Here is a 57109-nt window from a genome sequence, read left to right on the forward strand (position 1 = left end):
GGCAGCACGCGCAGCGTCACGCGCCTTGATTGGCCCGCCATGGCAGGCCTTCGCGACCCCGGAAATAGTGTGAACAGGCCCTAGACTCCCTCCATGCCCTGGCACGCCCGACTCGCGCTCGACTACAGCGCCGAAAACCAACGCAGCGTCGCACGCTTTCGCCACGACGGACCGCTGCGCATCCTGCAAAGCCTCTACCCCGAGGGGGATGCGGTCTGCCACAACGTGCTGGTGCATCCGCCGGGCGGGCTGGTGGGCGGCGACACGCTGGACATCACCATCACCGGCGCCCCCGGCAGCCACGGGCTGGTGACCACCCCCGGCGCCACGCGCTTCTACCGCTCCGAGGGCGAGGCGGCGATCCAGCACACGCAGATCAAGCTCGAAGCCGGCGCGCGGCTCGAGTGGCTGCCGCTCGAGGCGCTGTGCTACAGCGGCTGCCGGGCCGAGAACCGGTTGCGCATGGAGCTCGCGCCCGGCGCCGAACTGCTGGGCTGGGACGTGAGCGCGCTGGGCCTGCCCGGTGCCGACCGGCCCTTCGAGCGCGGCAGCCTGCTGCAGCACATCGAGGTGCCTGGCGTGTGGCTCGAACGCGGCCGCATCGACGCCACCGACCTGCGCCTGCTGCAAAGCCCGATCGGGCTGGCCGGCCACCGCTGCATCGCCTCGCTGTTCTTCGTGTCCGGCACGCCGATCCCGCGCGCACGGCGCGAGGCGCTGCTCGACATCGCGCGCGCGCTGGCCGACGCCCACCCGCTGGCCGCCACCGCCGGCGCGACCGGCCCGCATGCCGAGGTGCTGGTGCTGCGCGTGCTCGCCCCGGTGGTCGAGCCCGCGATGCAGCTGCTGCGTCAGGTCTGGCAGGCCTGGCGCACGGCGCTGTGGCAGATGCCGGCCGGCGCGCCGCGCATCTGGGCGATGTAGGGCTCAGGCCACCTCGACGCGATCGCGGCCCGCGGCCTTGGCGCGGTAGAGCGCCGCATCGGCGCGCGCCAGCATCGCGTCCAGCGTGTCGGCCGCACCCCGGAAGGAGGCCATGCCGATGCTCACGGTGAGCCGCTCGATGCCGGCGTCCGCAAGGCGCGAGCCGGCGTCGAAGGGCCGGGCCAGGTCTGCGCGCACCCGCTCGGCCACGGCATGGGCCGCATCCGGCGTCAGGCCCGGCAACACCGCGAGAAACTCCTCGCCGCCATAGCGGCCCAGGTGCGCCGAGGCGGGCAGCGGCCCCTGCAGCCGCTGCGCCAGTTCGCGCAGCACCTCGTCGCCGGTCTGGTGGCCGAAGGCGTCGTTGATGCGCTTGAAGTGGTCGGCGTCCAGCATCAGCAGCGCCATCGGCGTCTCGCCGCGCTGGCTGCGCGCAAAGGCTTTCTGCGACTGCGCGAACAGCGCACGCCGGTTCAGCACGCCGGTCAGCGGGTCGTGGGTGGCCATGAACTCGAACTCCACACGCACCCGGTCGGTGGCCATCAACACGCCGGCGATGCTCATCAGCAGCGCGGTGAAGGAATACATCACGATGTAGACCACCTGCAGCCAGGTGGCTTCGAGCAGGTTGGTGCCGGCCTCGCCCAGCAGCACCGTCACGAAGCGCAGTGCCGCCACCGTGGCCTGCAGCACCAGCAGGCCGGTCATGACGCGCAGGCCGAGGTGCGTCAACGGATGCCGCAGGTAGAGGCTCGCATGCGCGGTGAAGAGCGCGGCGATGGCGACCGTGAACACCGCCAGGCGCACCGTGTAGCTCGGCTGGAATTGCGAGTACCAGAACAGCACCGCACCCAGCACCGGCGTGACGATGCTCCAGCCGCGCGTGTTGCGCGCGTGGCCCAGGAACAGCTGGCTGCCGGCGTAGTAGGTGATGCAACCCTGGAACAGCACCATGTTGGCCAGCGGGATCGTGAGCACGTCGGGCAGCACGCCGCGCATCGCGAACAGCACCGTGCTGCCAAAGCAAATCAGCGGCGCCAGCGTCCATTCGCGCAGCCCGCGGATGCTCGACGGGTAGCTGCGGCGCATGGAGAACATCACCAGCGACATGAGCAAGCCCATCACGCCGGCGAGGACGATGACGGAACGAGGGTCCAGGGCGGAGGACAGGGTCGGCATGGCGGCTGTGGCGAGGCGAGGTTGCCAAGCGTAACCGACAGGCCGCCGCCGCATTCGGGGCCTTGGCCGACAGCGCCCGCCGGGGCCTGCTGCCTACAGTGCAAGCCTGCCGCATGACGACATCGACCACCACCGACATCCCCGCCCGCCTCGACCGCCTGCCCTGGTCGCGCTGGCACTGGCGCGTGGTGATCGCACTCGGTGTGGCCTGGGTGCTCGACGGGCTCGAGGTCACCTTGGTCGGTTCGCTGGGCGGCGTGCTCGAGCGCAACGACACGCTGGGGCTCACGGCCGCGCAGATCGGCGGTGCGGGCTCGCTCTACATCGGCGGCGCGGTGGTCGGGGCGCTGGTCTTCGGCCGGCTGGCTGACCGCTGGGGCCGCAAGAAGCTGTTCCTGATCACGCTGGCCGTCTACACGGTCGCCAGCTTCGCCACCGCGTTTTCGCCCGGCTTCGGCCTCTTCGCGCTGTGCCGCTTCTTCACCGGCGTGGGCATCGGCGGCGAGTACGCGGCCATCAACTCGGCCATCGACGAACTGATCCCGGCGCGCGTGCGCGGCCGGGTCAACCTGGCGATCAACGGCAGCTTCTGGGTCGGGGCCGCGCTGGGCGCGGGCCTGAGCCTGGTGCTGCTCGACCCGCGCGTGCTGGGGCCCGTGTGGGGCTGGCGCGCGGGCTTCGGCCTGGGCGCGCTGCTCGCGCTCGCGATCCTGCTGGTGCGCCGCCACGTGCCCGAGAGCCCGCGCTGGCTGATCGCGCACGGCCGCGCCGACGAGGCCGAGGCCGTGGTCGCACGCATCGAGGCCGAGGTGGCGGCCCGGCACGGGCCGCTGGCGCCCGTGACACAGCGCCTGGTCTTCACGCGCCAGGCCGCGCCCTCGCTGCGCCAGGTGGCCGAGGTGCTGCTGCACCGCTACCGCAAGCGCAGCGTGGTGGCGCTCTCGCTGATGGTCTCGCAGGCCTTCTTCTACAACGCGATCTTCTTCACCTACGCGCTGGTGCTCACGCGCTTCCACGGCGTGCCCGACAACCGCGTGGCGCTCTACATCTTTCCCTTCGCGCTCGGCAACGTGCTGGGGCCGCTGCTGCTGGGCCCGCTGTTCGACCGTGTGGGGCGCCGACGCATGATCGCCTTGACCTATGTGCTGTCGGGCATCGGCCTGGCGCTGACCGGCGCCGCCTTCATGGCCGGTTGGTTGAATGCGCTGACGCAGGCGCTGTGCTGGTCGGCGGTGTTCTTCCTGGCCTCGGCCGCGGCCAGCTCGGCCTACCTCACGGTCAGCGAGGTGTTCCCGCTCGAGATGCGCGCGCTGGCGATCTCGCTGTTCTATGCGGTGGGCACCGGGGCCGGCGGCTTCGCGGCGCCGCTGCTGTTCGGCCTGCTGATCGACACCGGCAGCCGGGGCGCGGTGGCCGTCGGCTATGCGATCGGCGCGGCGCTGGTGATCGCCGCCGGCCTGATCGCGCTGCGCTGGGGCGTGGACGCCGAGCGCCGTTCGCTCGAGGACATCGCACCGCCCATGGGCTCGGATGTCAGCCCGGCCGGCGACGTCGGCGTCGCAGCCAGACGCTGAGCAGCACGATCACCAGCACCAATCCCGCGATCATCGCCGGCAGCATGAAGGGCTGCGCCTGCGCCAGCAGCGGCTTCGCGCCGCCCGCCCGTGCCACGGCCACGTCGCGCTCGCTCACGGTGGCGGCGCTGTTGCCGTAGCGCACGAGCACGTGGTTGGCGATGGCGGCGATCTGCCCATCGGTCAGCGGATCGACGTACGACAGCGCATCGAAGCGCGGCATCAGCACGTGATCGTCACCCACCTTGCGGTCCACGCCGTAGAGGATCGCCGCCACCAGGTTGGCCGAATTCGCCAGCCCGGTCGCGGTGTTGTGGAACAGCGAGGGATAGGCCTGGTTGCGGCTGCCCGCGCCGCTGGCCTGGTGGCAGCTCGCGCAGTAGCCGTTGTAGAGCTGCTCGCCGGTGGTGAGCCGCTGCGGGTTGTTGAAGGGCGCGGTACCGCGCTTCGTGGCCTCGCTGCTCCAGGCCGCGCCCCAGGCATGCGCGGGCTTCGCGCCCTCGGCATCGCCCTTGTCGCGGATCGGCACCGTGCCCTTGAGGTACACGGCGATGGCCTTCAGGTCGGCCTCGGGCAGGTGCTGCAGGCTGTTCTCCACCGCCTCGGCCATGCCGCCCGCGGCCTGGGCCTTGCCTTCGACGCGGCCGGTGCGCAGGTACTGCACCAGCTCGGCCTCGCTCCAGGCGCCGATGCCGCTGACCGGGTCGGAGCTGATGTTGGGCGCGAGCCAGGGCCCGACCATGCCGCCGGCCAGCGCCTGGCCGCCCTGCTCGGCCATCAGCGCATTGCGCGGCGTGTGGCAGGCGCTGCAGTGGCCCAGCGCACCGGCCAGGTAGGCGCCGCGGTTCCATTCGGCGCTCTTGGAGGCGTCGGGCTCGAAGCGGCGGTCGTCGAGGAACAGCAGGTTCCACACGGCCATCGAGAAGCGCAGGTTGAAGGGAAAGGGCAACGCGGTCTGCGCGGCCTCGGTGTCGACCGGCGCCACACCGTGCATGAAGTAGGCGTAGAGCGCCGAGGTGTCGGCGTCGCTGAGCTGCGTGTACGAGGTGTAGGGCATGGCCGGGTAGAGCCGCGCGCCGTCGCGGCGCACGCCCTGGCGCAGCGCGCGCGCGAACTCGGCCTCGCTGTAGGCGCCGATGCCGGCCGTCTTCGACGGCGTGATGTTGGTCGCGTAGATGGCGCCCAGCGGCGACTCGATCGAGTAGCCACCCGCGAAAGGCTTGCCCTTGCCCGCGGGCAGGGTGTGGCAGGCCATGCAGTCGGCCGCGATGGCGAGCTGGCGGCCCTTGTCGATCAGCTCGGCGGGTGGTGCCTGCTGCGCCATCGCGGCGTGCGCCAGCAGCATCGCCAAACCCAGCGACGAGGCGGTGCGGCGGATCAGTGAATGCAACGTCATGGCTCAGCCCTTCGCCAGTGCGCGGCCGATCGCATCGGCGGCCTTCAGGCCCAGCGCCGCCATGGTCAGCGTGCTGTTGACCACGCTGGCCGAGGGGATCGGGCCGCCGCCGGGCAGCCAGAGGTTGTCGTGGTCGTGCGTGCGGCAGTCGCCGTCGACCACCGAATCCTTCCTGTCGGCGCCCATGATGGTGCCGCCCATGATGTGGTTGTTGGCGTTGAGCGAGGTCGTGATGTTGAATTCGGTCGCGCCGAAGAGCTGGCCGATGTGCTCCAGCTGCTTGTGCGCGGCGGCCGCGCCCTTGCGCACGTAGTCGCCCACGTCGTAGTGGATCTCCGGGCAGGCCAGGCCCAGCGGGTCGTGGCGGGTCGCGCTCAGCGTGAGCCGGTTGTTCGGGTCCGGCAGCGGCTCCAGGCTGATCGACAGGTCGACGCCGAAGGCCGCGCGGCGGCGGATCTCTTCATCGAGCGCCTGGCCCACCAGGCCGAGCTTGAGCGCCTGCTGCGTGGCCGGGCCGACGCGCGTGATGTTGTTGAGGATCATCTTGTTGGATGAATACTCGCTGCGGAAGGCGCCGTCGCGCGGGCCCACCAGGCAACTGCTCTGGGCCGGGCCGCGGCCGATCCACAGCGGCTCGTTGGCCAGGAAGGTGCAGTGGAAGCCCGAGTGGTCCATCATGTTGCGGCCCACCTGGTCGGAGCTGTTGGCGATGCCCGTGGGGTTGCGCTCGTTGGCCGCGAGCAGCAGCAGGCGCGGCGTCTCCAGGCTGTTGCAGGCGATCACGAACTGGCGCCCGGTGGCCTTGTGCGACTTCCTGTCCTTGTCGTACCAGTGGATCGCGGTGATGCGGTTGTTGGCATCGGTGTCGATCTTGTAGGCCACGGCTTCGGGCAGCAGCGTGGTGCCCTTGGCCTCGGCCGTCTGCACATGGTGGATGCCGTTGTACATCGCGCCGATCGGGCAGATCGGCTGGCAGTTGTTGTTGCCGCAGCAGGTCGGCCGGCCGTTCCAGGGCCGCGTGCTGCGGCCCTGCGGGATCGGCACCGAGCGGTAGCCGTGCGCATTCACCACCTCGGCGAAGCGCTTGTCGCCGTAGCTCCACGGCACCATGTCCATCGGGTAGGGCTTGCTGCGCTCCGATGGCGACTGCTGCGCGGGATCGTTGGGGCCGGCCACGCCCATCTCTTCCTCGGCGCGGCAGTAGTAGGGCTCGAGCTCGTCGTAGCCGATGGGCCAGTCGCGGCCCACGCCGTAGGTCGACTTCATGCGCAGGTCGACCGGCAGGTGGCGCCAGCTCGAGGCGGCCCAGTGCCAGGTCGTGCCGCCCACCACGCGCAGGTAGCCCTGCTGGAAGCCCTGGCCATCGGGGCCCGACAGGCCGACGTAGTTGTTGGCGGGGAAGTACAGCGGCGCGGGCGCGAGCGGCGACTGCGGGAACAGGCCCTGGAAGTCCGAACCCACGCGGTTGCCGAAGGGCATGTTGCGCCAGTTCTCGACCGCCTGGGCGCGCTGGATGCGCGGGCCGGCTTCGAGCATCAGCACCGAGTGGCCGGCGCCCGCGAGCTGGTCGGCGATCATCGCACCGACCACGCCGGAGCCGACCACGACCACGTCGGCGGTGGCATCGCCGTCGGCTGTGAAGACTGCTTTTTTCATCGTGATTTCTTCTTTGTGTTGTTCTGGGGGAGGCGCGCAGCGCGCGCGGGGTGCGCGCGGGGTGCGGCGGCTACTGGCTGCGCATCACCGGCGGCGGTGGCGCCTTCGGCTTGGCCTGCGCGGCCTGCTGCGGCGTCGGCACGCCGACCTCGGGCGGCGCCGCGGTCCACCACAGCGGCCCTTCGTTGCAGTAGGTCGGCACCGAGAGGCCGTCGGCCACGGGTCGGTACATCAGCGCCTGCTCGTAGGCCACGACGGTGGTGACGGGGCCCGCGGTCACGGTGCCCGTGTACCAGGCCGACACCACGGCCAGTGCCGCATCGCGCAGGCCCGCGCCCGAGGCCGCGGCCAGCAGTGCGTCGGGCGCCATGCCGGGCTGGACCAGGCCGGCCAGGGTCTCGGCCTGCGCGGCGAAGGCGCCATCGCCCTGCACCATCGCCGCGCGGATGCGGCCCGCGGTCACCGCGTCGATGTCCGCGTGGCCGGTGATGGCCTGGGAGAAGGCGAAGAAGCGGCCGACGGCCGCGGCATCGACCGCCGTCCCGGTGGCACCTGCCGCCGCAGTGGCCGCGGGCTGCGCCACGCCGCTGGCGGACCAGCCCAGCAGGCTCGTCGATGCGACGGCCGCCGCGGCCAGCACGGCCTCGCGGCGTGTCAGTTGAAGGGGACGCGTGGTGTCCGCGGGCTTGGAGGTGTCGTGGGGCATGGGCTTCTCCTCTGTGGCCTCTCGCAAAAAAGAAAAGGCGCGCGAAACGCGCCTGCGGCATTCAGCCGGATGAGCGCGCGAGCGGTCGACGCACTTCGTCGCCCGCATCACCCGCCAGCCGGCGCACATCGAACAGCGGCAGCACCGCCAGCACGCCGATCGTGACGAAGGCAATCCGGAATTCATTGAGCGCCAGGGCCGAGCCGGGGGCGCCCTCGCCGCCCAGCAGCCAGGCACCCAGGCGCAGCGCCAGCGCACCGATCGCGATGCCCATGCCCAGCGCCATCTGCTGCAAGGTGTTGAACAAGGTGTTGGCGCCGCTCATGCGCGGCTGCGGCACCTCGGCGAAGGCCAGCGTGGCGAGCGCGGTGAACTGCATCGAGCGCGCCAGGCCGCTCACGAAGAGCACGGCGGCGATCACCGGCACGGGGGTGGTCGGCGACATCAGGGCGCAGGAGAAGATCGCCGCCGCATTGATCAGCCCGTTGAACAGCAGCACCTGGCGGAAGCTGAAGCGGCGCAGCACCGGCCCGGTCAGCGGCTTCATCGCGATGTTGCCCGCGAACACCGCGAGCACCAGCAGGCCGGCCTCGAAGGCGTTCAGCCCGAAACCGAGCTGGAACATCAAGGGCAGGAGAAAAGGCACGGCACCGATGGCGATGCGGAACATCGAGCCACCATACACCGTGACCGCGAAGCTGGGCAAGCGCAGCGCCCACAGGTCCACCATCGGATACGGATGGCCGCGCGCATGCCGCACCGCGAGCACGCCCAGCACCAGCGCCGCCACCGCGCAGGCCGCGGCTGCGAGGCCCTCGCCGCCATGGCTCAGCAGTTCGACGGCCGCCATCAGCGCCAGGCAGGCGCCGCTGGTGAACACGAAGCCGCCGACGTCGAAGGGCCGGCGCGTCTCGGCATGACCCTTGGGGATCAGCAGCAAGGCCGCGACCAGGCCCAGCAGGCCCAGCGGCACGTTGAGAAAGAAGATCCAGTGCCACGACCAGTGGGTGGTGATGAAGCCGCCCACGGGCGGCCCGAGCACCGGCGCCGCGAGCCCTGGCCAGGTGATGGTCGCGATGGCCCGCATGAGCTGCGGCTTGGGCGTGTTGCGCAACACGACGAGGCGACCCACCGGCACCATCATCGCGCCGGCCGCGCCCTGCAGCACGCGCGCCGCGGTGAAGCTGGCGAGATCGGTGGACAGGCCGCACAGCACCGAGGCCAGCGTGAACAGCACGATGGCCGCCGCGAACACGCGGCGCGCGCCAAAGCGGTCGGCCACCCAGCCGCTGGCCGGAATCAGCACCGCCAGCGTCAGCACATAGGCCGAGACGCCGATGCTCATGGCCACCGGCGCCACACCGAAGGCCTTGGCCATCTGCGGCAGCGCGGTGACGATCACCGTGCCGTCGAGGTTCTCCATGAAGAAGGCCGCCGCCACCAGCCACGGCAGGGCCGCGGGCGAAGCAGCCTTCTTCAGGTTCATGCGCGTTCCGCGGCGACCGTGCCGACCGTGGGCGTTGCGCTGCGCCGCTCGGCCTTGAGCGACCAGGCGAAGATGCCCAGCCCAGCCAGGCCCAGCAGCGCGCCGACCCAGCCGGTGGAGGTCCAGCCCAGGCCGGCCGTGATGGCCACGCCGCCCAGCCAGGCGCCCAGCGCGTTGGCGGTGTTGAAGGCCGAGTGGTTGAGCGCGGCGGCCAGCGTCTGGGCTTCGCCGGCCACATCCATCAACCGGATCTGCAGCGGTGCGCCGATGGCCACGATGGTGCCGAGGAAGAAGGTGGCGAGGCCGGCCGTGACCACATGGTGCGCGGCGAACACGAAGCCGATCAGCACCACCACCGACCACACGAGCAGGCCGCCGATGGTGCGCATCAGCGACTTGTCGGCCAGCCGCGAGCCCACGATGTTGCCGGTCACCATGCCCAGGCCGAACAGCGCCAGCACGAAGGGCACGGCGCCCAGCGAGAGGCCGGCCACTTCGATCAGCGTGGGCTTGATGTAGCTGAACACCGCGAACATGCCGCCGAAGCCGATGGCACCGATGCCCAGCGTGAGCCAGACCTGCGGGCGGCGCAGCGCGCCGAGCTCGCGCATCGGGCTGGCACCGGAGGCGGCCGGCATGTCGGGCACGCCGCGGCGCAGCATGGCCATGGCCAGCAGCGCGATCAGGCCGACGAAGACGAAGGCCGCGCGCCAGCCGAAGACCTGGCCCAGCCAGGCCGCGATGGGCACGCCCACCAGCGTGGCGCCGGTGAGCCCCAGCATCACCAGCCCGACCGCGCGGGCGCGCTGCCCCGGGGGCGCCAGCGTGGCGGCCACCAGCGCGGCCACGCCGAAGTAGGTGCCGTGCGGCAGCCCGGTGAAGAAGCGCAGCAGGTTGAGCGAGCCGTACCCCGGCGCCATGGCCGAGGCGAAGTTGCCCAGCGCATAGACGCCCATCAGCGCGATCAGCAGCGCGCGGCGGTTCCAGCCCGCGGCCAGCACGGCCAGCACCGGTGCGCCGATCACCACGCCCAGCGCATAGGCGCTGATCACGTGGCCGGCCTGCGGGATGGTGGCGCCGATGTCCTTCGCGACCTCGGGCAGCAGGCCCATGATCACGAACTCGCCGGTGCCGATGGAGAAGCCGCCGATGCCCAGCGCCAGCACGGCGCGCAGCAGCGTGCGGTCGCGCGCCGCGTCGGAGGCCGCGGGAAGGGAGGCGCCGTCGGCGGGCGTGGAGGCGGTCACGGAGGTCATCGTCGGTCGTTGTGTCGGTGGGCCCCGCCGGCAGTGCCTCGGCCCGCGAACGTGGCGTCGGCGAAGGCGACGGGCACGCGGCGTGCGGCCGGCCTTTGCAGCGGGATGGGTAGTTACCCTAGGTTCCCAACCGTATCACGAGCGGGCCGATCCTGCAGCGGGCCCGGTATTTCCCGAGCGCCCGCCTGCGCCGAGGCGTCCTCGCCGGCCGGTGCCGGCGAGTGCGACACGCTGAAGCCGAAGGTGTTGATGCCCCCTTCGCTGCGGACACCGACCTGCCCGCCGTGCATCGCCGCCACCGCCTTCACGATCGCCAGGCCCAGGCCGTGGCCGTGGTGCTCGCCCTGGCCGCGCCGCGATTCGTCGACCCGGTAGAAGCGGTCGAAGAGCTGCCCGATGTGCGCCGGCGCGATCGGCTCGCCCGGGTTGGACACCCGGATCCAGGTGGCGTCGGCCTGCGCGTCCAGCGCCACCGACACGTCGGCGCCGGCTTCGGAATGCTCGATCGCGTTCTGCAGCAGGTTCGACATCGCGCGCCGGAACAGCGCGCGCTCGATGCGCGCCGCGGCGCCCAGGTCGCCCTCGACGCGCACCTTCACCCCCTTGTCGTCGAGCACGAACTCGAAGAACTCGATGGTCTTGCGCACCTCCTCGGCGATCGGCACCCCCACCAGGCCGGTGGCGACCTCGCCGCGGTCGGCGCGGGCCAGGAACAGCATGTCGTTGACGATCGAGCGCAGCCGCTCGAGATCCTCGAGGTTCGAGGCCAGCACCTCCTGCAGCTCGGGCGCGGGGCGCTGCCGCGACAGCGCCACCTGGGTGCCGCCGATCAGGTTGGCCAGCGGGGTGCGCAGCTCGTGCGCCACGTCGGCGTTGAAGGCCTCGAGCTGCGCATAGGCCTGCTCGAGCCGTGCCAGCGCGCCGTTGAAGGCCTCGGCCAGCGCCGAGAGCTCGACCGGCAGCGCCTCGGCCTGCAGCCGCTGCGACAGCGTCTTGGGCCGCAGGGCCTGCGCTTCCTGCGACAGGCGATCGAGCGGGCGCAGCCCCACCCGCGCGATCCAGTAGCCCGCCAGCGCCACCACCAACACCGAGCCCAGGCCCAGCGCGACCAGCGCGCTCAGGAAGGTCTCGCGGGTGCGCGCGTAGGGCTCGGAATTGCGCCCGACCACCAGCCGCACCGCCGGCCGGCTCTCGAAGGGCGGGATGTGGACCGACAGCGTGCGGAAGGGCCGCTCCTGGCCCGGCAGCATCACGTCGCTGTTGCGACCGTCGGCCTCGCGCACCAGGCCGTCGATCTCGGCCAGGCCCTTGCCGTACTGGAAGCGCGGGTCGTCGCTCAGCACCCAGAAGCGCACGCTGCCGTCCTCGGGCGTGAGCGCATCCATGCGCGCCTGCACCCGCGCCCAGCGCTCGGGCGTGCCGATCGACTGGATCCAGAACTGCAGGCTCTTGAGCGTGGTGTCGAGCTCCTCGTACTGGTGGCGCTCCAGCTCGCGCGTGAGCACGCCCTGCAGCGCCGCGCCGACCAGCGCGAAGGTCGCGAGCGAGGCCGCGACGAACATCAGCACCAGCCGCGCGGCGATCGAGCGCTTCATGGCGCCGCGCCCTCCTCCGCGCGCAGCTCCAGCACGTAGCCCATGCCGCGGATGGTGTGCAGCAGCTTGGGCGAGGAGGCCGCGAAGGGCACGTCGATCTTGTCGCGCAGCCGCTTGATCGCGACCTCGACCACGTTGGTGTTGCTGTCGAAGTTCATGTCCCAGACCAGCTCGGCGATGGCCGTCTTCGACAGGATCTCGCCCTGGCGCCGCGCCAGCACCGCCAGCAGTGCGAACTCCTTGGCCGTGAGGTCGATGCGCGTGCCGCCGCGGAAGGCCTTGCGCCCCAGCAGGTCGATCTGCAGGTTGGCGATCCGCAGCTGCATCGGCTCCTGCGTGCGGCCGCGCCGGTTGAGCGCCTGCAGCCGTGCCAGCAGCTCGAGGAAGGAGAAGGGCTTGATCAGGTAGTCGTCGGCGCCGTCGTGCAGGCCCTTGATGCGGTCTTCCACGCTGTCGCGCGCGGTCAGCATGATCACCGGCGTCTGCTTGACCGTGCGCAGCGCGCGCAGCACCGAGAAGCCGTCGAGGCCGGGCAGCATCGCGTCGAGCACGATCACGTCGTAGTCGTGCTCCAGCGCTAGGTGCTGGCCGTCGAGCCCGTTGTGCGCCATGTCGACCGCGCAGCCCTGCTCGCTCAACCCCTTGTGCAGGTAGTCGGCGGTCTTGAGCTCGTCCTCGACGATCAGGATCTTCATGGCGTGGCCGTGGCCTCCCCTTGTTCCGTGCGGGCGGCCTTGCGCGCGGCGCGCGCGTCCTTGCGGCGCTGGAACCAGAAGTGGGCTCGGTCGAGGTAGAGGTAGACCACGGGTGTCGTGAACAGGGTGAGTGCCTGCGACAGTATCAGACCGCCGACCATCGCGTAGCCCAGCGGCCGGCGCAGCTCGGAGCCCGAGCCGTGGCCCAGCATCAGCGGCAGGCCCGAGAGCAGCGCGCACATGGTCGTCATCATGATCGGGCGGAAGCGCAGCAGGCAGGCCTGGTAGATCGCCTCCTGCGGCGCCATGCCCTGCTCGCGCTCGGCCTTGAGCGCGAAGTCGATCATCATGATGCCGTTCTTCTTCACGATGCCGATCAGCAGGATGATGCCGATCAGCGCGATCACGCTCAGGTCGTAGCCGCCGGCCATCAGGATCAGCAGCGCGCCCACGCCGGCCGAGGGCAGCGTCGAGAGGATCGTCAGCGGGTGGATGTAGCTCTCGTAGAGCAGGCCCAGCACGATGTACACCGCCACCAGCGCCGCCGCGATCAGGTAGGGCTGCGAGGACAGCGAGTCCTGGAAGGCCTGCGCCGTGCCCTGGAAGGCGCCGCTGAGCGACTGCGGCAGGCCCATGTCGGCCTGCGCCTTGTGGATGGCATTGACCGCATCGCCCAGCGCATGGCCCGGCGCGAGGTTGAAGGAGATCGTCACAGCCGGGAACTGGCCCTGGTGGTTGATCGCCAGGTAGGCGGTCTTGCTGGTGTCGACCTTGACGAAGGTCGACAGCGGCACCTGCTGGCCGGTCAGCGGCGAGTTGAGGTAGAGCTTGCCGAACAGCGACGGGTCCTGCTGCAGCGCAGGCGTGACCTCGAGCACCACGTGGTAGCTGTTGAGCTGTGTGAAGTACTGGGCCACCTGGCGCTGGCCGATCGCGTCGTAGAGCGTGGCGTCGATGGTGGCCGGCGTGATGCCGAAGCTCGACGCGCGGTCGCGGTCGATGGTGAGCACCGCCGAGGCGGCTGCGTTCTGCTGGTCCGAGGCCAGGTCGGTCAGCTCGGGCAGCTGGCGGAAGCGCTGCAGCAGCTTCGGCGCCCAGGTGTTGAGCTCGTCGAGGTTCGAGTCGGTCACCGTGTACTGGTACTGCGTGCGCGAGGCCCGCGCGCCCACGCGGATGTCCTGGCCGGCCTGCAGGAACAGGTTCACGCCCTGCACCTTGGCGAGCTGCGGCCGCAGCCGCGCGATGATCTCGTCGGCCGTGGCGGTGCGGCCGTCTTCCTTGGGCTTCAGGCTGATGAAGAAGTTGCCGCTGTTGAAGGTCGACGAGCTGCCGTTCATGCCGAAGCCGGTCACGTCGGGGTCCTGGCGCACCACGTCGGCCAGCGCGACCATGCGCCGGTTCATCGACGAGAAGGACGTGTCCTGCGCCGATTCGGCGAAGCCCGAGATGAAGCCCGTGTCCTGCTGCGGGAAGAAGCCCTTGGGAATGACCACGAACAGCACGCCGGTGGCCGCCACCGTGGCGATGAACACCATGAGCGTGAGGAACTGGTGGCGCAGCACCACGTGCAGGCCGCGCTTGTAGCCGCCCAGCATGGCGTCGAAGCCGCGCTCGAAGAGCTGGTACATCCGGCCGTGCCGGCGCGCATGCTCGTTCTTGAGGAAGCGTGAGCACAGCATGGGCGTGAGCGTGAGCGAGATCACCACCGACACCACGATGGTCAGCGTCACCGTGACCGCGAACTCGCGGAACAGCCGGCCCACGATGCCGCCCATCAGCAGCAACGGGATGAACACCGCGATCAGCGACACCGAGATCGAGATGATGGTGAAGCCGATCTCGCCCGCGCCCTTGTAGGCCGCTTCCATCGGCGTCATGCCCTCTTCCACGTAGCGGTAGATGTTCTCGAGCATCACGATGGCATCGTCCACCACGAAGCCCACCGCGATGGTCAGCGCCATCAGCGACAGGTTGTCCAGGCTGTAGCCCAGCAGGTACATCACCGCGACCGTGCCCAGCAGCGCGAGCGGCACGGTCACGCTCGGGATCAGCGTGGCGGGCACGTTGCGCAGGAACACGAAGATCACCGCCACCACCAGCGCGATGGTCAGCAGCAGCGTGAACTCGACGTCTTTCACCGAGGCCCGTATGGTCTGCGTGCGGTCGATGATCGCGTTGACCTCGACCGTGGGCGGGATCGACGCCTTGAGCCGCGGCAGCGCGGCGTTGATGCGGTCGACGGTCTCGATCACGTTGGCGCCGGGCTGCTTGGTGATCGCCAGCACGATCGAGCGACCGTCCTGCACCGTGCCGTCCTTGGCCGCGCCGGCGCCGGCGTAGGCCCAGCCTGCGATCTTGGCGTTCTCGGGCGCATCGACCGCCACGCCGATGTCGCGCACGCGCACCGGTGCGCCGTTGCGGTAGGCCAGGATCAGGTCGTTCCAGGGCGCCGCCTTGAGCAGCTGGTCGTTGGTGTAGACCGTGAAGCTCTGGTTCGGCCCGTCGATCGTGCCCTTGGGCGCATTCACGGTCGCCGTCGCGATCACGCCGCGCACGTCTTCCAGGCTCATGCCCAGCGCGGCCATCCGGGCCGGGTCGACCTGCACCCGCACCGCGGGCTTCTGCGCGCCACCGATGTTGACCAGGCCCACGCCCGCGATCTGCGAGATCTGCTGCGCCAGGATGTTGTCGGCGAAGTCGTTGACCTCGGTCAGCGGCAGTGTCTTCGACTGCACCGCGAGGATCAGGATCGGCGAGTCGGCCGGGTTGACCTTGCGGAAGGTCGGCGGGCTCGGCAGGTTGGCCGGCAACTGGCCGGTCGAGGCGTTGATCGCCGCCTGCACGTCGAGCGCGGCCGCGTCGATGCTGCGGTCGAGGTCGAACTGCAGCGTGATCTGGGTCGAGCCCAGGCCGCTGGTGGAAGTCATCTGCGACAGCCCCGCGATCAGCGAGAACTGCCGCTCGAGCGGCTGCGCCACGTTCGACGCCATGGTCTCGGGACTGGCACCGGGCAGCGTCGCCGAGACCTGGATGGTCGGGAAGTCGACCTGCGGCAGCGGCGCCACCGGCAGCAGCGGGAACACCGCCGCGCCGACCAGCAGGATCGCCAGCGCCAGCAGCGTGGTGCCGATCGGGCGCTTGATGAAGCCGGCGGAAATGCTCACTTGGCGGCCCCTGCGCCGGCGGCGGCCTTGGCCGGCGGCTCGGTGACCGTCGCGCCCGGGCGCAGCTTGTACTGGCCGTCGAGCACCACCCGCTGGCCTTCCAGCAGGCCCTTGTCGATCACGGCCGTGCCGTCGGCGATCTGCGCCACGTGCACCGGCACGCTGGCCACCGTGTCGTCGTCGCCCACGGTCCAGACGTAGGTCGCGTCCTGGCCGCGCTGCACCGCCGCGGCCGGCACGGTGAGCGCGTTCTTGCGCAGGCCCAGCTGCAGTTGCACGTTGACGAACTGCCCCGGCCACAGCGTGTGCTGCGGGTTGGCGAAGCTGCCTTTGAGCTGCACGGTGCCGGTGCTGGTATCGATCTGGTTGTTCAGCAGGATCAGCTTGCCGGTGCCGAGCCGGTCGGTGCCGCTGCGGTCGTAGGCCACCACGCCCAAGGGCTGGCCGCCCCGCTCCGGCTGCTGCTGCGCGCGGTGGATGTCCTGCACCGCGTCTTCCGGCAGCGTGAACTGCACGGCGATCGGGTCGATCTGGTTGATCACGACCAGGCCGTTGGCATCGGCCGCATGCACGATGTTGCCCGGGTCGACCAGCCGCGCACCCGCGCGGCCGCTGATCGGCGAGACGATGCGGGTGAAGCTCAGCTGCACCTCGGCGTACTGCACGGCCGCGCTGTCGGTCAGCACCGCCGCATCGAGCTGCGCGACCAGCGCCTTCTGGGTGTCGAGCTGCTGCTGCGTGGCGGCGTCCTGGGCGATCAGCGTGGTGTAGCGCTGCAGGTCGGCGCGCGCGTTGGTCAACTGGGCCTGGTCCTTGGCGCGCGCGGCCTTGGCCTGCGCCAGCTGCGCCTGCAGCGTGCGCGGATCGAGCTGGGCCAGCAATTGGCCCGCCTGCACGTCCTGCCCTTCGGCGAAGCCGACCTTGTCGAGCTGGCCGTCGATGCGGGCCTTGACCGTGACCGTGGCCATCGAGCTCACGGTGCCGATGCCCGCGCGGTAGACCTGCACGTCCTGCCGCTTGACGCGCGTGGTCGTCACCTGCACCGGCGGCACCTTGGCCTCGGGCTTGGCCGCGAAGGCGACGGGGTGCACCGACCAGGCGGCGCCGCCCAGCAGGAGCAGCAGCACGGCGCCCGCGAGCCAGGTCGCGCGGCGTTGAAGAAGAGGGCTTGTGGAGGTCATGGCATCAGCTTCCGGAAGGCGGGGGCAGGTCGGTGGCGGCGCTCCAGCCGCCGCCCGTGGCCGCGATCAGCGAGACGCTGGCGGCCAGCTGGCGGCCGAGCACCTGCGCGGCGGTGCGCTGGTTGGTCAGCGAGAGCGTCTGCGCCGTCACGACGCTCAGGTAGGTGGCGGTGCCGGCGCGGTACTGGCTCAGTGCTAGCCGCTCGGCGAGCTGCGCGGCGCGCACGGCGTCGGCCTGCAAGGCGGATTCGCGGTCGAGCACGCGCAGCGTGGCGAGGTTGTCTTCCACCTGCTGGAAGCCCCCGAGCACGGTCTGCTTGTATTGCGCGACCGAGGCGTCGTAGGCGGCCACGGCCTGGTCGGTGTGCGCCTTGCGCAGGCCGCCGTCGAACACGGTCTGCGCCAGCACCGCGCCCAGCGACCAGACGCGGCTGGGCGTGTCGAACAGCGTGGCCAGGCTGGCCGCACTGAAGCCGCCGCTGGCGCTGAGCGTGATCTGCGGAAAGTACGCGGCCTTGGCCACGCCGATGTTGGCGTTGGCGGCCTGCACGCGGCGCTCGGCGCCGGCGATGTCGGGGCGGCGCTCCAGCAGTTGCGACGGCAGGCCGGTCGGCGTGACCGGCAGCTGGAGCTTGAGCGCGGCCGAAGAGGACAGCGTCTCGGCGGTCGGCGGCTGCGAGGTCGCGGCGAGCGGCGCCAGCGAGAACGACGCGGGCGCCTGCCCCGTGAGCACCGCGATCGCATGCTCGAGTTGCGCCCGCTGGGCTTCGAGGTCCACGGCCTGGGCCTGCGCGGTCTTGAGCTGGCTTTCGGCCAGCGCCACGTCGGAGCGCAGCACGGTGCCGGCGGCGTACTGGTGCTGCGTGAGCTCCAGCGCCTTGGCATAGGCCGCGGTGGTGCTGGCGTAGAGGTCGCGCTGCAGGTCGATCACGCGCACCTGCAGGTAGTCCTGCGCGAGCGTGGTCTGGATGCTCAGGCGCGCGCCCGCCAGGTCGTCGGCGCTGGCCTGCTCGCTGGCACTGCCCGCCTCGACCGAGCGGCGCACCGCACCCCAGAGGTCGGGCTCCCAGCTGGCGCCCAGGCCCAGGGTGTCGGTGGTGCCGAGCCGGACGGCGCCGGTGCTGTTGCTCTGCGCACGGGTGGCGCCGGCGTTGAGGCCCACGCTCGGGTAGAAGTTGGCACGCGCCGACGCGGTGATGGCCTGCGCCTGGCGGTACTGGGCCTCGGCCACGCGGAGGTTCTGGTTGGCCGCGTTGGCCCGCACGATCAGCGCGCCCAGCGTGGGGTCGCCGTAGGCGTCCCACCAGGGGTGGCTGGCGTCGATGGCCTGCGGGGCGGCGGCTTTCCAGGGGCCGCCGCTTTCCTTGTAGGCGAGCGGCAGGTCCAGCTGCGGGCGGACGTAGTCGGGACCGACCGCGCAGCCCGCGAGCAGCAGTGTCGCCAGCGCGAGCAGGCTCAGCGCGGGAGGTGGAAAACGGAGAAGGCGCGCCGGTCGTGGCGCGCGTGCGGCATCGGATGCGTCCATGGTGGATGCACTCTAGGCACCCGGCACAGACCGCACGCTGTCGGATTTATGACGGTTCTGTCAGTTTCGCCGCGCCCGGCCGCAGGGGATCAGATGGCGACCAGCTGGCGCACGCCGTCGGCTTCCATGTCCTTGCCCAGCCCGCGCGCGATCACCTCACCGCGCTCCATCACCAGGTAGTCGTCGGCCAGTTCCTGCGCGAAGTCGTAGTACTGCTCGCACAGCACGATCGCCATGTCGCCGCGGTCGGCCAGCATGCGGATCACGCGGCCGATGTCCTTGATGATCGAGGGCTGGATGCCCTCGGTGGGCTCGTCGAGGATCAGCAGCTTGGGTTTCGGTGCCAGGGCGCGCGCGATGGCGAGCTGCTGCTGCTGGCCGCCGGACAGGTCGCCGCCTCGGCGGTGGATCATCTGCTTGAGCACGGGGAAGAGCTCGAACAGCTCGGCCGGGATCGGGGTGCTGCCGCTCTTGTAGGCCAGGCCCATGCGCAGGTTCTCCTCGACTGTGAGGCGCGCGAAGATCTCCCGTCCCTGGGGGACGAAGCCCATGCCGGCCCGGGCCCTGTCGTAAGGCGTCTTCTTCTGGATCGGCTGGCCGTCGAACTCGATGCTGCCGCTCTTGATGGGGACCAGGCCCATCAGCGATTTCAGCAGCGTGGTCTTGCCGACGCCGTTGCGGCCCAGCAGGACGGTGACCTTGCCGAGCCTGGCTTCGAAGCTGAGGTCGCGGAGGATGTGGGAGCCGCCGTAGTACTGGTGGATGTTCTTGACTGTCAGCATGGTCGGTCGTCCGTTAGCTTCTTTGGAAGGGGGAGCCGGGTCTCGCCCCGGCAGGCGACCTACTTTTCTTTGCTTCGCCAAAGAAACGTAGGCAAAAGAAAGGCGACCCTGCTGTCTGCGACCCTCCGCTTCGCTCCGGGCAACCTGCGGTGCTCGCGGTTCGCGGGGTCTCGCTCGAACTCGCTTCGCTCAGACAATCGCGAGCCCTGATCCGCGAACCGCTGCGCTCCTCGGCGCAGCCAGAAGGGATTTGGAAACGGGAACCGAACGGGCCATCGCTTCGCTCGGCCAGAAGAAGAGAAATACCAACAACCTGCCCGCAGATTCTCAGCACCACAGGCGCTTCGCGCCTGTGGTGCGTTGGAGGCCGAGCGAAGCAAAGGCCCGGATGCTCTTCAAGCCCCTCTGGATGCGCTGAGGAGCGCAGCGTTTCGCGGATCAGGGCTCGCAGTTGTTTGAGCGAAGCGAGTTCTGCGAGACCCCGCGAAACGTGAGCACCGCAGGGTGCCCTGGAGCGAAGCGGAAGGGTCGCAGACGGTGGGGTCGCCTTTCTTTTGCTTACTTTTCTTTGGCGAAGCAAAGAAAAGTGAGTCGCCCGCCGGGGCGAGTCCCGGCCCCTGCCTCCAACAAAGCACAACGCCGAAATCAGCCCACCGAACGAATCGGTATGTAGATCTCCCCCCCTCCAGCAGCAAACTCCTCCGACTTCTCCAACATCCCATCACTCAAAGCCTGCGCCTCAGCAACCCCTTTCGCAGCCGCGTACTCCCTCACCTCCTGCGTAATCTTCATCGAACAAAACTTCGGCCCGCACATCGAACAGAAGTGCGCCACCTTGCTCGAATCCTTCGGCAGCGTCTCGTCATGGAACTCACGCGCCGTGTCCGGGTCGAGCCCGAGGTTGAACTGGTCCTGCCAGCGGAACTCGAAGCGCGCCTTGCTCAGCGCATCGTCGCGCGAGCGCGCCCCCGGATGCCCCTTGGCCACATCGGCCGCATGCGCCGCGATCTTGTACGCGATGATCCCCTGCTTCACGTCGTCGCGGTCCGGCAGGCCCAGGTGCTCCTTGGGCGTTACGTAGCAGAGCATCGCCGTCCCCGCCCAGCCGATCATGGCCGCGCCGATGGCGCTCGAGATGTGGTCATACCCGGGCGCGATGTCGATGGTCAGCGGGCCCAGCGTGTAGAAGGGCGCTTCGTGGCAGTGCTTGAGCTGCTCGTCCATGTTGGCCTGGATCATGTGCATCGGCACATGGCCCGGGCCTTCGATCATGGTCTGCACGTCGTGCTTCCAGGCCACCTGCGTGAGCTCGCCCAAAGTGCGCAGCTCGGCGAACTGCGCCTCGTCGTTGGCGTCGGCGCCCGAGCCCGGCCGCAGGCCGTCGCCCAGCGAGAAGCTCACGTCGTAGGCCTTCATGATGTCGCAGATGTCCTCGAAGTGCTCGTACAGGAAGCTCTCCTTGTGGTGCGCGATGCACCACTTGGCCATGATCGAGCCGCCGCGCGAGACGATGCCGGTCATGCGGTCGGCCGTGAGGTGGATGAAGGGTAGGCGCACGCCCGCATGGATGGTGAAGTAGTCGATGCCCTGCTCGGCCTGCTCGATCAGCGTGTCGCGGAAGATCGCCCAGGTCAGGTCCTCGGCCACGCCGCCCACCTTCTCCAGCGCCTGGTAGATCGGCACGGTGCCGATGGGCACGGGGCTGTTGCGCACGATCCAGTCGCGCGTGGTGTGGATGTTCTTGCCGGTCGACAGGTCCATCACGTTGTCGGCGCCCCAGCGGATCGCCCACACCAGCTTTTCCACCTCTTCCTCGATGCTCGAGGTCACGGCCGAGTTGCCGATGTTGGCGTTGATCTTGACCTTGAAGTTGCGCCCGATGGCCATCGGCTCGACCTCGGGGTGGTTGATGTTCGCGGGAATGATCGCGCGGCCACGTGCCACCTCGTCGCGCACGAACTCGGGCGTGATGATCTTCGGGATGCGCGCGCCCATCGGGTTGCCCATCACGCGCTTGGCGCGCTCCTCGTGGGCCAGGTACTCGGCCATCCATTCGCGCTTGCCGTTCTCGCGCAGCGCCACGTACTCCATCTCGGGCGTGACGATGCCGCGGCGCGCGTAGTGCATCTGCGTCACGTTGGCGCCGCTCCTGGCGCGCCGCGGTGCGCGCTGCAGCGCGGCCGCGTCGGCACGCAGTTGCGCGATGCGCTCGCTCTCTTCGCTCTTGCCGCCATCGTCGAGCGCCACGCGCACGCGGCCCTCGTAGCCTTCGGTGTCGCCGCGCTCGGCGATCCAGGCGCCGCGCAGGTCGGGCAGGCCACGGCGCACATCGATGTCGACCGTGGCGTCGGTGTACGGACCCGAGGTGTCGTAGAGCGACACGCATTCGCCGTTGCTCAGCGCGACGTCGCGCACCGGCACGCGCAGGTCGGGCCGGCTGCCGGTGATGAAGGTCTTGGTCGAGGCGGGGAAGGGCTCGCGTGTGAGCGTGAGCAGCGAGGCGAAGTTGTCGATGGCGTTCATGGGGCACTCCTGGTTTGAATGGGTGCTCCGCAATCGCTCGACGGACCCACGGCCCCATCGAGAAAAAAGGGGACCTGTGGACCAGGGGAACTGCAGCTCTTCTTACGCCGGTACTAACCGGTTCAAGTTCGCGGGATCAGCGATAGGTATCGCCATCTCAGCACGTTGCACGTGCGCCCCGGAGCGGGATGGATTCTAGGAGCGCATCGCCGCGACCGCAATGGCTTCGATGCATTTGACCCAGCGCGCGATGACATCGTGGTGTCAATCGCCTGTCACGAACGGGGCAGAAGATTGCGGCGCAAATGGTAGTTGTGGATTTTGTTGCAACTCCATGGATGCGCCTCAACGCCCGGTTCCCCATTCCTTCAATTTCAGGAAACCCTCGATGACCTCCACGCCCTCTTTCCTGCGTGCCCCCGCCCAGCGGCTGGCGGCCGCTGCCGCGATCGTGCTGCTGACCGGCGTGCTCGCCGCCTGCGGTGGCGGCAGCGGTGGCAGCACGCCGACACCGCCCACCACGACCCCGACCACGCCGACCGACCCCGGCACGCCGACGGACCCCACCGTCAAGCCCGAGATGCGCTGCGCGCCCTGAACCCCTCGTCCAGAAAACAAGGCACAACACCATGGCCTCACGCCGCAACTTCCTGCGCAGCACCGCCACCACCGGCATGGCCGCCGCCACGCTGGCCGCCTTCCCGCCCAGCATCCGCCGCGCGCTCGCCATCGAGGCGAACAACACGACCGGCACCATCATGGACGTCGAGCACGTCGTGATTCTGATGCAGGAGAACCGCTCCTTCGACCATTACTTCGGCACCCTGAAAGGCGTGCGAGGCTTCGGTGATCGATTCACCATTCCGCTGCCCAACGGGCGTACGGTGTGGGATCAGGAATACCTGGCCGGCCAGATCGTGACACCGTATTACCTTGACAGCTCCAAAGGCAATGCGCTGCGCGTCAAGGGCACGCCACACGACTGGAACGACGGCCAGAACGCCTGGGACGGCGGTCGCTTGAGCCAGTGGCCGACCTATAAGAAGACCTCGAAAGATCCTTTCACCCAATCGATGGGCTACTACAAGGAAGCGGAGTTGCCGTTCCAGTTCGCCCTGACCAATGCGTTCACCGTATGCGATGCCTACCACTGTGCAATGCACACCGGCACCAATTCCAACCGGACCTTCCTGTGGACGGGCACCAACGGCCCAACCGGCGCCAACGTCGCCATGGTCACCAACGAATGGGACGACATCGGCCCCTCGACCAGCGGCTACGACTGGACCACCTATCCCGAGCGCCTCGAGAAGGCCGGCGTGAGCTGGATCGTCTACCAGAACATGCCGTCGAACTACACCGACAACTCGCTGGTGGGCTTCAAGCAGTACCGGCGTGCGAACGAGGCTTCCGGCAAGCCCGTGAGCCACGACGGCAACGTCGTTTCACCCGCCTATGACCCAGCGACCGACAACGTCGGCAATCCACTCTACAAGGGCATCGCCAACACGATGCCGGACGGCGGCTTTCTCGGCACTTTCAAGCAGGACATCCTGAACCGAAAGCTGCCGAACGTCAGCTGGATCGTCGCCCCGTCGACCTACTCCGAGCACCCGAGCCCGTCCAGCCCCGTGCAAGGTGCCTGGTACATCCAGGAAGTCCTGGACGCCCTCACCGCCGTGCCCGAGGTCTGGAGCAAGACGGTGCTGATCGTCAACTTCGACGAGAACGACGGTTTCTTCGACCACATTCCCTCTCCCGCCGCACCGTCGAAAGACGCCAGCGGCAAGGCTGCCGGCAAAAGCACGCTGAGCGATGCCGACATGGCCTTCGAGTACTTCAACCATCCCGCGCCTCCCGGAACGGTCGACCAGGACACGCCAGACGGCCGCGTGTACGGCCCCGGAATGCGGGTGCCGATGTACGTCATCTCGCCCTGGAGCCGCGGCGGCTGGGTCAATTCGCAAGCGTTCGACCATACCTCCGTGCTGCGCTTCCTGGAGGCCCGTTTCGGCGTCAAGGAGACGAACATCAGTCCATTCCGGCGCGCGGTGTGCGGCGATCTCACCAGTGCTTTCAACTTTGCAACGCCGAACTCCGAAGTACTGCCCACGCTCGCCGGCCGCAAGACCCGGAGCGATGCCGACACGTTGCGCGCAGCCCAGGATGCATTGACACAGGTGGCGTTGCCCGGCACGGCCGTGCGACCGACGCAGGCCACCGGCACCCGCCCCTCGCGCGCCCTGCCCTACGAACTGCACGTGAGCGCTCGCGCCGATGCGCTGAGCGGCAACGCACGCCTGCTGTTTGCCAACACCGGCAAGGCCGGTGCGGTGTTCCATGTCTACGACCAGAAGCACCTCGACCGGCTGCCGCGTCGCTACATGGTGGAGGCCGGCAAGACGCTGGACGACGCCTGGAGCACGGCGGGCGACGACGGCCTCTACGACCTCTGGGTGCTGGGCCCCAACGGCTTCCATCGCCACTTCAAGGGCGACCTGAAGCAGCTGCGCGACAGCAAGGCGGCCATCCCCGAAGTGCGCGTCTGCTACGACATCGCCAACGGCAACGTCTACCTGAGCATGAACAACACGGGTTCGAAGGCGGTGAAGTTCAGCCTCCAGGCCAAGGCCTACCGCGAGGACGGCCCCTGGACCGCGACCGTGGCCGGCGGCGCCACGGTCGAGCAGCACTGGGAACTGGCCGGCAGCGGGCGCTGGTACGACTTCGCCGTGACCTGCGATGCCGACCCGGCCTACTACCGGCGCTTCGCGGGCCGCGTGGAAACCGGCCAGCATTCGGTGAGCGACCCGGCGATGGGCTCGACCAGCCTCTGATCGCCACGCGCTGAAGACGAAAAAGAAAAGACGGCCCGCCCAGCGCGGGCCGTTGCCGTTTTCAGGCGCCGATGTCGGGCACGCCAGCCAGCAGTGCCAGCGCCTGCGCATGCAGCGCCGGTGTGGCGGCCGCCAGCACGCGGCCGTTCGAGCCGATGTGCAGCGCACGCCCGCGCCAGTCGGTGATCACGCCGCCCGCGCCTTCCACCACGCCGACCAGCGCCATGTAGTCGTAGGGCTGCAGCTGGCATTCGGCCACCAGGTCGACGTGGCCGCCCGCGAGCTGCGCATAGCCGTAGCAGTCGCCGCCGAAGCGGCGCATCGCGCAGGCTTTGCTGAGCGCGTCGTAGGCCGCCCATTCATCGGCCGCGAAGGCATCGGGCGAGGTCGTGACGATGCGCGCCTGCGCCAGCGTGGTGCAGCCGCTGGCATGCACCGCGCGCCCGTTGCAGCGGGCACCGCGGCCGGCCTGGCCGACCCAGCGTTCGCCCAGCACCGGCATGTCGATCATTCCCATCTCGACACGCCCCTGGTGCACCAATGCGATCAGCGTGCCCCACAGCGGCGAGCCGGTGATGAAGCTCTTGGTGCCGTCGATGGGGTCGAGCACCCAGACGTGATCGGCCTCGATGCGCACGCGGCCGTGCTCTTCGCCCAGGATGCCGTGCGTGGGCACCTCGACCTCGAGCAGCGCGCGCATCGCCGCCTCGGCCGCGCGGTCGGCCTGCGTGACCGGGCTGGCATCGGCCTTGAGGTCGACCTCCAGGGCGGTACGGAACGTGCGTAGCGAATGCGCCGCCGCCAGGTCGGCCAGCTGGCCGGCCAGCGACAGGAGATCGATCGGGAAATGAGAAGGCTTGGAGGACATGAAAAGGGCCTGGGCAGAACCCAAAAGGTTGTCAAGGAGTTGTCATACGCATCGATCAATATCGTGGCATGAATGGTGCTTGTGGATATTGTTGCAAATTACCAGTAATCGCACAAACGCAATTATTCGCCCAATCTTGGTGAAGCACCCCGATCCGTTCCGCCCCATTTCCGATCACTGCACTCTGGAGTCCTCCATGTCCACCATCGCTTCCTTCGCTTCCCGCTTCCGCACCACCGCCGTGCTCGCCGCCGCCCTGCTGGCCGCCGCCGCGCACGCCGGCACCATCACCGTCTACTCGGCGCTCGAGGAAGACGAGATCAAGGACTATGTCGCGGCCGCCAAGAAGGACATGCCCGATGTCGACGTGAAGGTGCTGCGCCTGTCGACCGGCGACCTGGGTGCGCGCATCCTGGCCGAGTCGGCCAACCCGCAGCACGACGTGATCTGGGGCTGGGCGCTGACCAACATGCTCGACCCGCGCATCACCGCGCTGCTCGAGCCCTATGCGGCCAAGGGCAGCGAGAAGCTGGCGCCCGCCAACAAGGCGGCCGACGGCAAGTGGTTCACCACCACCGGCTACGTGGGCGCCTTCTGCGTCAACACCGAAGTGCTCAAGGCCAAGAACCTGCCCATGCCCACCAGCTGGAAGGACCTGAGCAACCCGGTCTACAAGGGCGAGGTCGTGATGCCCAACCCGGTGTCCTCGGGCACCGGCTACCTGCAGATCGCGGCGCTGCTGCAGTCCAAGGGCAGCGACGAAGGCTGGAAGTTCCTCAAGACGCTCGACGGCAACGTGGCGCAGTACATCAAGTCGGGTTCGCGCCCGTGCAAGGCCGCGCGTGCCGGCGAGTTCGCCATCGGCACCTCGTTGGCCTTCGCCGCCATGCAGTCGGTCGAGGAAGGCTACCCGGTGAAGATGGTGATCCCGAGTGACGGCGCGGGCTACGAACTCGAGGCCTCGGGCCTGATGGCCAAGGCCCGCAACAAGGCCGACGCGCAGCGCTTCCTCGACTGGACGCTGTCGCCCGGCGCCACCGCGCTCTACACCAAGTACAAGGAAATGGTCACGATCCCGGGCGCGCCGCAATCCAAGGCCGCCAAGGCCGCGGGCCTGCCGGCCGACCTGAGCACCGTGCTCTACAAGATGGACTTCGCGCAATCGGCCAAGGACCGCGACGCGATCCTCTCGGCCTGGACCAAGAACATCGGCCGCTGAGCGGCCACCGCGGCGGTCGCCGGGTGCGACCGCCTTCTTTTCCCTTTTCCTGATTCCCCGGCGCACGCGGCACCGAGCCGCCGGCGCGCCTGTCCTTCCTGTCGTCGACGGAGCCTTCCCGTGAGAGAACAACATCCAACCCACGCCCGCCTGGGCCGCGCCGCCATCGGCCTGAGCCTGGCCGTCCTGCTGGCCGCCTGCGGCGGCGGCAGCGGTGGCAACACGAGCACGCCGGAGCAGCCGCCCACGCCGCCCGTGACGCCGGTCGATCCTCCTGCACCGCCCCCCACGCCCTCGACGGTCAGCAAGGCATTGCTGATCGGCGTCGACGGCGTGCAGTACGAAGCCCTGCAACAGGCGCTGGGCGCGACGCGCATGCCCGCGCTGCAGGGCCTGGGCACGCTGCTGCCGGCCTACACCGGCGGCGTACTGGGCAGCGCCACGCAGCAGCAGGCGACCGCCGGACCGGGCTGGGCCACGCTGCTGACCGGCACCTGGGCCGACCGCCACGAGATCCGCTCCAACTACGAAGGCCAGGCCTTCAGCGCCGACACGGTGTTCAAGCAGCTCAAGTCCGTGCAGGCCGGCGCGCGCACCGCCACCATCGCCAGCTGGGGCGGCCTGCCGCAGCTGCTGCGCGCCGACCGCGCGGCGGGCTACCTCGACATGGCCAAGGATTGCGCCGGCGACGACGCCTGCGTGGGCAGCGAGACCTCGGCCGCCATCGCCTCCGGCGATTACGCATTGGTGGTCGCCGACTTCCAGGGTCCGGCCCAGGTCGCCGACGTGGCCGGCTACGGCAGCGACTACCAGAACGCCCTGGCCACGCTGGACCGCCGCCTGGCCGCCGTGCGCACCACGCTGGCCAGCCGCCGCCAGGCGCACCCCGAGGAAGACTGGCTGGTGATCGTCGCGGGCACCCATGGCCTGGGCGCCACCGGCGTCGCCGACGGCATTCCGATGCCGTCGAACCTCGCCACCTTCGTGGCGCTCGACCGTCCCGCCAACCTCGCGGTCACCGCGCCCCCCACGCTGCCGACGGCGATCGCGCCGTGGTACGCCTATGCGGCCCCGACCGACATCGCGCCCACGCTGCTGACCCACCTGTCGGCCCGCCCCGCCGCCAACGCCTACGCCATCGACGGCAGCCCGCTGGTCGGCCCGTCGGCGGTACGGCAGCTCCAGGCCGCGACCAACGAGGCCCGCAGTGGCGTGGTGCTGGGCTGGACCCTGCCGACGCCGCCGGCCGCGCTCACGGTGCTGCGCGACGGCGAAGTGCTGGCCACCCTTCCCGCCGACGCGACCGGCTACGAGGACACGGCGATGAAGCCTGCGGCCAGCGGCTTCTACACCTACAACTACACGGTAGTGGCGGGCAGCGTGCCCACCTCGCTGCGCGCCACGCTGGACTACAAGAAGCCGGAGCCGCCGATCGAGCTGCTCGCCAGCCTGCGCGACGGCCTCACGCACCTGTTCGCGCTGCAGGGCGCGCTGGCCGACCGCATCGACGCCGGCACGGTCTTCACGCCCTGGGTCACGGCTGCCGCGCCGGTCTACACCGCCGCCGGCGATGCGCCCTTCAAGGGCACGGGCCGCGCGCTGGCCTCGACCAACTACGCCGGGCCCACGGTCTGCGCGTCCTGCGACGGCGGCCTGCGCATCCCGACCGCGAAGGTCACCAGCACCAGCACCTCCTTCAGCTTCGGCTTCTGGTTCCGCTCCGACGCCACGCGCTCGGGCATGCCGATCGTGTCGAACAAGAACTGGGGCAGCGGCGTCAACCCCGGCATCGCGCTGGGGCAGTACGGCAGCGCCATCCGCTTCAACATCGGCAAGGGCGGCACGCGCCTGGGCGACAAGGACCTCAATTTCAGCGCCAACACCTGGGTCTACGCCGCGATGACGGTCGACATCCCGGCCCTCAAAGCGACCTACTACGTGTTCGATCCGGTGCTCGGCATGCAGAGCAGTTCGGGCACGCTGACGGCGGACTACGTGGCGGCACTGAACGGCCTCAACAACGGCTTCTCGCTGAACGAGGACGGCGACGGCGGCTACGGCCCGGGCTACCGCAACGGCAACGCCAGCAACACCATCGGCGGCCGCTTCGACTACAGCGAGTTCGGCAGCTGGAACCGCGCGCTGACCCTGGCCGAGATCACCTCGATCGCGCGCTCGGGCAAGTCGATCACCACGCTGCTGCCATGACGGAGGCCCGCATGCAGACGCTTGGCACCGCCCCGGCTTCGCGCCCCGCCGCCTGGCGGTGGCTCTCGACCGCGGCGCTCGCCTGCGCGCTGGCCGCCTGCGGCGGTGGCAGCGGCGGCGCCGCTCCCGCCGACCCGGCCACGGGCGACGGCAACCCGGGCGGCGACACGCCCACGGTGGTGGTCACGCCCAACGACCCGGCCACCGCCGGCCCGCCTGCCGACGCACTGACGCCGCCGGGCGAAACGCCGCAAGACCCTTCCACCCCGCCCCGGCGCCCTGCATCGGTGCGCTGCGCGCCCTGAGTTCCCGAGATCCGTCCATGAAGAAGAACGACGACCATTCCCCAAGCCGCCGCGGCTTCCTGCGCGCCGCCACCGGCACGGCCGGTGCCGCCGCCGCGCTGGGCCTACTGCCGCCCAGCATACGCCGCGCGCTGGCCATCCCGGCCGCGCAGGACACCGGCACGATCAACGATGTACAGCACGTGGTGATCCTGATGCAGGAGAACCGCTCCTTCGACCACTACTTCGGCACGCTGCGCGGCGTGCGCGGCTTCGGCGACCGCTTCCCGGTGCCGCTGGCCAACGGCCAGCCGGTCTGGAACCAGCCGGCCACCAGCGGCAGCGCGACCTGCCTGCCCTTCCACTACGACACCACCCGCACCAGCGCGCAGCGCACCACCGGCATGGCCCACAGCTGGGCCGACGGCCAGCAGGCCTGGAACGGCGGGCGCATGAACCAGTGGGTGGCGGCCAAGACGGCGCGCGCGCTGGGCCACTACAAGGAAAGCGACATGCCTTTCCAGTTCGCGCTGGCCAACGCCTTCACGGTGTGCGATGCCTACCACTGCAGCGAACTCACGGGCACCAACTCGAACCGGCTGTTCCTCTGGACCGGCACCAACGACCCGCTGGGCCAGGGTGGCGGCCCGGCCATCGACAACACCAACGACGACCTCGCCAACGCGCCGGGCTACAGCTGGACCACCTACCCCGAGCGGCTGGAGGCCGCGGGCATCCGCTGGCAGGTCTACCAGGACATGGCGGACAACTACACCGACAACCCGCTTGAAGGCTTCACCAACTACCGCAACGCCTACTACACGGCCACGCCGAACGCGGCCCAGGCCTCGCTCAAGGCCCGCGCGCTGTCGACCCGCTCGCTGGACGACCTGCGCGCCGATGTGACGGGCGGCACGCTGCCGCAGGTCAGCTGGATCGTGGCGCCGGCCAAGTACTCCGAACACCCCGGACCCTCGTCGCCGCTGTGGGGCGCCGAGTACACCTCGCGCGTGCTGGACGCGCTCACCGCCGACCCGGCGGTCTGGAGCAAGACCGTGCTGTTCGTCATGTTCGACGAGAACGACGGCTACTTCGACCACATGCCGCCGCCCGCCATCCCCTCGCTCAACGACGACGGTACGCCGGCCGGCCAGAGCACGGTGTCGACGCTCGGCGAGCGCAACGACCTCAAGGCGCCCTACCGCGGCTCGCCCTACGGCATGGGCTGGCGCGTGCCGATGTACGTGGTGTCGCCCTGGAGCCGCGGCGGCTGGGTCGACTCCCAGGTCGCCGACCACACCTCGGTGATCCGCTTCCTCGAAGTCCGCTTCGGCGTGGTCGAGCCCAACATCAGCGCCTGGCGCCGTGCGGTCAGCAGCGACCTGCTCTCCTGCTTCAACTTCGCCACCCCCAACGCCACGCTGCCCGAGCTGCCGGTGATCACCAGCGCCGCGGCGGACGCGGCCATTGCGCAACAACTGACCTATCCGACGCCGTCGGCGCCCGCCCCGGGCACCGGCAGCCTGCCACTGCAAGCCAGCGGCGTGCGCTACTCGCGCGCCCTGCCCTACGAACTGCACACCAGCGGCCGGCCCGACGTGGCGCGCCAGCAGTTCTGGCTGGTGTTCAGCAACACCGGCAAGGCGGGCGCGGTGTTCCATGTCTACAACCACCTCGCGCTCAACGCGGTGCCGCGCCGCTACACGGTCGAGGCCGGCAAGATGCTCAACGACAGCTGGGCGGTGGCCAGGGACGGCGGCTACGACCTGTCGGTGTTCGGCCCCAACGGCTTCTTCCGGCGCTTCCGCGGCAAGCTGCCGGCCACGCTGGCCGGCGGCGCGGGCCTGCCCGAGACCCGCGTCTGCTACGACACGGCCAACGGCGAGGTCTACCTCGAACTGCAGAACCTCGGCAACATCGCCTGCACCGTGCGCATCGCCCCCGCGGCCTACCGCACCGACGGCCCCTGGACCTTCACGCTGGCGCCGGGCCAGGTCGTGCAGCAGCGCTGGGACCTGAGCTACAGCCGGCAGTGGTACGACTTCGTCGTGAGCGCCAACGCCGACGACGGCGACGTCTACCTGCGCCGCTTCGCCGGCCGGGTGGAGACGGGCGCGGACGGCATCAGCGACCCCGCGATGGGGCTGCTCGCACCGGCCTGAGGCGCACCGCCGCAATCGAAGAACAAGGAACAGAAACGACATGGCACTGCAGATCAGGAACCTCCACAAGAGCTTCGGCGGCCAGCCCGCACTGGAGCGCATCGAACTCGACGTGGGGGGCGCCGAATTCGTCTGCCTGCTGGGCCCGAGCGGCTGCGGCAAGACCACGCTGCTGCGCATCATCGCGGGCCTGATGGCCGCCGACGGCGGCAGCGTGTCGCTCAACGGCCGCGACCTGGCGCAGATGCCGGCGCGCGAGCGCGGCTTCGGCATCGTGTTCCAGTCCTATTCGCTGTTCCCGCACATGACGGTGGCGCAGAACGTGGGCTACGGCCTGCGCATCCGCGGCGAAGGTGCCGCCACCATCGACCAGCGCGTGGCCGTGCTGCTCGACATGGTCAAGCTGCCGGGCTTCGGCACGCGCTTTCCGGGCCAGCTCTCGGGCGGCCAGCAGCAGCGCGTGGCGATCGCGCGCGCGCTGGCCGTGAACCCCTCGCTGCTGCTGCTCGACGAGCCGCTGTCGGCGCTCGACGCGCGGGTGCGCGCCGACCTGCGCGGCGAGCTGCGCGAAGTGCAGCGCAGCCTGGGCATCCCGACGCTGATGGTCACGCACGACCAGGAAGAAGCCATGTCGATGGCCGACACCATCGTCTGCATGAACCACGGCCACATCGAACAGCAGGGCGCGCCTCAGGACCTGTACCTGCGCCCGCGCACCCGCTTCGTGGCCGACTTCATGGGTCACAGCAACCTGCTGCCGCCCGCGCTCGCGCGCCAGTGGGTGCCCGCGCTGCCGCCGCTGCCCGCGGGCCTCGCCGAGGCCGAGGCACTGCTGTGCGTTCGGCCCGAGCGCATCCGGCTCGGCGCCGCGTCGGCAGCGGTGGGCCAGGTCACAGACATCTCCTTCCTGGGCAGCATCCAGCGCGTGCGGCTGCGCTGGAACGACCATGAGCTGCTGGCCGAGACCTCGAGCGCCGTGCCGCTGCAGCCGGGCCAGAGCGTCTTCCTCGCGGTCGGCGCCGACGACTGCAGCTGGGTGCGCGCATGACGCCCTCGCTGCCCCTGCACGTCGCCGACCGCTGGCTGCTGCGCGCCTGCCTGTGGCTGCCGCTGGCCGGGCTGCTGCTGTTCTTCGGCCTGCCGATGCTGGCCATCGCCTGGCGCAGCCTGGTGCAGGACGGCGCGGGCGGGGGCATCGGGCTGGGCAACTACGCGGCGCTGTGGGACGCGCCAGGCGTCTGGCGCGCGCTGGGCAACAGCCTGCTGCTGGGCGGCGCGACCACGGTGGTCACGCTGCTGCTGGCCTTCGTCGTGGCCTTCGGCATCGAGCGCACCTGCATGCCCGGGCGCAACTTCACCGCCATCGGCATGTCGCTGCCGGTGCTCGCGCCCTCGCTGGTGCTGGGCCTGGGCCTGATCTTCCTGCTGGGGCGCAACGGCGTGGTCGGCAAGGCCTTCGGCGTGCGGCCCGAGATCTACGGCTTCTGGGGCCTGCTGATCGCCGACGTGCTCTACGCACTGCCGCAGGCGGTGCTGATCCTGCGCACTGCGCTGCGCCACGGTGACGCGCGCCAGTACGACGCGGCCGAGGTGCTGGGCGCCACGCCCTGGCGACAGTTCGTCGACATCACGCTGCCGGGGGTGCGCTACGGCGTGCTGAGCGCAGGCTTCGTGGTGTTCACGCTGACCATCACCGACTTCGGCAACGCGGTGGTGATCGGCGGCAACTTCCAGGTGCTGGCCACCGAGATCTACAACCAAGTCAGCGGCCAGATGAAGTTCGGCATGGGCGCGGTGATCGGCATCGTGCTGCTGGTGCCGGCCGCGCTGTCGGTGGCCATCGAGCACCTGGCGGCGCAGCGCCAGGCCGGCCTGGGCGCCGAATCGGCCCAGCCGCCGGTCCCCAAGCCCCGGCCGGCGCGCGACGGCGCCTTCTTCGCGGCTTCGCTGCTGATCGTGGGCGCGATCTACGCGGTGGTGCTGACGGTGGTGGTGGCGAGCTTCATCCGGCTCTGGCCCTACCGGCTCGACCTCACGCTCAAGCACTACGACATCCAGATCGCGGGCGGCTACGCACCGCTGTGGACCTCGATCCTGGTCTCGCTGATCGCCGCGGTGGTGGGCACGCTGCTGCTGTTCCTGCTGGCCTTCGGCGTGCAGCGGCTGCCCGGGCGCACCGCCAACGCGGCGCGGCTGCTGAGCGCGCTGCCGGTGGCCGTGCCCGGCCTGGTGCTGGGCCTGGCCTACGTCTTCACCTTCAATTCGGCCGCCATGCCCTGGGGCCTGCTCTACGGCAGCGCGGTGCTGCTGGCGATGTGCAACTACTACCACCACCACACGCAGGGATTTGTGAGCATGATGACGGGCATGCGCACCGTCCCCGTCGCCCTCGAAGACGCCACCACGGTGCTGGGCGGCGGCGTGGCGCGCGTGCTGGCCGACGTCTACTGGCCCGCGCTGCGTACCACGCTGCTGGCCATTGCGGTGTTCCTGTTCATGCGCTCGATGGTCACGCTGTCGGCCGTGATCTTCCTGATCACGCCCTCGCTCACGCTGAGCGCGGTCACGGTGATGCGGCTCGACGAGGCCGGCTTCACTTCCCAGGCCGCGGCCTTCTCCACCTGCATCATGGCGGTGGTCGGCGCGATGGCGCTGCTGCTGCACCTGATCACGCGCCGCCCCGTGCCGGCCGCCCACTGAAACCCGTACCGTTTTGTCCACCATGCTTCAAGAAGAACGATTCCTGCGCATCCGCAACCTGCTGGCCACCTTCTCGCGCGTGAGCGTCGAGCGCATCGTGCAGGACCTCTCGGTCTCGCGCGAGACCGTGCGGCGCGACCTGCTCGAACTCGAAGGCACGGGCGAGCTGCGCCGCGTGCACGGCGGCGCCGTCGCCACCGGCCCCGAACCCGAGGCGCCGCTGGCCGTGCGGCTGGTGGCGCGCCAGAAGGAGAAGCGCGCCATCGCCAAGGCCGCGGTCGGCCTGCTGCGCCCGGGCCAGACGCTGTTCCTCGACGCCGGCAGCACCACCGCGATCCTGGCCGAGGAAATCGCCATGCTCAGCGGCATGACGGTGATCACCAACTCGCTGAACATCGCGCTCAAGCTGGCCGGTGCCGACGAGGGCCGCAGCTCGCACAACGTGGTGCGCCTGCTGGGCGGCGGCATCGACGTGGGCACGCAGGCCACGCACGGCGACGGCACGCTGGAGGACATCCGCCGCTTCCGGGTCGACGTGGCGCTGATGTCGCCCGTGGGCCTGCACGCCAAGCACGGCGCGATGAGCTTCGCGCACCACGAGGCCGCGGTGGCGCGCGCCATGGCCGAGCAGGCGCAGCAACTGGTGATCCTGGCCGACCACAGCAAGATCGGCGTGGCCAGCCGCGTGACCTACGCGCGCTGCGCCGACATCGACGTCATCGTGACCGACGCCAAGGCGCGCGGCGTGGCGGCGCTGGCCGGCCTGCGCAAGGCCTGCGAGCGCGTCATCGTCGCCTGAGCCCCCACGGACCCGCGCCATGCCCTACCGCCACACCCTCGGCACCGCCACCTGGGCCTTCTCCGACCTGCGCACGCTGATGGCCAAGGCCACGCCGGCGCGCTCGGGTGACGTGCTGGCGGGGCTGGCGGCGGCGAATGCGGTGGAGCGCATGGCCGCGCGCATGTGCCTGGCCGAGGTGCCGCTGCGGCGCTTCCTCGAGGAGCTGCTGGTGCCCTACGAAAGCGACGAGGTCACGCGGCTGATCGTCGACACGCACGACGCCGCGGCCTTCGCGCCGATCGCGCACCTCACGGTCGGCGACTTCCGCGACTGGCTGCTGTCCGAGGCGGCCGACAGCGCGATGCTGGCGCGCGTGGCGCCCGGCATCACGCCCGAGATGGCGGCCGCGGTGAGCAAGCTGATGCGCCAGCAGGACCTGATCCTGGTGGCGCGCAAGTGCCGCGTGGTCACACGCTTTCGCAACACCCTCGGCCTGCCCGGCCACCTGGCGGTGCGGCTGCAGCCCAACCACCCGACCGACGACCTGCGCGGCATCGCGGCCTCGATGGTCGACGGCCTGCTCTACGGTGCGGGCGACGCGGTGATCGGCATCAACCCCGCGACCGACAGCCTGCCCGCGCTCACGCGGCTGGTGCACATGCTCGACGAGCTGATCGCCAAGCTGGGCATCCCCACGCAGTCCTGCGTGCTCACGCACGTGACCAACACCGTGCAGATGATCGAACAGGGCGCGCCGGTCGACCTGGTGTTCCAGTCGGTGGCCGGCACCCAGAAGGCCAACACCAGCTTCGGCATCGACCTGGCGCTGCTGCGCGAGGCGCACGACGCCGCGCTGTCGCTGCGGCGCGGCCCGCTGGGCGACAACGTGATGTATTTCGAGACCGGCCAGGGCAGCGCGCTGTCGGCCGATGCGCACCACGGCGTCGACCAGCAGACCTGCGAGGCGCGTGCCTATGCGGTGGCGCGCGCCTTCCGGCCGCTGCTGGTGAACACCGTCGTCGGCTTCATCGGGCCCGAGTACCTGTACGACGGCAAGCAGATCGTCCGCGCCGGCTTGGAGGACCACTTCTGCGGCAAGCTCATGGGCCTGCCGCTGGGCTGCGACGTCTGCTACACCAACCATGCCGAGGCCGACTCCGACGACATGGACGCGCTGATGACGCTGCTGGGCACGGCCGGCCTGACCTTCCTCATGGGCGTGCCGGGCGCCGACGACATCATGCTCAACTACCAGAGCACCTCCTTCCACGACGCGCTCTACCTGCGCGAGCTGCTGGGCCTGAAACGCGCCCCCGAGTTCGAGGCCTGGCTGCAGGCGATGCAGCTGAGCGATGCGAGTGGCCGCATGCTGCCGCTGACGGCGCAGCACCCGGCGCTGCAGCAGATGCGCCAGCTGCGCATCGGCGACGGAGGCACGCCATGACCGACGCCGATCCCTGGGACGACCTGCGCGCCTACACCGCGGCCCGGCTGGCTTTGGGCCGCAGCGGCGCCAGCATGCCCACGGGCGAGCTGTTGCGCTTCGGCTTCGCCCATGCGCAGGCGCGCGACGCGGTGCATGCGGCCCTCGACGTCGACGCACTCGCGCAGGCGCTGGCCGACGACGGCCTGGCCAGCGTGCCCGTCCACAGCGCCGCGCCCGATCGCGCGGCCTACCTGCTGCGGCCCGACCTGGGACGGCGCCTGGACGATGCGAGCGTGCAGGCGCTGCGCATGGCTGCGGGCCCGAGCCCGGTGGCCGGCTGCGACCTGCTGCTGGTGGTGGGCGACGGCCTGTCCTCGCTGGCGGTCGAGCGCAATGCCCGCCCGCTGATCGCCGCGCTGCGCACGCACGCGCCCGCCGACTGGCGCCTCGGCCCGGTGGTGATCGCGCAGCAGGCGCGCGTGGCACTGGCCGACGAGGCCGGCGCGCTGCTCGGCGCGCAACTGGTGGCGATGCTGATCGGCGAGCGCCCCGGCCTGAGTTCGCCCGACAGCCTGGGCCTGTACCTGACCTGGCAGCCCGCGGTCGGCCGCCACGACGCCGAGCGCAACTGCATCTCGAACATCCGGCCCGAGGGCCTGGACCCCGAAACCGCCGCCCGCCGCTTCTGGTGGCTGGCCCGCGAAGCCAAGCGCCTGCAGCTCACCGGCGTGCAGCTCAAGGACCGCAGCGACCACGCCGTGATCGCGGCCCCGCCCGCCTCGCCTTCGCTGCCCGACTGATTCACCGTTGTTCCCCCCGCCTGCGCAGGAATCCGCCTGCGCAGGGCCTCGCCTCGTCGGTGGCCACCAGCCGCCGCGTCCTTAAAAATGGAGTTTTCCCAATGATCCGCACCCTCCGGCCCCTGGCCCTCGCCGTCGTCTTCGGTTCGTTCCTCACGGCCTGCAGTGCCCCCGGCCCGTCGGCGCCCGCCATCGACAACAGCGCCATCGGCCAACCCGAATTCCGCGCCCACACCGCCACCTACGGCGTGGTCTACAAGCTGCCCAAGGAAGTGAACGACGTGCTCGACGCCCGCGTGTACCCGGTGCTGCGCCAGGACCTGGTGCGCCTGGGCCTGCAGGCCGAAGCGCAGAACTTCAACATCCCGCACGTGACGGTGGTGCACATCCACAGTGCCGACCCGGGCACGCCGCTGAAGATGCTCAAGGCGCTGCCCAAGCCGCCCGCACCGATCGCGCTGACGCTCAAGACCTTCTACACGACCGAGGCCGCCAAGGACGCGGGCCGCCCCTGGTGGCTGGACCTGGGCATCGTCAAGACCGGCCCCGGCTTCGAGGCGCTGATGGCCTACAACACCGTGACCACCGCCGCCATGGCCCCGCTGCGCGACGGCCCGCTGCCGCGCGTGACCGGCCCGGTCTACGCCAAGATGGGCGAGGCCGGCCGCGAGCTGGTGAAGACCGTGGGCGTGAGCGGCGTCAACGTGGTCAAGGACGGCAAGGAACTGCGCTCGCATAACCCGCACAACACGCTGGTCTACAGCATGGCGCCCTTCACGCCCGCGGTGCAGGCGGCGATGAACCAGGAAGCGGCCAAGTTCAACGCCGCGCTGCCCGACGGCATCGCCACCACCTTCCGCGACGTGTCGATCGTCGAGCTGGCCTTCGCCGGCAACGTGACGCGCGAGATCTACCGCATCAGCCTGGTCGACGGCACGGTGACCGAGGTGGCCACGGGCAAGACCATCGCCCGCTAGGGCCGGTGAACAGGCCCTAAGGGCTCAGGGGCCGTGCACCGTCTGCATCGACGGTCCGGCCTGCATGCCGCGCAGGTCGAGGTCGGCGAAGTAGGCCAGGCCGTGGCCGCCGGTGTTGTCGGCATCGGCCGAGACCGCCACGCCCACCACGTCGGGCTGCAGCCCGCCGGCCTCCGCGCCGAAGGCCCGCTGGTAGTCGGCCAGCAGGTTGCGCCGCTCGCTGCGCCAGGCGCCCGGCTCGGCCGGGCCGGACTCCAGCACCAGCATCCGGATGCGCTGGGTGAAGGCATTGACCAGCGCGGTGTTGCGCGCCTCCTTCTCGTCCCACACGTAGCACAGCGTTTCGCTCGGCACGTCTTCGCCGGTCGCGCTGCGGGCCAGCGCGAGCCGCGCCCGCTCGCCGAAGGACAGCCGGTCGGTCGGCAGCGCAAAGAACACGCAGAGCTTGGCGGCGCCGTCGTCGCCCGCGCGGGTGCGCAGGTCGGCGCCCTCGACGAAGCGATCGACCCGCCAGCGCCAGGCCAGCGTGGCGCCGGCGTCGAGCGTGACGTGCACCGGATGCACCAGATTGCCGTAGGCATTGTCGGTTTCGACCTGCAGCACCGTCCGGCCGTCCTGGCGCATCACCTCGAAACGCGTGGCGTTCTTGTGGGGCAGCGTGCTGAAACGCCAGGGCGCGGGCGCCACCCCGGTCGACGTGACCACGAAAGGCGTGAGGATCGGCGCCGGGGCGCCCTGTGCCTGCGCGGTGGGCAGAACAGCAAGACACCACAGCAGCGCCAGGGCCGCCATGCAGGAACGACGTAACGGGGTCATCGGGAGCGCCTTCCGCCAGGGGGTTGCCGAACAGCTGGCAGTGTGCCGTGTTCGGCGCCCGGGCAGGTGACGCGGCAACGAACCGTTGCGTTCGCGCGCCGTGGACGATCGAGGGCTCGCGCACCAGCACGCCTCTGGAATCACGCGCGATTTGCCGGCGTCTTCCGCCCTACGGCGCAAGCCCTCGGTTTGCTCAGCGCAGCACCGCACCTCGCCAGACCACCAGGCCCAGCACGGTCAGCTGATCGGCATCGACGGTCGTTTCGTTGTAGTCGGGGTTGTCGGCCAGCACACGCACCTGGCCGCCGATGTGTACCTGGAGCCGGCGCAGCAGCAGGTTGCGCGTGTGGTCGGTGATGAGATGGATCCGACCATCGGTGATTTGATTCTGGCGCGTGTCGATGAGGATGATGTCGCCCGAACTCAACGTGGGGCGCATGGCGTCGCCCGGCATCTTCATCGCGGCGAGGTGCTCGCTGTCCAGGTCCTGGTCGCGCAGCCATTCGCTGCAGAACGCCTGGGCGCGAAAGATCGTCGGCATCGCGTCACCGAAGACGCCCGGCTCCTTGCCGGCCAGGCGATAGAGGGGCAGCGTGGTCATCGTCTTGGGCAGATCCGTCGGCGCCCACGGCTGCGCCCGGCCGGTTCCCCGGATCAGCCATTCCAGCGACACATCGGCCGCATCAGCGAGCGCCATCAACACACGGCGCGACGGTTCGCTGCCCGCCAGGTAGCGCGTGAGGGCGCTGTTCGACACCCCTACCCGACGTGCCAGGGTGCTCGCATTGCCGACCTTCGCAATGATCTGGCGCAGCCGCGTGGCGAACGCGTGGTCGAGCGACGGCACATCGATGTCATGGGGGAGTGCGCTCATTGGATTTCCATTTACGAAAAATAATTCTGAAATCGAAAAATATGCTTATGAGAACGTTTTATTAATGCAAACAATCCGGTTTGCAATCGAACTTCTACAATCAAACCCGTCGGCGCAAGCAGGAATTTTTTACAAATCGAAAATATCGCCAGCGCCTCCTGATTGTTACTCAAAGTCGCATGCGCTGGCTGGCACTGCGCCCTTTCAGAAGTCGGCAATTCAAGATTGCCTGATGGCTTTATTTGAAATATCCATATCGTTATTTGATAAACAGATATGAATGAATTGACCGGCAAGCTCTTCAACCGTCGTTAGGTCCAAATGAAATCGCAGCGTTCGCGTCAAATCAAGCTCGCCGCTTACGTGATGGCGGGGCCGGTCTCCGGTCACCATGGCGGCTGGCGCTATCCCAGCGCCCGGACGGACATTCTTTCGCTGGATTACTACCAGGAAATCGGACGCCAGCTCGAAGCCGGTCTCTTCGACATGCTGTTCATTCCCGATATCCTGGCGGTCCCGCACAAGTTCAGGAACAGCGCGGCAAGCCAGCTGATCCATGGTGCCCTGGGCGCGTTGCGGCTCGACCCGGTCGTGGTGCTCACCGCCGTGGCCACGGCAACCAAGCGGCTGGGCCTGGCCAGCACGATCTCCACTTCCTACATCGAGCCCTTCCAACTGGCTCGCTCCTTGGCCACGCTCGATCACCTGAGTGCGGGACGGGCCGCGTGGAACATCGTGACCTCGTTCCAGCCGGCCGAAGCGGCCAACTTCGGCCAGGCAGGCCTGCCCGACAAGAACCAGCGCTACGACCGCGCAGACGAGTTCCTGTCGGTGGCGTGCAAGCTGTGGGAGAGCTGGCAGCAGGACGCCGTGGTGCTCGACAAGACGACGCCCCTGTTCGCGGACCCTGCCAAGGTCCGGGCCATCTCGCACAAGGGCGAATGGTTCGATGTCGAAGGTCCACTCAACGTCAGCCGGCCGCCGCAGGGACGGCCGGTGTTCATCCAGGCAGGGGCTTCGGATCGCGGCAAGGACTTCGCGGCCAAATGGGCGGAAGTCATCTTCGTCACGCACTCGTCGATCACCTCGGCGCAAGCCTTCTATCGCGACATCAAGGAGCGCGTGGCGCGGCACGGACGCAATCCCGACGACGTCCATGTCCTGTTGGGGGTCGTGCCGGTCGTCGGCGAGACCCTTGCCATCGCGCAGGAGAAGCAGGCGCTCCTGGACCGACTGACCAGCCCGGAGGCGGGACTGTCGACGCTGTCCTACCACCTGGACATCGACCTCTCGGAGTTCCCGCTCGACGAGGTCCTGCCCGCCATCGCACCGCCCGGCGTTCAGGGCCACTACAAGGAAGTCGCCGAGTTGAGCCAGAAGCAGGGCCTGTCGCTGTCGGAAATCGGTACGCGCTATGCCATCGGGCCGCTGCGGGACTTCAACGGCACCGGCGCGGAAGTCGCGCGCACGCTCAAGCGCTGGTTCGACGAGCGCGCGTGCGATGGCTTCATGGTCCAGATGCCTTACCTGCCGGGGGGCATCGAGGACTTCACACGGCTTGTCGTGCCCGAGTTGCAGACCCTCGGCGTGTTCCGCTCCGCCTACGAGGGTCCGACCCTCCGCGATCAACTGGGCCTGTCCCTGCCTGACTGAGTTCGGCCGCGCCGAACGTCCAACATCTGAATCACTCCACCATGCATCCCCTGCTCCATCCGACAGAACGTAGCACCACGACTTCCCGCCGCCGGTTCCTCCAGGCTTCCGCCCTCCTGGGAGGCGCCGTGCTGATGCCTTCGATCGTGAAGGCGTCCTCCGTGCCGGTCATCCGCTACGCGTCGGCCGGGGTGGTCGGCCCCGGGGAGATCGAAACGGTGATCTTCAGCGACTACTTCAAGGCCAACGTGCTCAAGCGCCATGGCAAGGACTACACCCTCGAGGCGACCACCGCGAAGGGAACGCCGGGCGTGGCCACGCTGCTGGCCGCCGATCAGGTAGACATCGGCACGCTGGCCTTCACGACGCTGGCCACGCTGGTCCAGACCGGTGGCGTCACCGGCGGCGTGAGCGCGATCGCGGCCATTCATCAGGACGGCGTCAAGGGCTATGCGTCGAATCCCTTCGTCGTGCTGGAAGACAGCGCCATCAGGACGGTCGCGGACTTCAAGGGAAAGACGGTGGCGGTCAACGCCTTCAACGGCAGCGTCGACATCATCCTGCGGCTGGCGCTGGAGAAGGCCGGCCTCGATCCGAAGCGCGATGTGCGGGTCGTCGAGATGCCCTTCGGCAACATCGGCCCGGCGCTGCGGCAAAAGCGCATCGACGTCGGCGTGCTGGCGATGCCTTTCCAGGTGCAGGAAAAGAAAAAGGGCGGCATCCGTTTCGTCTTCGATGCGGTGGGTGTCGTGCCCCCCTATCCCGTGCTCTTCCAGGCCGCCCGCAACACCTTCCTCAAGGCCCAAGGCCCGGCCGTCAAGGCATGGCTTGCGGACTTTGTCGAGGCACGCGCGTGGATCTACGATCCCGCGAATCGCAAGACCGTCGTCAAGGTCACGGCCGAGCTCATCAAGAGTCCGGAGGCCGAACTCGACGAGTACTTCCTGAAGCCGGCGGATTTCTACCGCGACATCAACGCGTGCATCTCGGTCGCGGACGTGCAGGCGCCGGTCGATGCGATGCACAAGCTCGGCCTGTTGCCCAACGCGGTTTCGCTGGCCCACAGCGTGGACTCCTCGTTCCTGCCCGCGGCATGCAAGCTTTGAGCGCTTCGCAGGACGCGGGGATCTCCCTGCGCGAAGTCAGCAAGACATTCGGCGACGGCAGCCAGAACGTCACCGCGCTGCACCAGGCCACACTGGAGGTCAAGCGGGGCAGGTTCGCAAGCCTGGTGGGACCGTCCGGCTGCGGCAAGAGCACCCTGCTCTACATCCTCGGGGGCTTCGAGTCCCCCAGTTCGGGCGTGGTCGAGGCGCTGGGCCGATCGGTCACCGGCCCGGGCATCGATCGCGGGGTGGTCTTTCAGGAATACGCGCTGTTCCCCTGGCTCACGGTGAGCCAGAACATTGCCTACGGCCTCCAATCCAAGGGCGCCTCCAAAGAGGAAGTGCGCGACACCGTCCACCGCTACCTCCAGCTCATGCATCTCGAGGGCTTCGGTGCGCGGTATCCCCGTGAGCTCTCGGGCGGAATGCGCCAGCGGGTCGCACTGGCGCGGACCTTCGCCTACGAACCCGACATCCTGCTGCTCGACGAACCCTTCGGCGCGCTCGACTCGCAGACCCGTGAACTCATGCAGGACGAACTGCTCCGCATGTGGCAATCCTCCGGGATGACGGTGCTCATGGTCACGCATGACCTGCACGAAGCGGCCTACCTGTCCGACGACATCTATGTGATGTCCAAGCGTCCAGGTCGCATCGTGGCGCACTACACGAGCACCATCGACCACGCACTCGAACGCGAGCAGATCATGCTGTCGCCTCAGTTCACCGAGCTGCACAACCAGGTCTGGCTGTCGGTGCGCGAGCAGGTCAAGGCTTCACTGTCCGAGGTCCAGGCTTGAGCGGCACCGACTTCTCCCTGTCGCGGCCCTCACCGGCGCCCTCGCCAGCCTTCTCGCCGTCCTCCGCGTGGAAGCGGCGGGCCTGCGGCCTGCTCACCCTCGCCGCCGCGCTGGCGTTGTGGCAGGGCGCGACGCAATGGGGCGGGGTCGATCCGGCGTTCATGCCCTCGCTCGCGGCCGTGTTGAAGGCTTTCGCAGACCTGCTGAGGGGAGGCGAACTGGCCGCCAACCTGGGCGCCACGCTGCGATCGGGCGCACTGGGCCTTGGCATGGGTCTCGTCATCGGCGTTCCCGTGGGTCTCTGGATGGCCACGAGCCGCGGGGCCGAGCGCTTTTTCAACCCGCTGCTCAAGGCGACCTACGCCCTGCCCAAGACCACCCTCATTCCTTTGTTGGTGCTGTGGTTCGGCGTCGGCACGGCGACCAATGTGGTGATCGTCGCGGTGACGTCCCTGCTGCCCATCGTGCTCTACACCTACCGCGGCGCATGCGAGGTGCCCACGGTCTTGCGGTGGAGCGCGCAGTCGATGGGCGCGTCGAAATGGACCGTTCTCACGCGCGTGCTGCTCCCCGCGACCGTGCCTGCGATCCTGATCGGCCTGCGCATCGCGCTGGGCTTCGCGTTCCTGGTGGTGATCGCGTGCGAGATGATCGTGTCCAACCAGGGCATCGGCAAGCTGATCTTCCAGTACGGCGACTCCGGAAGCTACGACTACATGTTCGCGTCCTTGATCGTCGTGGTCGCAGTGGCTTACCTCAGCGACGTCGCGCTGGTCGCCTTTTCGGATCGCGCGCTGCGCTGGCAGGAGGTCTCCGATGGCCAGCGCTAGACAGCCGGCCCGCCAGGTCCTGGGTCTGGCGAGTGCCGCAGGGGTTGCCGTCTATCCCTTGGTCCTGCTGGCACTCGCCTGGGAACTCGTGGCCCGGGCGGGCTGGGTCCGCCCGCTGTTCCTGCCCGCATTGAGCGACGTGCTCCAGGCATTGGGCGCCGGCCTCGCAGGCGGGGACCTGCTGCCGGCATTGGGGGTCAGCCTGTACCGCGCCGTGCTCGGCATCGGCATCGCGCTGGTGGTCGGCGTACCTCTGGGCTACATGCTGGCGCGATTCAAGTGGTTGCGCTGGGCGTTCGAGCCCGTCACCGCGCTCGGTTTTCCGATGCCGAAGATCGCGCTGATCCCCGTTGTCACGCTCTGGTTCGGAATCGAGGATGCGTCGAAGATCGTTCTGGTTTTCGTGACCTGCGTCTTTCCCTTCCTTCTTTCAGCCAAGGCGGCCGCCGAACAGATTCCGACCAAGATGCTGTGGGCCGCACGTTCGATGGGGACGTCGCCGCTCGCGCTGATCCCGCGCGTGGTGATGCCTGCGACGCTGCCCTCCATCCTCACCGGCCTGCGCATCGCCTTTCCGATCGGCCTGATCACCGTCTTCACGGCCGAGATGGTCACGGGCGGCGGACTGGGCGAGGTCATCGTGCTCGCGCAGCGGTACTTCCAGACATCCAAGGTCTATGCCTGCGTGCTGCTGACCGTGGCCGTCGGCTACGCGGCGGACTCGCTCATCGCGAACGCACAGCATCGCTGGGGCCGCTAGATGTCGAGCCCCCACACCACCGCTGCGCGATGGACGCTGGCGGACATGACGGCGTGGATCGCTGCGCTGCTCGCTCAGGCGGAGCTTCCCGCGGAGGCGGCCCAACGGGGTGCCCGGCAGCTGCTGCTGGCGGACGCTTTCGGCATCGACACGCACGGGCTGGCGCGCTGGCCCACCTACTGGGACCAGCTGCGTCGAAAGGTGCTCAGACCCGAGGCCACGATCAACGCCCATTGGAAGGCCGGCGTGTTCCACATCGAGACGAACAGGGGCTTCGGCCCCTGGGCCGGAGAGCAGGCCGTGATGCTGGCGCAAGCACAGCTGAACGCGCAGCGCCGGTTCGTGCCTTTTCTCATCCACGATGCAGGTCATCTGGGCGCGCTCGCCACCCACGTCTATCGCGCGGCGCAAACGGGCAGCGTGGCCCTGCTGATGCAGTCGACCCAGCCGGTGATGGCCGGCATCGGTTCGAGCGGGCCGGCCATCGGGAACAATCCGATCGCATTTGCCGCGCCACGACCGGGCACCGCTCCGCTGTTGATCGATTTCGCCGCCAGCCAGGTCGCGTTCAGCCACGTCCTCGATGCGCACCGCGAAAACCGCCCGATTCCCGATCACTGGGCCATCGATTCCTCGGGCCGACCCACGACCGATCCGAGCGCCGCGCTCCAAGGTGCCATGCAGCCGATGGCGGGCCACAAGGGCCTGGCGCTGGCGATGATCGTGCAGGTCCTCGCAGGCGTCCTGACCAACGCCGCCCCCGATCTTGCCGAGCCTTCGGCGGCCCCCGGATGCGGTGCCTTCGGCTTTGTGGCCAGCCCCGAGATCGCAGGAGCGGATGTCTACGCCCAGAAGATGCAGGCGTGGATCGACATCTACCAGCAAGCTGGCGGTGCCACGGCCCGGGTGCCCGGTGATCGGGCAGTCCGCAGCCTCACGCAGGCGCTCGACGAGGGGATCCCCATCGCCCCCACCTTGGCCGCCACATTGACACGCATCGGGAGCCTTGCCGGCCTGCCCCTGCCGAGTCCCGTGCGGCAACGGTCGCGCACCGACACCGAACCCCACCCACCGACCTGAAGACAACGATGTCCGCTACCCCACACATCCCTCACGACGCCCACGTCGTCGTGGAATCCAGCGAAACCCATGGACGGTTCACCGCAAGCAATTCCCGCTTCAGTTTCGTGACCGACTCGAAGGCATCCAACGGCGGACCGGGCGTCGCCGTCAACGCCGCCGAGCTGCTGCTGAGCTCGCTGGGATCGTGCGGTCTGGCCCTCGTCTACAAAAGGGCTGAAGAGAGGGCCGTCTCGGTTCCACTCGCCAAGGTCAAGGCCTACGCGAAGCGCTCCGAAGACGATGGAACCCGGTACGACTTCATCAGCCTCTCTTTTGAAATCGACGGCGTTGCGCGCGACGTGGCCCAGGATCTGGTCGACAGCTTCACATCGAACTGCCCCATCTTCAACACACTCCAGCGCGGCGGCTCCAACATCACGGCGCAACTGATAGACTGATGGCGCAGCGCACGCGGCATCCTCCAGGTTGTTCAGTGGAGGAAAATTCGACCGCTCCGTGAAGCGAGCGATCGATGATCGGGTCGGCCGCTAGCGCGGCTCGCCGTCCACGTAGTACCAGCGCTGGCGCTCGGCCTGCTCGCCCACGGCAGGCTCGACCTCGCGCACGAAGCGGCTGCGCTCGTGCAGCCGCGTGGCGACGCCGCTGGCATCGCGCTGGCGGGCGACGAACTCGACCTCGGCATGGTCGGCATCGAGCACCGAGCGCGAACGCACGTCCAGGCCCAGCCACTTCACGCCGGCCTCGAACTCGACCGTGGCCGGCCGCGTCGTCGGATGCCAGGTCGCCAGCAGGTACTCGGCGCGCTGCAGCACGAAGGCCGCATAGCGCGAGCGCATCAGCGACTCGGCGTCGGGCGCGGGCGTCTGGTCGAAGTCGTCGAGATAACGGCCGCAGCACAGCGAAAAGGCGAAGGGCTTGTCGCGGCGGTCGGTGCGACCACAGGGACAAGGTCCGGCGGGGGGAATGATCGGGCTGCTGCTCATGACGGGCTCCATTGGAACACCATCCGCCGCCGCCTCGACGAAGGCGTTCACCATCGCGCCTGCCCGACGCGCCAGCGCGCGGCCTCGTCGTCTTCGATGCGCAGGAATTCGGCCTGCGTCTGCCCGCCCGGGATGGCGCTGTGCTGCAGCAGTTCGCGTCGCACGTCGGGCAGCGCCAGGGCCCGCGCGCCGGCCTGCTGCAGCGGCGCCGTGAGGCCCTCGGGCGTGCCGGGCGGCGCGAACAGCGAGTAGTAGCTGTAGGCCTCGAAGCGCGCCAGCGAGCGGTCGGCCTGCTGCAGCGTCACCGGGCCGCTCGCCATGCCCAGCGTGCGCGGCGTGGGCTGCGGATCGTCGGCACCGCAGGCGATGCCGAGCACGCGAAAGGCGCCGTCGCGCACGCTGTCGATGGCCGCGCTCAGTTCGGCGAACAGCAGGTCGACCCGCCCGCCGGCCACACCCAGCGCATCGGGCGTGAGCCCGTTCGCCGGCAGCCGCGTGAGGTAGGTGCGGGTCATGCTCTTGAACAGCTCGGTCGCCATGTGGTCGATGGTCCCGTCGACGCCGGTGGCGATGGTGAGCTGGCCGGGATGGGCGCGCAGGTAGCGCAGCAGGTCCGCGGTGTTGCGGATGCGCAGCGCGTCGGCGCGTGCCGGGTTCATCAGCAGCACCATCGGATCGCGCGCCACCAGCGTCACCGGCACCAGGCTCTCCATGAGCCGGTTCTCGGCGTCGGGTGGCGCGACGGGCGTGCCCCGGCGCGGCAGTCGCACGCCCGCGAGCAGCAGCGTGCGGGCGTCGGGCGTGCCCTGGGCGAAGGCCCGGATCTCGGCCGTGACGTCGCCCTGGCGGTAGTCGACCGCCACCGGTTCGGTCCCCACGCGGCGCAGCGCGGCGGCGAAGGTCTCGGCCAGGTAGGTGGTGCGCCCGCCCCGCGGGAAGGGCACGACGATGCGCAGCGGGCCGGCGTCAGCCGCGTTCTGTGCATGCGCCCACGGTGCCACGGCCAACGCCGCGCCCGTGGCCAGCAGATGGCGCCGTTTCACGCCAGCGCGCGCTGGATCAGCAGCTTCTGGATGTCCGAGGTGCCTTCGTAGATCTGGCAGACCCGCACGTCGCGGTAGATGCGTTCCAGCGGGAAGTCGTTGACGTAGCCGTAGCCGCCCAGCGTCTGGATCGCGGCGCTGCAGACCTTCTCGGCCATCTCGCTGGCGAACAGCTTGGCCATGGCCGCTTCCTTGAGGCAGGGCCGGCCCGCGTCGCGCAGCGCGGCCGCATGCCAGATCAGCTGGCGCGCGGCCTCGAGCTGGGTCGCGCATTCGGCCAGGCGGAAGCCCACGGCCTGCTGCTCGAAGATGCTGCCGCCGAAGGCCTGGCGTTCCTTGGCATAGGCCAGCGCCACGTCGAAGGCGCTGCGCGCCATGCCCACGCTCTGCGCCGCGATGCCGATGCGGCCGCCCTCGAGCGCGCCCAGCGCGATCTTGTAGCCCTCGCCCTCGGCGCCGATCAGGTTCTCGCGCGGGATGCGGCAACCGTCGAAGTTGATCAGCGCGGTGTCGCTGCTGTGCTGGCCCAGCTTCTCTTCCAGCCGCGCCACGCTGTAGCCCGGTGCATCGGTGGGCACGATGAAGGCGCTCATGCCGCGCTTGCCCGCGGCCTTGTCGGTGACCGCGATCACGATCGCGACCTGGCCGTTCTTGCCGCTGGTGATGAACTGCTTGACGCCGTCGATCACGTAGGCGTCGCCGTCCTTGCGCGCCGTGGTGCGCAGGCTCGAGGCATCGCTGCCGGCCTGCGGCTCGGTCAGGCAGAAGGCGCCGAGCATCTGGCCCTGCGCCAGCGGCCAGAGCCACTGCTTCTTCTGCTGGGCGTTGCCGTAGCGCATGAGGATCGCATTGACCGGGCAGTTGGTCACGCTGATCGCGGTGCTGGTGCCGCCGTCGCCGGCCGCGATCTCTTCGAGCACCAGCGCCAGCGTGAGGTAGTCGAGGCCGGCGCCGCCGTCTTCCTCGGGCACGCAGATGCCGTAGGCGCCCAGCGCCGCCAGGCCCTGGTGCACTTCCTTGGGGAAGTGGTGTTCGCGGTCCCAGCGCGGGGCGTGCGGCCAGATCTCGGTCTGGCAGAAGTCCCGAACCGCGTCGCGGATCGCTTCCTGGTCGGTGGTGAGCAGCATGCAGGTCTCCTTCGTTTCTCTTGGTTTCTTCTCGGGCCTTACTTGCCCTGGCCCAGGTCCATGATCAGCCGCGCCGTCATGTAGAGCCGGCGCGGGATGGCGTCGACCAGCACGTACTCGGCCTTGTCGCTGTGGTAGCCGAAGCCCGGCAGGCCCAGGCCCTCGATCACCGGCTTGCCCGACAGGCCCGCATAGGCCGCGTCGGTGCCGCCGCCGCTGCGCTCGTCGACCTCGAGCTGGCCACCGGCCTCGCGGTAGAAGGCGCTGGCCTTGTCGATCAGCTTGCGGCCTTCGGTGCCGGCGTTGAAGGCCGGCCGGCCGCGCGTGACGGTGATCTTGACCTCGGCGCCGGGCAGCTTGCGCGCCTGGGCGCGTTCTTCCAGCACCTTGAGCGCGGCCTCGAGGTCCTCGTTGCGCGCGTAGCGCACGTCGGCATTGAGCGTGGCGCTGTCGGGGATGATGTTCGACACGGTGCCGGCCTTGGCCACGGTCCAGTTGAAGCGCAGGCCGCGCGCCTTGTCGTCGATGTCCTGGGTGCGCAGCACCAGATCGGAGGCCTCGACCAGCGCGTTGATGCCCAGCTCGGGCGCGGCGCCCGCATGCGAGGCCTTGCCCTTGATGTCGGCCTGCACGTAGGCGATGCCCGAGGTACCGAGGTAGAAGCTCTCGCGCTCGGCATTGGTGGGCTCGAAGGACAGCACGTAGTCGGCCGCGCGGGCCTCACTCTGGATCAGGTCGCGCGAGCCGAACGATCCCTTTTCCTCGTCGACGTTGAACAGCACCGTCAGGCTGCCGAAGTCGCGGAAGCCGTAGGTGGTGAGCACCTTGAGCGCATGCAGGATCACCGCGCTGCCGCCCTTGTCGTCGGCGATGCCCGGCCCGTAGGCCTTGTTGCCCTCGATGCGGAAGGGCGCGCGCGCCAGCATGCCGCGCGGGTAGACGGTGTCCATGTGCGAGATCAGCAGCAGGTGCCTGCCTGCCCGGCCGTCGAGCCGGCCGCGCAGCTTGCCGACGATGTTGTCGCCCACCGCGGGCGCCACCGCCTTGTGGCGCGTGACCGTGAAGCCCAGCGCCTTGAGCTCGTCCTCCAGCAGCTTGCCTGCGGCCGCGATGCCCTCGGCGTCGCCGGTGCCGCTCTCGATGTTGACCAGCCGCTCCAGCGTCTTCACGACCGCCGGTTGCTCGGCGGTGGCCGCATCGAACAGCACGTTGTCGCGTTTCTGGGCCCAGGCCGACGGCACGAGTGCCGCCATGCAGAGCGCCAGCAGGGTCAGGCGCAGGCCGGTGCGTGGCGTGTGAAGCGTCATCGCGCTCACAGCAGTTCCAGCGCCACGGCCGTGCCCTCGCCGCCGCCGATGCACAGCGTCGCCACGCCGCGCTTGAGGCCGCGCGACTGCAGCGCGTGGATCAGCGTGACCATGATGCGTGCGCCGCTTGCGCCGATCGGGTGGCCCAGCGCGCAGGCGCCGCCGTGCACGTTGACGATGTCGTGCGACACGCCCAGCTCCTTCATCAGCGCCATCGGCACCACGGCGAAGGCCTCGTTGACCTCCCAAAGGTCGACGTCCTTGACGCTCCAGCCGATCTTCTTGAACAGCTTGGCGACGGCGCCCACCGGCGCGGTCGAGAACCACTCGGGCTGCTGCGCGTGCGTGGCGTGGCCGACGATGCGGGCGATGGGCTTGGCGCCCAGCTTCTGCGCCTGCGAGGCGGTGGTCATGACCAGCGCGGCCGCGCCGTCGTTGATCGACGAGCTCGAGGCCGCGGTGATGGTGCCGCCGTCCTTCTTGAAGGCGGGCTTGAGCGTGGGGATCTTGTCGAGCTTGACCTTGCCCGGGCCTTCGTCGATGGAGATCACGGTCTCGCCGCCGCGGCCCTTGACCGTCACGGGCGTGATCTCGGTCTTGAACAGGCCGTCGACAGTGGCCTGCTTGGCGCGCTCGACGCTGGCGGTGGCGAAGGCGTCCTGCTGCTCGCGCGTGAAGTTGTACTTGGCGGCGCAGTCTTCGCCGAAGGTGCCCATCGAGCGGCCCGGCTGGTAGGCGTCTTCCAGGCCGTCGAGCATCATGTGGTCGAAGATCCGGTCGTGGCCCATGCGGTAGCCGCCACGGCCCTTGAGCATCAGGTAGGGCGCATTGGTCATGCTCTCCATGCCGCCCGCGACCATGACGTCGTGCGTGCCGGCCAGCAGCATGTCGTGCGACAGCATCGCGGCCTTCATGGCCGAGCCGCACATCTTGCTGAGCGTGACGGCGCCCGCGGCGTCGGGCAGGCCGCCCTTGTAGGCCGCCTGGCGCGCCGGCGCCTGGCCCTGCCCTGCCATCAGGCAGTTGCCGAACAGCACCTCGCCGACCACGGCCGGGTCGATGCCCGCGCGCTCGACGGCCGCCTTGATCGCGGCGCCGCCCAGGTCATGGGCCGAGAGGGAAGAGAAGTCGCCCTGGAACGCGCCCATGGGGGTGCGTGCGGCGCCGACGATGACGATGGATTCGGACATGAGGGTCTCCTTGGAAAATTGAAAGTGCGGATCAGAAAGGGATGGCGCGCGCGGCGTGCGCAAAGCGCTGCGCCGCGTCGTAGGGAAACACGTCGAGCATCTGGCCGGCGCGGATGCGCTGCTGGTGCTGCTGCCAGAACGCGGCCTCGAGCAGGTCGGCATGGTGCGCCATGAAGGCTTCGCGCACCGCGTCGTTGCCCAGCAGGAAGGGGGCGAAGGTCTCGGGGAACACGTCCTTGGGCCCGACCGCGTACCAGACCTCGTCGCTCATCTCGTCTTCCTCGTTGCGCGGCTCGGGCACGCGGCGGAAGTTGCAGTCGGTCAGGTACTCGATCTCGTCGTAGTCGTAGAACACGACCTTGCCGTTGCGCGTGACGCCGAAGTTCTTCCAGAGCATGTCGCCGGGGAAGATGTTGGCCGCCACCATGTCCTTGATCGCGTTGCCGTACTCGACCACCGCGTGCACCAGCTGCTCCTTCGCGCGCCTGGCCTGGGCCTCGTTCTCGGGGTGCGCGAGCAGGTCGAAGGTCTCCTGCAGGTAGAGGTTGAGCGGGATCATCCGGCGCTCGATGTAGACGTGCTTGAGCACGATCTCCAGCTCGCCGTTGCCGTCGCGGTCGCCGATCTCGAGCTGGCTGGGCGCGAAGCGGCGGATCTCCTCGACCAGCGCGGGCTCGAAGCGGTCGAGCGGAAAGCCCACGTCGCTGTACTCCAGCGTGTCGGCCATGCGGCCCACGCGGTCGTGCTGCTTGACCAGCTGGTACTTGGCCTTGACCTGCTCGCGCGTGGTGTCCTTGGGTTCCGGGAAGAAGTCCTTGATGAGCTTGAACACGTAGGGGAAGGACGGCAGGTCGAACACCAGCATCACCATGCCCTTGATGCCGGGCGCGATGCGGAAGCGGTCGCTGCTGAAGTTCAGGTGCGAGAGGAAGTCGCGGTAGAACAGCGTCTTGCCCTGCTTGGCCAGGCCCAGCGCGTTGTAGATCTCGGCGCGCGGCTTGCGCGGCATCAGCGAGCGCAGGAACTGCACCCAGGCCGAGGGCACCTCCATGTCGACCATGAAGTAGGCACGCGCGAAGCTGAACAGCATCTGCAGCTCGTCCTCGCCGAACAGCACCGCATCGACATGGAAGCGGCCCTGGTCGTCGTGCAGGATCGGCAGCGCGAAGGGCAGCTCGACATAGCCGTTGATGACCTTGCCCACCACGTAGGCGCCCTTGTTCCGGAAGAACAGGCCGGACAGCACCTGCAGCTGGAAGTTGGCGCGCAGCTTGACCTGGTGGAAACGCCCTCGCACCGCAGCCGCGACGCGCTCGGCATCGCGCGTGCGATCGGCGAAGCGACCCTGCAGCGCGAAGTCCTCGAGCATGCGCTCGACGGTCTGGGCCAGCGTGTCGTGGGCCGGGTAGTAGGGGCGGTAGGTCGGCGCGCCGCGCGGCTCGATGTACTCGGTGCTGATCGCCGGGCGCACGAAGATGAAGTCGTTCTGGAAGTACGCGCGGTGCAGGATCTTGGTGGTCACCGAGTTGAAGAAGCTCTCGGCCAGCTCGGGCTGGTGGTGGTCGACCAGGAGCCCGATGCAGTGCAGCTTGACCTGGTGCCACACGGCCATCGGCTGCTCGCCGGCCTTGAACTCCTTCTCGAGCCGGGCCACGGCCTCGCCCACGCGCAGGTCGTAGAACTCGATGCGCTCGCGCTGGGCCCGCTGCTGGCCGTGCCAGTCGGCGGTCTCGAAGCGATGCTTGGCACGCGCCGATTCACCGCGGAACAGGCGGTAGTGCCGGTTGAAGCCGTCGATCAGCGCCTTGGCGATGTCGTAGGCCAGCGGCGAATCAAGCCGTTGGGGGAACATGGTCGGTCGCGCCGTCCAGGTCCGTGCTCGGTGTGGGGGCGCGTGTCGGCTCTTCGGCCTTCGGACGCGGCGAGATGGTCAGCGCCTGGCCGGGCTTGCTCCACTTGTAGCGGATGCGCTGCACCGCGGCCTTGTAGATCGCGTCCAGCGGCTTGCTGCCGTTGACGCTGAGTTCCAGGTCCTGCAGCAGGCCGTCGTGCACGCCGAAGCTCCAGCCGTGGATGCGCACCTTCTGGCCGCGGCTCCAGGCGTCGACCATCACGGTGCTCACGGCCACGTTGACCACCTGCTCGGCCACGTTGAGTTCGCACAGCGCATCGGCGCGCACTTCCTCGGGCAGGCTCTCGAGCATCACGATGTGGCGGTCGCGCACGTCCTGGATGTGGCGGATCCAGTTGTCGGCCAGGCCGATGCGCTTGCCGCTCAAGGCGGCCTTGACGCCGGCGCAGCCGTAGTGGCCCACCACCATGATGTGCTCGACCTTCAGGTGCTCGACGGCGAACTGGATCGCCGACAGCGCGTTGAGGTCGGAGTGCACCACGATGTTGGCCACGTTGCGGTGCACGAACACTTCGCCGGGCTCGAGGCCGGTGATCTGGTTGGCAGGCACGCGGCTGTCGGAGCAGCCGATCCACATGTAGCGCGGCGTCTGCTGCTTCACCAGGCCGGTGAAGAAGCCGGGGCGGTCGCGCTCCATCTGCGCGGACCAGGCGCGGTTGTGGGCAAACAGGTCGTCGAGGGAGTCGTCGCGGTTGTTTTCAGGCATGGTCGTATTGTCGGTGACGGGTATCTTGGGGTGGCTTCAGGACGTTTTTCGCGGGGCAGGCCAGGGTCATCGCAGCCGCGACTTCGCCGGCCTGGCGGGCTTCTGCGCCCGGGCCAGCGTGTCGCGCGCCTGCTGCTCCTGGTCGCGCACTTCGGCGAGGTTGGCCTGCAGTTCGGCCAGCTGCGCCTCGAGCTGCTCCCGATGCACGCCCAGCACGTCCAGGAACTTCTGCAATTGCACCACCGTGTCGCGCGGGCTGTCGTAGATGTCGAGGATGTCCCTGGCCTCGTCCAGGCTCAGGCCCAGCCGCTTGGCGCGCAGCGTGAGCGCCAGCCGCGTGCGGTCGCGCGCGCTGTACACGCGCTGCAGCCCGCCCGCGCCCGAACGCTCGGGCGCCAGCAGGCCCTTGTCCTCGTAGAAACGGATCGCACGCGTGGTGAGATCGAATTCACGGGCCAGCTCGCTGATGGAATAGGTCGATGAGGACATGGACGCCTGAGGCGAAACAAGAGCGAAAACGCGGGGCATCACGGTGGCGACAGCACATCGGCGCCCCACTGCCTAAAATGAAGGCCCACTACGTGACGTTTACGTAAACGTCAATCTTACATGAACCTCCTCGAACGCGAACTCCACTACCCCCTCGGCGACCGGCTGCCGGCGCCCGGCGAAACGGTCGAGGTCGCACCCGGCGTGCGCTGGATCCGCATGCGCCTGCCCTTCGCGCTCGACCATATCAACCTCTGGCTGATGCGCGACACGCTCGACGGCGTCGAAGGCTGGACCGTGGTGGACTGCTGCATCGCGCGCGAAGAGGCCAAGGCGCAGTGGGAGCAGGTGTTCGACACCCAGCTCGACGGGCTGCCGATCCTGCGCGTGATCGTGACGCACATGCACCCCGACCACGTCGGGCTCGCACAGTGGCTCTGCGAGCGCTGGAAAGTGGCGCTGTGGATGAGCGCCACCGACTACTACGTGGCGCGCAACCTCACCAGCCCCAACGGCATGGACAACGCCGCCGGCGGCGACGTCGCGGCGCGCTTCTTCGCCTCGCACGGCCTGGTCGATGCCGACGCGGTCGAGAAGATCCGCTCGCGCGCCGACTACTACCGCAACATGGTGCCCGGTGTGCCGCCGAGCTATGTGCGGCTGATGGACGGCGGCACCGTCACCATCGGCGGCCAGGCCTGGCGCTGCATCAGCGGCTACGGCCATTCCTTCGAGCACATCGCGCTGTACTGCGAGGCGCTCAATGTGCTGATCGGCGGCGACATGATGCTGCCGCGCATCTCGACCAACGTGAGCGTGCAGGCCGACGAGCCCGAGGCGGACTCGCTGCGCCTGTTCCTCGACAGCATCGCGCGCTTCCGCACGCTGCCGGTCGACGTGCTGGCGCTGCCCTCTCACGGCAAGCCCTTCACCGGCGTGCACCGGCGCGTCGAGCAGCTCGAGGAGCACCACCGCGACCGCCTGGCCGAGCTGCTGGCCGGCTGCAGCGCGCGCGCGCTGAGCGCCGCCGACGGCGTGCCGATCATGTTCAAGCGCGAGCTCGACCTGCACCAGCTGACCTTCGCGATGGGCGAGACCATCGCGCACTTCCACCTGCTGTGGCATGCAGGCCAGTTGCGCCGCACGCTGGGCGCCGACGGCATCTACCGCTTCAGCCTGCCCTCGGCCGCCTGAGGCCACGGCGCCGCGGCGACGCGGCGCCGTGGCATGCTCGGCGCTGCATGAACGACACCCTCTCCCGCCTGCGCGGCGGCCAGCTTCACGGCGCCAGGCGGCTCGCGCTGCGCGAAGGCCTCACGACCTTTCCGCGCGAGATCTTCGCGCTGGCCGACACCCTCGAGATCCTCGACCTCTCGGGCAATGCGCTGGACGCGCTGCCCGAGGACCTGCACCGCCTGCACAGGCTGCGCGTGCTCTTCTGTTCCGACAACCGCTTCACCGTGCTGCCCGAAAGCCTGGGCCGCTGCGCGCAGCTCGAGATGGTCGGCTTCAAGGCCAACCGCATCGCCGAAGTGCCCGCGTCTTCGCTGCCGCCGCGGCTGCGCTGGCTGATCCTGAGCGACAACGCGGTCGAACACCTGCCCGATGCACTCGGCCGGCGCCATCGGCTGCAGAAGCTCATGCTGGCCGGCAACCGGCTGCAGGCGCTGCCGGCCACGCTGGCGGGCTGCGACCGGCTGGAGCTGCTGCGCATCGCGGCCAACCGCTTCGACACCCTGCCCGCGTGGCTGACGCGGCTCCCGCGCCTGAGCTGGCTGGCCTTCGGCGGCAACCCGCTGAATGCAGCGCGTGAAGCCGCGGTGCTGGCCGCGCCGCCGCTGCCGGCCATCGACTGGCAGGCGCTGGCCGTGCACGAGGTCGTGGGTCAAGGTGCGTCGGGCGTGATCCATCGCGCCACCTGGGCCGATGCGCCGGGCGGCGCACGCCAGGTCGCACTCAAGCTGTTCAAGGGCACGCTCACCAGCGACGGCGCGCCGCAGAGCGAACTGGCCGCGAGCCTGGCGGCTGGCGCGCACCGCCACCGCATCGGCGCCGAAGGGCGGCTCGCGGGCCACCCCGAGGGCACGGAAGGCCTGGTGATGCCTTGGGTCGACGCGCGCTTCGGCACGCTCGCCGGCCCGCCCAGCTTCGACAGCTGCACCCGCGACGTCTATGCCGAAGGCAAGCGCATCGCGCCCGAGGCCGCGCTGCGGCTGGCACGCGGCATCGCCGAGGCCGTGGCCGATCTGCATGCGCGCGGCCTGCTGCACGGCGACCTGTACGGCCACAACATCCTGTGGCGCGCCGACGGCGAGGCGCGGCTGGGCGATCTGGGGGCGGCCTCCTTCCTGGTGGAGGGAACCGCGGCGCTGCAAGGCCTCGAGGCCCGCGCCTTCGGCTGCCTGGCCGAGGAACTGCTTCACCACAGCGATCCGGCGGCCCCGTTGCTCGCGCCCCTGGCCGCGGTGGCCGCGCGCTGCCTGCAGCCCGACGCGGCCGCGCGCCCGGCCTTCGACGAGATCGTGC

47 protein-coding genes and 1 riboswitch (1 of these 48 only partly in view) are annotated in these 57109 nt (G+C 69.4%); of the genes, 23 read left to right on the forward strand and 24 right to left on the reverse strand.

The window, feature by feature from the left end:
* Nucleotides 1-93 precede the first annotated feature (93 nt).
* Entirely contained in the window at nucleotides 94-924 is an 831-nt protein-coding gene (locus tag K0H49_RS04570) for an urease accessory protein UreD (RefSeq protein ID WP_219209940.1), read from the forward strand.
* A 3-nt stretch (nucleotides 925-927) separates the two neighbouring features.
* On the opposite strand, the gene K0H49_RS04575 is transcribed toward K0H49_RS04570, so the two are convergent.
* Nucleotides 928-2103: a GGDEF domain-containing protein gene (locus K0H49_RS04575; RefSeq protein WP_219209941.1), complete on the reverse strand. Its 1176-nt coding sequence runs from the start codon at nucleotides 2101-2103 to the stop codon at nucleotides 928-930.
* Nucleotides 2104-2216: 113 nt separating this feature from the next.
* Between K0H49_RS04575 and K0H49_RS04580 the strand changes: the two genes are divergently transcribed.
* A complete protein-coding gene (locus K0H49_RS04580; RefSeq protein ID WP_219209942.1) occupies nucleotides 2217-3677 on the forward strand; it encodes an MFS transporter in 1461 nt (486 codons plus the stop codon).
* Here K0H49_RS04580 and K0H49_RS04585 read toward each other — a convergent pair.
* From K0H49_RS04585 to thiC, 12 genes are all read right to left on the reverse strand, one after another.
* On the reverse strand, nucleotides 3637-5073 hold the full coding sequence (locus K0H49_RS04585; RefSeq protein WP_219209943.1) for a c-type cytochrome: 1437 nt from the start codon (nucleotides 5071-5073) through the stop codon (nucleotides 3637-3639). The genes K0H49_RS04580 and K0H49_RS04585 overlap by 41 nt on opposite strands.
* A 3-nt stretch (nucleotides 5074-5076) precedes the next feature.
* Entirely contained in the window at nucleotides 5077-6729 is a 1653-nt protein-coding gene (locus tag K0H49_RS04590) for a GMC family oxidoreductase (RefSeq protein WP_219209944.1), read from the reverse strand.
* A 70-nt stretch (nucleotides 6730-6799) separates the two neighbouring features.
* Entirely contained in the window at nucleotides 6800-7435 is a 636-nt protein-coding gene (locus K0H49_RS04595) for a sorbitol dehydrogenase family protein (protein WP_219209945.1), read from the reverse strand.
* Nucleotides 7436-7496: 61 nt separating this feature from the next.
* On the reverse strand, nucleotides 7497-8921 hold the full coding sequence (locus tag K0H49_RS04600; RefSeq protein ID WP_219209946.1) for an MFS transporter: 1425 nt from the start codon (nucleotides 8919-8921) through the stop codon (nucleotides 7497-7499).
* On the reverse strand, nucleotides 8918-10177 hold the full coding sequence (locus K0H49_RS04605) for an MFS transporter (protein WP_219209947.1): 1260 nt from the start codon (nucleotides 10175-10177) through the stop codon (nucleotides 8918-8920). The genes K0H49_RS04600 and K0H49_RS04605 overlap by 4 nt, the downstream gene beginning before the upstream one ends.
* A 113-nt stretch (nucleotides 10178-10290) precedes the next feature.
* Nucleotides 10291-11772 (reverse strand): heavy metal sensor histidine kinase, encoded by a 1482-nt coding sequence (locus tag K0H49_RS04610; protein WP_219209948.1) that lies wholly within the window; start codon nucleotides 11770-11772, stop codon nucleotides 10291-10293.
* Entirely contained in the window at nucleotides 11769-12467 is a 699-nt protein-coding gene (locus tag K0H49_RS04615; RefSeq protein WP_219209949.1) for a heavy metal response regulator transcription factor, read from the reverse strand. The genes K0H49_RS04610 and K0H49_RS04615 overlap by 4 nt, the downstream gene beginning before the upstream one ends.
* The gene (locus K0H49_RS04620; RefSeq protein WP_219209950.1) at nucleotides 12464-15631 is read right to left on the reverse strand and encodes an efflux RND transporter permease subunit; all 3168 of its coding nucleotides are present in this window, start codon (nucleotides 15629-15631) and stop codon (nucleotides 12464-12466) included. The genes K0H49_RS04615 and K0H49_RS04620 overlap by 4 nt, the downstream gene beginning before the upstream one ends.
* Nucleotides 15628-16812, reverse strand: a complete 1185-nt coding sequence (locus K0H49_RS04625) for an efflux RND transporter periplasmic adaptor subunit (protein ID WP_219209951.1) — start codon at nucleotides 16810-16812, stop codon at nucleotides 15628-15630. The genes K0H49_RS04620 and K0H49_RS04625 overlap by 4 nt, the downstream gene beginning before the upstream one ends.
* Nucleotides 16813-16816: 4 nt before the next feature.
* Entirely contained in the window at nucleotides 16817-18337 is a 1521-nt protein-coding gene (locus tag K0H49_RS04630) for an efflux transporter outer membrane subunit (protein WP_219209952.1), read from the reverse strand.
* An 89-nt stretch (nucleotides 18338-18426) separates the two neighbouring features.
* Nucleotides 18427-19119 (reverse strand): urea ABC transporter ATP-binding subunit UrtE, encoded by a 693-nt coding sequence (gene urtE, locus K0H49_RS04635; RefSeq protein ID WP_219209953.1) that lies wholly within the window; start codon nucleotides 19117-19119, stop codon nucleotides 18427-18429.
* Nucleotides 19120-19764: 645 nt separating this feature from the next.
* A complete protein-coding gene (thiC, locus tag K0H49_RS04640) occupies nucleotides 19765-21642 on the reverse strand; it encodes a phosphomethylpyrimidine synthase ThiC (protein ID WP_219209954.1) in 1878 nt (625 codons plus the stop codon).
* Nucleotides 21643-21724: 82 nt separating this feature from the next.
* Nucleotides 21725-21833, reverse strand: a riboswitch (TPP riboswitch).
* Nucleotides 21834-22030: 197 nt separating this feature from the next.
* On the opposite strand from thiC, the gene K0H49_RS04645 reads away from it, so the two are divergent.
* Together K0H49_RS04645 and K0H49_RS04650 are read left to right on the forward strand one after the other, a co-directional pair.
* Nucleotides 22031-22240 (forward strand): hypothetical protein, encoded by a 210-nt coding sequence (locus K0H49_RS04645; protein ID WP_219209955.1) that lies wholly within the window; start codon nucleotides 22031-22033, stop codon nucleotides 22238-22240.
* 31 nt (nucleotides 22241-22271) lie between these two features.
* Nucleotides 22272-24479, forward strand: coding sequence for a phosphocholine-specific phospholipase C (locus K0H49_RS04650; RefSeq protein WP_219209956.1), 2208 nt, complete (start codon nucleotides 22272-22274; stop codon nucleotides 24477-24479).
* 61 nt (nucleotides 24480-24540) lie between these two features.
* On the opposite strand, the gene hisN is transcribed toward K0H49_RS04650, so the two are convergent.
* Nucleotides 24541-25347, reverse strand: coding sequence for a histidinol-phosphatase (gene hisN, locus K0H49_RS04655; protein ID WP_219209957.1), 807 nt, complete (start codon nucleotides 25345-25347; stop codon nucleotides 24541-24543).
* Between the two features lie 196 nt (nucleotides 25348-25543).
* On the opposite strand from hisN, the gene K0H49_RS04660 reads away from it, so the two are divergent.
* From K0H49_RS04660 to K0H49_RS04705, 10 genes are all read left to right on the forward strand, one after another.
* The gene (locus tag K0H49_RS04660; RefSeq protein WP_183027436.1) at nucleotides 25544-26566 is read left to right on the forward strand and encodes an ABC transporter substrate-binding protein; all 1023 of its coding nucleotides are present in this window, start codon (nucleotides 25544-25546) and stop codon (nucleotides 26564-26566) included.
* 120 nt (nucleotides 26567-26686) lie between these two features.
* On the forward strand, nucleotides 26687-28774 hold the full coding sequence (locus K0H49_RS30940) for a LamG domain-containing protein (RefSeq protein ID WP_219209958.1): 2088 nt from the start codon (nucleotides 26687-26689) through the stop codon (nucleotides 28772-28774).
* A gap of 11 nt (nucleotides 28775-28785) precedes the next feature.
* The gene (locus K0H49_RS04670) at nucleotides 28786-29079 is read left to right on the forward strand and encodes a hypothetical protein (RefSeq protein ID WP_219209959.1); all 294 of its coding nucleotides are present in this window, start codon (nucleotides 28786-28788) and stop codon (nucleotides 29077-29079) included.
* A gap of 17 nt (nucleotides 29080-29096) precedes the next feature.
* Entirely contained in the window at nucleotides 29097-31220 is a 2124-nt protein-coding gene (locus K0H49_RS04675) for a phosphocholine-specific phospholipase C (RefSeq protein ID WP_219209960.1), read from the forward strand.
* A 40-nt stretch (nucleotides 31221-31260) separates the two neighbouring features.
* Nucleotides 31261-32268 (forward strand): ABC transporter ATP-binding protein, encoded by a 1008-nt coding sequence (locus tag K0H49_RS04680; RefSeq protein ID WP_219209961.1) that lies wholly within the window; start codon nucleotides 31261-31263, stop codon nucleotides 32266-32268.
* Entirely contained in the window at nucleotides 32265-33920 is a 1656-nt protein-coding gene (locus K0H49_RS04685) for an ABC transporter permease subunit (protein WP_219209962.1), read from the forward strand. Before K0H49_RS04680 ends, K0H49_RS04685 begins: the two co-directional genes overlap by 4 nt.
* A 22-nt stretch (nucleotides 33921-33942) precedes the next feature.
* Nucleotides 33943-34719: a DeoR/GlpR family DNA-binding transcription regulator gene (locus K0H49_RS04690; RefSeq protein ID WP_219209963.1), complete on the forward strand. Its 777-nt coding sequence runs from the start codon at nucleotides 33943-33945 to the stop codon at nucleotides 34717-34719.
* Between the two features lie 19 nt (nucleotides 34720-34738).
* Nucleotides 34739-36145, forward strand: a complete 1407-nt coding sequence (locus tag K0H49_RS04695) for an ethanolamine ammonia-lyase subunit EutB (protein WP_219209964.1) — start codon at nucleotides 34739-34741, stop codon at nucleotides 36143-36145.
* Nucleotides 36142-36927: an ethanolamine ammonia-lyase subunit EutC gene (eutC, locus tag K0H49_RS04700; RefSeq protein ID WP_219209965.1), complete on the forward strand. Its 786-nt coding sequence runs from the start codon at nucleotides 36142-36144 to the stop codon at nucleotides 36925-36927. Before K0H49_RS04695 ends, eutC begins: the two co-directional genes overlap by 4 nt.
* Before the next feature lie 101 nt (nucleotides 36928-37028).
* A complete protein-coding gene (locus K0H49_RS04705) occupies nucleotides 37029-37904 on the forward strand; it encodes a hypothetical protein (RefSeq protein ID WP_219209966.1) in 876 nt (291 codons plus the stop codon).
* A 24-nt stretch (nucleotides 37905-37928) separates the two neighbouring features.
* Here the strand turns inward: K0H49_RS04705 and K0H49_RS04710 are convergent, their stop codons facing one another.
* Both K0H49_RS04710 and K0H49_RS04715 read right to left on the reverse strand, forming a co-directional pair.
* Nucleotides 37929-38720: a DUF3047 domain-containing protein gene (locus tag K0H49_RS04710; protein WP_219209967.1), complete on the reverse strand. Its 792-nt coding sequence runs from the start codon at nucleotides 38718-38720 to the stop codon at nucleotides 37929-37931.
* 193 nt (nucleotides 38721-38913) lie between these two features.
* Nucleotides 38914-39594, reverse strand: coding sequence for a S24 family peptidase (locus K0H49_RS04715; RefSeq protein ID WP_219209968.1), 681 nt, complete (start codon nucleotides 39592-39594; stop codon nucleotides 38914-38916).
* A 321-nt stretch (nucleotides 39595-39915) separates the two neighbouring features.
* Here K0H49_RS04715 and K0H49_RS04720 point away from each other — a divergent pair, with 321 nt between their 5' ends.
* The 7 genes from K0H49_RS04720 to K0H49_RS04750 all read left to right on the forward strand — a co-directional run bounded on the left by K0H49_RS04720 (nucleotide 39916) and on the right by K0H49_RS04750 (nucleotide 46263).
* On the forward strand, nucleotides 39916-41247 hold the full coding sequence (locus K0H49_RS04720) for an LLM class flavin-dependent oxidoreductase (protein ID WP_219209969.1): 1332 nt from the start codon (nucleotides 39916-39918) through the stop codon (nucleotides 41245-41247).
* A 134-nt stretch (nucleotides 41248-41381) separates the two neighbouring features.
* A complete protein-coding gene (locus K0H49_RS04725; protein ID WP_219209970.1) occupies nucleotides 41382-42353 on the forward strand; it encodes an ABC transporter substrate-binding protein in 972 nt (323 codons plus the stop codon).
* Nucleotides 42341-43153 carry an ABC transporter ATP-binding protein gene (locus K0H49_RS04730; RefSeq protein ID WP_219209971.1) on the forward strand — a complete coding sequence of 271 codons (813 nt, stop codon included), beginning with the start codon at nucleotides 42341-42343 and terminating at the stop codon, nucleotides 43151-43153. The genes K0H49_RS04725 and K0H49_RS04730 overlap by 13 nt, the downstream gene beginning before the upstream one ends.
* Complete coding sequence (locus K0H49_RS04735) at nucleotides 43150-43983, forward strand: ABC transporter permease (RefSeq protein ID WP_219209972.1); 834 nt, start codon at nucleotides 43150-43152, stop codon at nucleotides 43981-43983. Before K0H49_RS04730 ends, K0H49_RS04735 begins: the two co-directional genes overlap by 4 nt.
* Nucleotides 43970-44743: an ABC transporter permease gene (locus K0H49_RS04740; protein ID WP_219209973.1), complete on the forward strand. Its 774-nt coding sequence runs from the start codon at nucleotides 43970-43972 to the stop codon at nucleotides 44741-44743. The genes K0H49_RS04735 and K0H49_RS04740 overlap by 14 nt, the downstream gene beginning before the upstream one ends.
* A gap of 45 nt (nucleotides 44744-44788) precedes the next feature.
* A complete protein-coding gene (locus tag K0H49_RS04745; protein ID WP_219209974.1) occupies nucleotides 44789-45823 on the forward strand; it encodes an Ldh family oxidoreductase in 1035 nt (344 codons plus the stop codon).
* A gap of 8 nt (nucleotides 45824-45831) precedes the next feature.
* Nucleotides 45832-46263, forward strand: a complete 432-nt coding sequence (locus K0H49_RS04750) for an OsmC family protein (RefSeq protein ID WP_219209975.1) — start codon at nucleotides 45832-45834, stop codon at nucleotides 46261-46263.
* A 90-nt stretch (nucleotides 46264-46353) separates the two neighbouring features.
* Here the strand turns inward: K0H49_RS04750 and K0H49_RS04755 are convergent, their stop codons facing one another.
* From K0H49_RS04755 to K0H49_RS04790, 8 genes are all read right to left on the reverse strand, one after another.
* Complete coding sequence (locus tag K0H49_RS04755; RefSeq protein ID WP_219209976.1) at nucleotides 46354-46809, reverse strand: YchJ family protein; 456 nt, start codon at nucleotides 46807-46809, stop codon at nucleotides 46354-46356.
* A 47-nt stretch (nucleotides 46810-46856) separates the two neighbouring features.
* Nucleotides 46857-47852, reverse strand: a complete 996-nt coding sequence (locus K0H49_RS04760; protein ID WP_219209977.1) for a Bug family tripartite tricarboxylate transporter substrate binding protein — start codon at nucleotides 47850-47852, stop codon at nucleotides 46857-46859.
* On the reverse strand, nucleotides 47849-48979 hold the full coding sequence (locus K0H49_RS04765; protein WP_219209978.1) for an acyl-CoA dehydrogenase family protein: 1131 nt from the start codon (nucleotides 48977-48979) through the stop codon (nucleotides 47849-47851). Before K0H49_RS04765 ends, K0H49_RS04760 begins: the two co-directional genes overlap by 4 nt.
* Before the next feature lie 38 nt (nucleotides 48980-49017).
* The gene (locus tag K0H49_RS04770; protein ID WP_219209979.1) at nucleotides 49018-50286 is read right to left on the reverse strand and encodes a glutamate carboxypeptidase; all 1269 of its coding nucleotides are present in this window, start codon (nucleotides 50284-50286) and stop codon (nucleotides 49018-49020) included.
* A gap of 5 nt (nucleotides 50287-50291) precedes the next feature.
* Nucleotides 50292-51476 carry an acetyl-CoA C-acyltransferase gene (locus K0H49_RS04775; RefSeq protein ID WP_219209980.1) on the reverse strand — a complete coding sequence of 395 codons (1185 nt, stop codon included), beginning with the start codon at nucleotides 51474-51476 and terminating at the stop codon, nucleotides 50292-50294.
* Nucleotides 51477-51507: 31 nt separating this feature from the next.
* Entirely contained in the window at nucleotides 51508-53328 is a 1821-nt protein-coding gene (gene aceK / locus K0H49_RS04780; RefSeq protein ID WP_219209981.1) for a bifunctional isocitrate dehydrogenase kinase/phosphatase, read from the reverse strand.
* On the reverse strand, nucleotides 53309-54094 hold the full coding sequence (can, locus tag K0H49_RS04785) for a carbonate dehydratase (protein ID WP_257624586.1): 786 nt from the start codon (nucleotides 54092-54094) through the stop codon (nucleotides 53309-53311). The genes aceK and can overlap by 20 nt, the downstream gene beginning before the upstream one ends.
* A 66-nt stretch (nucleotides 54095-54160) precedes the next feature.
* Complete coding sequence (locus K0H49_RS04790; RefSeq protein ID WP_219209982.1) at nucleotides 54161-54583, reverse strand: MerR family transcriptional regulator; 423 nt, start codon at nucleotides 54581-54583, stop codon at nucleotides 54161-54163.
* Nucleotides 54584-54703: 120 nt separating this feature from the next.
* Between K0H49_RS04790 and K0H49_RS04795 the strand changes: the two genes are divergently transcribed.
* Complete coding sequence (locus K0H49_RS04795; protein WP_219209983.1) at nucleotides 54704-55777, forward strand: MBL fold metallo-hydrolase; 1074 nt, start codon at nucleotides 54704-54706, stop codon at nucleotides 55775-55777.
* A gap of 47 nt (nucleotides 55778-55824) precedes the next feature.
* On the forward strand, nucleotides 55825-57109 hold the 5' portion of the coding sequence (locus tag K0H49_RS04800) for a leucine-rich repeat-containing protein kinase family protein (protein ID WP_219209984.1). 44 nt of this gene lie beyond the right edge of the window; only the first 1285 of its 1329 coding nucleotides appear in the window; its start codon is at nucleotides 55825-55827; its stop codon lies off the right edge, out of view.

Origin of the sequence: Variovorax boronicumulans (assembly GCF_019352895.1) — a bacterium.
In the GTDB taxonomy this organism is placed as follows: domain Bacteria; phylum Pseudomonadota; class Gammaproteobacteria; order Burkholderiales; family Burkholderiaceae_C; genus Variovorax; species Variovorax boronicumulans_A.

Coding starts and splice junctions, on each gene's coding strand:
- K0H49_RS04590 (WP_219209944.1), bottom strand. CDS start 6,729: ATGAAAAAAGCAGTCTTCACAGCCGACGGCGATGCCACCGCCGACGTG.
- K0H49_RS04765 (WP_219209978.1), bottom strand. CDS start 48,979: ATGCTGCTCACCACCGACCAGGAAGCGATCCGCGACGCGGTTCGGGAC.
- K0H49_RS04725 (WP_219209970.1), top strand. CDS start 41,382: ATGCCTTCGATCGTGAAGGCGTCCTCCGTGCCGGTCATCCGCTACGCG.
- K0H49_RS04570 (WP_219209940.1), top strand. CDS start 94: ATGCCCTGGCACGCCCGACTCGCGCTCGACTACAGCGCCGAAAACCAA.
- K0H49_RS04605 (WP_219209947.1), bottom strand. CDS start 10,177: ATGACCTCCGTGACCGCCTCCACGCCCGCCGACGGCGCCTCCCTTCCC.
- K0H49_RS04720 (WP_219209969.1), top strand. CDS start 39,916: ATGAAATCGCAGCGTTCGCGTCAAATCAAGCTCGCCGCTTACGTGATG.
- K0H49_RS04795 (WP_219209983.1), top strand. CDS start 54,704: ATGAACCTCCTCGAACGCGAACTCCACTACCCCCTCGGCGACCGGCTG.
- K0H49_RS04730 (WP_219209971.1), top strand. CDS start 42,341: ATGCAAGCTTTGAGCGCTTCGCAGGACGCGGGGATCTCCCTGCGCGAA.
- hisN (WP_219209957.1), bottom strand. CDS start 25,347: ATGTCCTCCAAGCCTTCTCATTTCCCGATCGATCTCCTGTCGCTGGCC.
- K0H49_RS04695 (WP_219209964.1), top strand. CDS start 34,739: ATGCCCTACCGCCACACCCTCGGCACCGCCACCTGGGCCTTCTCCGAC.
- K0H49_RS04630 (WP_219209952.1), bottom strand. CDS start 18,337: ATGGACGCATCCGATGCCGCACGCGCGCCACGACCGGCGCGCCTTCTC.
- eutC (WP_219209965.1), top strand. CDS start 36,142: ATGACCGACGCCGATCCCTGGGACGACCTGCGCGCCTACACCGCGGCC.
- K0H49_RS04675 (WP_219209960.1), top strand. CDS start 29,097: ATGAAGAAGAACGACGACCATTCCCCAAGCCGCCGCGGCTTCCTGCGC.
- K0H49_RS04745 (WP_219209974.1), top strand. CDS start 44,789: ATGACGGCGTGGATCGCTGCGCTGCTCGCTCAGGCGGAGCTTCCCGCG.
- K0H49_RS04710 (WP_219209967.1), bottom strand. CDS start 38,720: ATGACCCCGTTACGTCGTTCCTGCATGGCGGCCCTGGCGCTGCTGTGG.
- thiC (WP_219209954.1), bottom strand. CDS start 21,642: ATGAACGCCATCGACAACTTCGCCTCGCTGCTCACGCTCACACGCGAG.
- aceK (WP_219209981.1), bottom strand. CDS start 53,328: ATGTTCCCCCAACGGCTTGATTCGCCGCTGGCCTACGACATCGCCAAG.
- K0H49_RS04575 (WP_219209941.1), bottom strand. CDS start 2,103: ATGCCGACCCTGTCCTCCGCCCTGGACCCTCGTTCCGTCATCGTCCTC.
- K0H49_RS04790 (WP_219209982.1), bottom strand. CDS start 54,583: ATGTCCTCATCGACCTATTCCATCAGCGAGCTGGCCCGTGAATTCGAT.
- K0H49_RS04660 (WP_183027436.1), top strand. CDS start 25,544: ATGTCCACCATCGCTTCCTTCGCTTCCCGCTTCCGCACCACCGCCGTG.
- K0H49_RS04615 (WP_219209949.1), bottom strand. CDS start 12,467: ATGAAGATCCTGATCGTCGAGGACGAGCTCAAGACCGCCGACTACCTG.
- K0H49_RS04755 (WP_219209976.1), bottom strand. CDS start 46,809: ATGAGCAGCAGCCCGATCATTCCCCCCGCCGGACCTTGTCCCTGTGGT.
- K0H49_RS04705 (WP_219209966.1), top strand. CDS start 37,029: ATGATCCGCACCCTCCGGCCCCTGGCCCTCGCCGTCGTCTTCGGTTCG.
- K0H49_RS04775 (WP_219209980.1), bottom strand. CDS start 51,476: ATGTCCGAATCCATCGTCATCGTCGGCGCCGCACGCACCCCCATGGGC.
- K0H49_RS04585 (WP_219209943.1), bottom strand. CDS start 5,073: ATGACGTTGCATTCACTGATCCGCCGCACCGCCTCGTCGCTGGGTTTG.
- K0H49_RS04625 (WP_219209951.1), bottom strand. CDS start 16,812: ATGACCTCCACAAGCCCTCTTCTTCAACGCCGCGCGACCTGGCTCGCG.
- K0H49_RS04600 (WP_219209946.1), bottom strand. CDS start 8,921: ATGAACCTGAAGAAGGCTGCTTCGCCCGCGGCCCTGCCGTGGCTGGTG.
- K0H49_RS04685 (WP_219209962.1), top strand. CDS start 32,265: ATGACGCCCTCGCTGCCCCTGCACGTCGCCGACCGCTGGCTGCTGCGC.
- K0H49_RS04740 (WP_219209973.1), top strand. CDS start 43,970: ATGGCCAGCGCTAGACAGCCGGCCCGCCAGGTCCTGGGTCTGGCGAGT.
- K0H49_RS04650 (WP_219209956.1), top strand. CDS start 22,272: ATGGCCTCACGCCGCAACTTCCTGCGCAGCACCGCCACCACCGGCATG.
- K0H49_RS04595 (WP_219209945.1), bottom strand. CDS start 7,435: ATGCCCCACGACACCTCCAAGCCCGCGGACACCACGCGTCCCCTTCAA.
- K0H49_RS04750 (WP_219209975.1), top strand. CDS start 45,832: ATGTCCGCTACCCCACACATCCCTCACGACGCCCACGTCGTCGTGGAA.
- K0H49_RS04645 (WP_219209955.1), top strand. CDS start 22,031: ATGACCTCCACGCCCTCTTTCCTGCGTGCCCCCGCCCAGCGGCTGGCG.
- can (WP_257624586.1), bottom strand. CDS start 54,094: ATGCCTGAAAACAACCGCGACGACTCCCTCGACGACCTGTTTGCCCAC.
- K0H49_RS04680 (WP_219209961.1), top strand. CDS start 31,261: ATGGCACTGCAGATCAGGAACCTCCACAAGAGCTTCGGCGGCCAGCCC.
- K0H49_RS04690 (WP_219209963.1), top strand. CDS start 33,943: ATGCTTCAAGAAGAACGATTCCTGCGCATCCGCAACCTGCTGGCCACC.
- K0H49_RS04670 (WP_219209959.1), top strand. CDS start 28,786: ATGCAGACGCTTGGCACCGCCCCGGCTTCGCGCCCCGCCGCCTGGCGG.
- K0H49_RS04715 (WP_219209968.1), bottom strand. CDS start 39,594: ATGAGCGCACTCCCCCATGACATCGATGTGCCGTCGCTCGACCACGCG.
- K0H49_RS04770 (WP_219209979.1), bottom strand. CDS start 50,286: ATGACGCTTCACACGCCACGCACCGGCCTGCGCCTGACCCTGCTGGCG.
- urtE (WP_219209953.1), bottom strand. CDS start 19,119: ATGCTGACAGTCAAGAACATCCACCAGTACTACGGCGGCTCCCACATC.
- K0H49_RS04580 (WP_219209942.1), top strand. CDS start 2,217: ATGACGACATCGACCACCACCGACATCCCCGCCCGCCTCGACCGCCTG.
- K0H49_RS04610 (WP_219209948.1), bottom strand. CDS start 11,772: ATGAAGCGCTCGATCGCCGCGCGGCTGGTGCTGATGTTCGTCGCGGCC.